The following is a 56,771-nucleotide window of genomic DNA, read 5'->3' on the forward strand; positions in this document are numbered from 1 at the left end:
AATGATGCCGTTCAACCACTCTACGTTGGACCAGCCTTTAAATTGCAGCCAGACGATGGCGGCCTGTATGGTTGCCCCTATCAATAAAGACCAAGCGAAGATGCTGACGACGCGTTCTTGTCCGTAGGCCGTTACCCAGCCGCGAACCGACCATGCGCCCAGTGCCAAAATGACAAAGGTCCAAGCAGTAATATCGCTCATGCCGGGGTAGGTCGAATACATGAAGCGCGCTTGGAGCGACCAAAATGCAGCCATGGCAAACAAGCCGATACTGAGTGCGGGAAGGCGGATATTCAGCAGGCCTTTGTGTGCGCTAATCAATGTCAGGACCAATGAGCCGCTCAGTGAGATGGCTTCCAAATAAAAACTGGGCAGTGGGCCGACTCGGTAGAGTGAGAGAAAAGGGACGGCGCAAATCCAAAGAAAACTGAGCCATAAAGGCCAAAAGGTTTTCACTGAAGATTCAGTCAGGCCGTCTGAAAGTGTGTGGTAGGTCATTTTGATGTGTGTTTTTGTTGTTTGATAAATGCAAGGCAGCCGAGGAAAAAGGCAATGCACAATAATACGGAAACGGCGGCGCAAATCCGGCTGGCGACGGTTGTGTCAGCCAGGCGCATACAGGCTTCGGCAAAGTAAATCAGAATCAGCATGGAGCTGTATTGATAAGTGTAGATGCGTTTTTTCAAAATACCGGTCAACGGCAGGCACAGCGGCAGGGCTTTCAGTGCCAGCCATGAGCCGCCTTCGCGCAATGGTGCGATCCATAATTCCCATGACAAGGAAAGCAGAATCAGCAGGATAAGGCTTATGGACGTTGCAAGATAAGGTAATGGGGAGCGTGTATTGTTCACAATATTGAGGACGTAAAGCCGTACTGGAAAACTTAAAATTATACCGCTAAAAAGGCGGTGGAAGCCAAGAATATTGCTTAAAGATGCTGAAGAAAGGATTTATTGTTTTTTCTTCAAACGAATGAAACTTTATCTTGTTTTATAGTCTTATTAATATATATATCTAATAAAGATTGTGCTACTATTATAAATACTTTATCTGAGGAGGATAGAAAACCATGAATCGCGTTGCTGATGTTATCCGTGATGATATTAAAGTAATGACAGCCTATCAGGTTGCCGATTTGCCGGAAGGTTTTATTAAGTTGGACGCCATGGAGTGTCCGCATCATCCTTTCGTCAGGTATGAATCTTTATTGTCAGAATGGGCGGACTTGGCAAGGCAGGCACCGATTCATTTGTATCCCCATACTGCCAAGAGCGGTATTTATGAGGAATTGAGGGAAGTTTTCGGTATTCCCGATAAAGCGGAAATCGCATTGGGCAACGGCTCCGACGAGCTTATCCAGTTTTTGACCATGCTGGTTGCCAAACCAAATGCGCGTGTATTGGGTATTGAGCCAAGTTTCGTTATGTATCGTCATAATGCCGCGCTTTATGGCATGGAATATGTCGGTATTCCCTTAAATCCGGATTTCTCTTTAAATCTTCCTGCCGTTTTGTCCGCCATCGAGCAACATCGGCCGTCATTAATTTTTATTGCTTATCCCAATAATCCTACCGGCGTGTGCTTTAAGCGAGAAGAAGTAGAGGCGGTCATTCGTGCCGCTACCGGCATTGTGGTTGTCGATGAGGCATATGGCGCATTCCATCATGACAGCTTCCTTCCGTGGGCGGGTGAAGTCGAAAACCTGGTTGTAATGCGCACCATCAGTAAAATCGGCTTTGCAGGCTTGCGGATGGGATATGCAGCGGCAAGTCCGAGTATTATTGGAGAGCTGGCCAAAATCCTTCCGCCTTACAATATGAATCAATTAAGCTTGGCGGCGGCAAAATTCTCATTGAAACATCATCAAATCATTCGGCAAAACATTGATACATTAAAAAACGAGCGTTCGCGCGTGATGGATGAATTGTTGAAATTAAACCGTTTGGAAGTTTTTCCGAGCGAAGCCAACTTTATTACCGTTCGCGTTCCTGATGCGAACGAGCTGTTTGAAACATTGAAGCAAAACCGCATACTGATTAAAAAACTGCATGGCAGCCATCCGCTTTTGGATCAGTGTGTCCGCATAACCATAGGCTCGGCAGCGCAAAATGATGCTGTCTTGGCCGTTATTAGAAACCTTTACCCCAATCTTTGATTCCAAGGAAACTACCATTATGAACAAAGCTCAACTGCATTTGACCAATTTTCTGTTACTGGTTGAAGAAGCCGGCTCATTGACCAAACTCGCACGCGCGTGTGGTTATGAAAACTCCGCCTCTTTGTCTCAGCTCAAACGCCGTTTGGAACAACAAGCAGGCGATGAGTCTGCGCGCGGCATCCGTCCGAGCCTGGCTGCGAAGTTGGAATCCGGTATGCACAAACGCAAAGGCTGGCTGAACCGGGATCACAGCAAAGACCAAGAAAAAGCAGCAGCGATTGAAGCGGCGCGTTTGGAAAAACAAACTGTCGAAGCAGCCGAAGCTGGTGTTTCAACCGAAGGCCGTTTTGTTACCGTGACCCGCAATACCTGCGAAACCCAAATTACCGTCAGCCTCAATCTTGACGGTACCGGCAAATATCGCTTGGATACCGGCGTTCCTTTCCTTGAGCATATGCTTGCCCAAGTAGCGCGCCATGGTTTGATTGACTTGGATATTACCTGCAAAGGCGATTTGCACATTGACGACCATCACACGGTTGAAGACATCGGTATCGTGGTGGGTCAGGCTCTGAAACAAGCGCTTGGCAATAAAGCCGGCATTACCCGTTACGGTCATGCCTATGTTCCGCTGGATGAAGCGTTGAGCCGTGTGGTTATCGACCTTTCCGGTCGTCCTGGTTTGGTGTACAACATCGACTTTACCCGCGCCCTGATCGGCCGTTTTGATGTCGATTTGTTTGAAGAATTTTTCCACGGCCTTGTGAACCACAGCATGATGACCTTGCATATCGATAACTTGAGCGGCCGTAATGCACATCATCAAGCCGAGACCGTTTTCAAAGCCTTCGGCCGCGCATTGCGCATGGCGGTCGAATACGATCCGCGCATGATTGGTCAAACGCCTTCTACCAAAGGCACGCTGAGCGAAGAATCTGTTCAAGAAGAAGCAAAAGACACATCTGAAGAATAAGGCATCGTGTGAATGAATAAAGGCCGTCTGAAACCGATCGGGATTTCAGACGGCCTTTATTATTCATCTTGTATGGTGGCAATATTTTGTTTTAAACCATCTTTTGCTACAATCATTCTTATTATTATATTAATCATTAAATGTTTTCAGACGGCCTGAGGAGAAGCAATGAAAGTAGCGATTGTCGATTATGGAATGGGAAACCTACACTCAGTATTGAAATCTGTTCAGGCGGCGCAGGTTTTGTCCAATCAAAATGCCGAAATTTATCTGACTTCGCGGCCCGAAGAAGTGATGGCGGCGGATAAGGTTATCTTTCCGGGGCAGGGCGCCATGCCGGATTGTATGTCGGCGCTGAAGGCCAGCGGTTTGGGCGAGGCTGTTTCAGACGGCCTGAAAAATAAGCCGTTTTTTGGAATTTGCGTAGGTGCGCAATTATTGTTTGAACACAGCGAAGAAGGCGATACAGATGGTTTGGGCTGGTTTGAAGGGCAAGTCAAACGGTTTTTGCTCAATCAAACCGATGAGCAAGGAGGCCGTCTGAAAGTGCCGCATATGGGGTGGAATACAGTGCGCCAAATCCGTCCGCACCCTTTATTTCAAGACATTGGGCAGAACGAGTATTTTTATTTTGTTCACAGCTATTATTTTGCACCGAAAAATGAAGAGATTGTTTTAGGCGTCAGCGAATATCCGAATGAATTTGCCTGCATTGTCGGTAAGGACAATGTGTTTGCCACACAGTTCCACACGGAGAAAAGCCATCAGGCAGGATTGCTGCTGCTGCGTAATTTTTTAAATTGGCAGATTTGAGGTTTTTAACATAAATCTGCTAAAAATCGCTAATTTGTGTAAAATATACTGAAATTGAATAGAGGAGAAAAAAATGCTGTTGATACCTGCCATTGATTTGAAAGAAGGACGCTGTGTTCGTTTAAAACAAGGCTTGATGGAGCAGGCGACGGTATTTTCCGATTCGCCGGCAGAGATGGCTTCGCATTGGCGCAATCAAGGCGCACGCCGTTTGCATTTGGTTGATTTAAACGGCGCATTTGCAGGCGTTCCTCAAAATTTTCCGGCGATTAAAGAGATTTTGGCCGCCGTGGCTAAAGATATTCCGGTACAGCTTGGCGGCGGTATCCGTGATTTGGGAACCATTGAAAAATATTTGGATTTGGGGCTGACCGATGTGATTATCGGTACGGCCGCGGTAAAAAATCCTGAATTTGTGCGCGAAGCATGTAAGGCATTTCCGGGTCAGATTATCGTCGGCTTGGATGCCAAAGACGGTATGGTGGCGATAGACGGTTGGGCAACGGTAACGGAGCATCATGTCGTCGATTTGGCCAAGCGTTTTGAAGACGATGGTGTCAACAGCATTATTTATACCGATATCGGCCGCGACGGCATGATGAGCGGCGTGAATATCGAGGCTACCGTTAAATTGGCTCAATCAGTGAATATTCCGATTATCGCTTCCGGCGGCTTGACGAATTTGGATGATATCCGCGCATTGTGTGCCGTTGAAAAAGAGGGTGTGAGCGGTGCGATTACCGGCCGCGCAATTTATGAGGGAAGTATTGATTTCGCACAGGCACAAAAACTGGCCGATTCTTTGGCTTAAGTGTGTCGGATTATGCGGATAAGACCTTTCAGGCCATTAAAACGCAGCGGCTGACGCAGCACACAAAAATGCACTCAAAGGGATTGCCTGTATAGGTTATGGGTTTATATCTATTTGAAATAATCATAAAAATAACCTAATCGATATTTTATTAAGGGATTAATATGCTTGAAGCGTTTGTTTTGGGTTTTTGGATTATCTGGTCATCCGACCGCGAAGTGTATCCGCTAAGCGAAAGTTTGTGGTTTACACTGATTGCTGTGATATTGCGGCAGCTGACGGCGTTTGATTTGCCGATTATCGATACCTATTGGATGATTTTCAATGGGATAGTGTGGGCATTTGCCGGTTTGATTTTTTCCATCGTCGGCCGTATCGACAGCAATTTCATTATTTCCTGTGTTTTGGCGATGATAGCCGGCATTGGTTATTTTCAGCTGTTGCAACATTTGCCGGATTGGTTGAGCAAATTTTTGGCCTGACGGTTTCAGACGGCCTGATAACGGATAAGAGGTATTGGGTATGGCATTGGCAAAACGAATTATTCCTTGTCTGGATGTAAAAGACGGTCGCGTGGTAAAAGGTGTCAACTTTTTGGGTCTGCGCGATGCGGGCAATCCGGTTGATGTTGCCAAACGCTACAACGATGAAGGCGCGGATGAGTTGACCTTTTTGGACATCACTGCTTCCAGCGATAATCGCGACACTATTTTGCACGTTATTGAGGCAGTCGCATCACAAGTTTTTATTCCATTAACCGTCGGCGGTGGCGTGCGCACGGTTGCCGATATCCGTCGTCTGCTTAATGCCGGTGCCGATAAGGCCAGCATCAATACGGCCGCTGTAACCAATCCTGATTTGGTAAATGAAGCGGCCGGTTTTTTTGGTTCGCAAGCAATTGTCGTTGCCGTGGATGCCAAAGCGGTCAACCCTGAAAACACCCGTTGGGAAATCTTTACCCACGGCGGACGTAATCCGACCGGTTTGGACGCGGTGGAATGGGCTGTCGAAATGCAGCGGCGCGGTGCGGGCGAGATTTTGCTGACCAGTATGGACCGGGACGGTACCAAGCAAGGTTTCAACCTGCCTCTGACTCGCGCGGTCAGCGAAGCGGTCGATATTCCGGTCATTGCTTCCGGCGGTGTCGGTTCGGTCCAGCATTTGGTGGACGGCATTAAAGAAGGAAAAGCAGATGCGGTATTGGCCGCCAGTATTTTCCACTTTGGCGAAGCGAGTATCCGCGAAGCGAAACTGGCCATGCGTGAAGCAGGAATTGAAGTGCGTTTGTGATTGCTACCCAAAGGCCGTCTGAAAAATATGGGAGAAAGACGCACATGTCGAATATAAACGAAACGTTGCTGAATGCCGTAAAATTTGATGAGAAAGGTTTGGTTTGCGCGATTGCCCAAGATTGGCAGACACGCCGTGTGCTGATGGTTGCCTGGATGAACGCCGAAGCCCTGCAAAAAACCGTAGAAACCGGTTTTGCCCACTATTACAGCCGTTCCCGCCAAAAACAATGGATGAAGGGCGAAGAGTCCGGACATACGCAAAAAGTACACGAATTGCGCCTGGATTGCGATGGCGACGCAGTGGTCATGCTGATTGAACAAAACGGTGGCATTGCCTGTCATACTGGGCGCGAAAGCTGTTTTTACAAAGTTTGGCAAGAGGGCGCATGGCAGGCAGTCGATGCCGTGTTGAAAGACGAAGAGGCGATTTACGGACATAAACATCCTTAAGGCCGTCTGAAAGAAAATAAGAGAAACCGACCATGACCGATACTATCCTTACCCAAATTCAAAACGTCATCGATTCGCGCAAAGGCGGCGATCCCGATGCTTCTTATGTCGCCCAACTGCTACACAAAGGCGAAGACAAGATTTTGAAAAAAGTCATCGAGGAAGCGGGTGAAACCTTGATGGCCTCTAAAGATGGCGGTGGCGAACATTTGGTTTACGAAGTGGCGGATTTATGGTTTCATACCATGGTTTTATTGGCGCATCACGGATTGCGCGCCGAAGATGTAGTAAACGAGCTTGCGCGCCGTCAAGGTTTGTCGGGATTAGTGGAAAAAGCTTCTCGCAAAGAATCTTGAATTTATATTACAATCCCGTATTTGACCTGTTTCAGAATCCGTCTCTTGGGGCAAAAACGATTTCACTTTTTGGGTTGAAACCCGTTACGCCCGTTTTCAGACGGCCATTGGAGCCATTATGGATAATTGTATTTTCTGCAAAATCGCAACCAAAGATATTCCGGCACAAACCGTTTACGAAGACGATGAGATGCTTTGTTTCAAAGATATCCGTCCTGCCGCGCCGGTGCATCTGCTGCTGATTCCGAAAGTGCACTTCGATTCACTGGCACACGCAACTGCCGAACATCAAACCCTGTTGGGCAAAATGATGTTGAAAGTTCCTCAAATCGCCCATGAGGCAGGTTTGACCGACGGTTTCAAAACCCTGATCAACACAGGCAAAGGCGGCGGACAAGAAGTCTTCCACCTGCATATCCATATCATGGGTACGCCCGCATAATTATTATCTCTTTTTAAATTAAACAAATTCAAGGATTTATCATGGGTAGCTTCTCTCTTTGGCACTGGATTATCGTACTGATTATCGTCGTTTTGGTATTCGGTACCAAAAAATTGCGCAACGTCGGCAAAGACCTCGGCGGTGCAGTGCATGACTTCAAACAAGGCCTGAACGAAGGTACAGACGGTAAAGATGCCAAAAAAGACGAAGTCATCGAACACAAAAAAGACGAAGACAAAGCATAATCCATGTTTGATTTCGGTTTGGGCGAATTGCTGCTGGTCGGCGTTGTCGCCCTAATAGTGCTGGGTCCAGAACGTCTGCCGCAAGCCGCGCGCACGGCCGGGCGTTTGGTCGGCAAATTGCAAGGCTTCGTCAACAACGTCAAGCAGGAGCTCAATACTCAGGCTGAGTTGGACGAATTGCGCAAGGTGAAGCAGGAATTTGAAGCCGCCGCTTCGGAGTTTCGCGACGGTATCAAAGACTTAGGCGATGATGCACAAAAAAATCTGAATGATATTTCAGATGGCCTCAAGCCTTGGGAGCGCCTGCCCGAACAAAAAACGCCAGCTGATTTTGGCGTGGACGAGTTCGGTAATCCTCTGCCTGATTTGGCTTCAAGCAGCACTGAAAATGAAAGTGCGGCCCAAGTTCCTGAAGAGGGTGGAGCAGCGCAAACTCAAGAGCCTGTCGGGGCTGAAAATGCCGAGTCCGAGCAAGACCGCGCTTGGCGTGAGTATTTGACGGCTTCAGTTTCACCTGCTCCTGCTCCTGCGGTTGAAGTCAGCTATATCGAATCTCCTGTTGCCGATGTTCCTCCGCTGCATACGACTTCTTTGCGTAAGCAGGCGATGAGCCGCAAACGCGATATGCGCCCGAAATTCTACGCCAAGCCCAAACTGCGCGTCCGTAAGTAAAAAGTGAGTCAACCGGTGTCCGAACCTCAACACGAACAACCCGTCCAACCGCTTATCGAGCATCTTCTCGAGCTGCGTCGCCGCATGATGTGGATCGTCATCGGTATCGTCGTCTGCTTTTTGGGCATGATGCCGTTTGCCCAGCAGCTCTATACCTTTGTTGCCGAGCCATTAATGGCCAATCTGCCTAAAGATACCAGCATGATTGCAACTGATGTGATTGCGCCGTTTTTTGTGCCGGTCAAGGTTACCCTGATGGCGGCATTTCTGCTGTCGTTGCCGCACACGCTGTATCAAGTCTGGGCATTTGTCGCTCCTGCCTTATACCAAAACGAAAAGCGTTTGATTACGCCGCTGGTGTTGTCCAGCGTAACGCTTTTCTTCGTTGGTATGGCGTTTGCCTATTTTCTGGTGTTTCCCGTTATTTTCAAATTCTTGGCCGGTGTAACCCCTGTCGGCGTCAATATGGCGACCGATATCGACAAATACCTGTCCTTTATTTTGGGCATGTTTGTCGCATTTGGTATGACGTTTGAAGTGCCCGTTGTTGTGGTGTTGCTTGCAAAAATGGGCATTGTTTCGACCGCTCAGCTTAAGAACGCCCGTCCGTATGTTATAGTGGGTGCGTTTATCGTGGCCGCAATCATCACGCCGCCTGACGTAATTTCCCAAACCCTGCTTGCCGTTCCGCTGATTCTGCTCTACGAAGCTGGTATTTGGTTCAGCCGTTTTGCCAAAGCGAAAACGCAGCAGGAAGATGAGGATACACCGCAACCACCGGCAGAAGTTTAAGAATCAAGGCCGTCTGAAGAATTTTTCAGACGGCCTTTGTATCATGGCACTTTCAGTTTTTAAGAAAAAGCATGATGAATGTTCGGGGAATCGTAAAACATTACTGTCCAGATTCTTTTGATTCGGCTAAAATTTTTGACCGAGGATTTTGCCGAAATCGAAGCAGTAATGCGTAACAGTCCCTCATGCCTCAATGGGCTGGATTTTAATACCAAACTGCCGGAATTACGTTTGGGAAATGGGGTGATTTTTACCAAGGCATAAGCCGAAAATACTTGATTTTAGGTAATTGAAAAAATATTCGTTTCTATTTTATCGAGAAGAATGATGTCAGGCCGTCTAAAAATTAACTACGTTTCAGACGGCCTTTTTGTCACCCTTGTTTTTCGTTGTAATCCTTATTTATCAAGCATCTTACAAAAAGGGTTTTGAAAAAGAGAAGTTTATATTTTGACTAAATCCAGCCGTATGAATCCATAGTGAAATGTGTTATCTTATCTACGTGTGTTAAGAAACATTAATAAGTTTGTATTTTTCTTACAGAAAAAGGCTTCAAAATGGATGGTTGGACTCAAACGCTGAGTGCCGGTACTTTGCTCGGTATTGCGGCGGCGGCAATTTTGCTGATTTTGATTTTAATTGTGAAACTGCGTGTTCATGCTTTGCTGACGTTGGTATTGGTCAGCCTGCTGACTGCTATCGTAACAGGCCTGCCTATGGGCAGTATCGTCAATGATGTGTTGGTCAAAAACTTCGGCGGTACGCTCGGCAGCGTGGCGTTGCTGGTCGGTTTGGGCGCAATGCTCGGCCGTTTGGTGGAAACTTCCGGCGGTGCCCAATCTTTGGCGGATGCGCTGATTCGGATTTTTGGTGAAAAACGTGCGCCGTTTGCCTTAGGCGTGGCTTCTTTGATTTTCGGTTTTCCGATTTTCTTTGATGCCGGTTTGGTGGTGATGTTGCCGATTGTGTTTGCAACGGCACGCCGCATGAAGCAAACTGTTTTGCCCTATGCGTTGGCATCTATTGGCGCATTTTCCGTCATGCACGTCTTCCTGCCGCCTCATCCCGGCCCGATTGCCGCTTCTGAGTTTTATGGCGCAAATATTGGTCAACTGCTGATTTTGGGTTTGCCGGTTACCTTGATTACTTGGTATTTCAGCGGCTATTTATTGGGTAAAGTTTTGGGTCGCAGTATTCATGTGCCTGTTCCTGATCTGATCAGTGGTGGTACACAAGATAACGACCAACCGAAAGCGCCTGCAAAAGCATCCACCGTCGTCGGCATTATGCTGATTCCTATGTTGTTGATTTTCTTGAATACTGGTTTGTCTACTCTGATCAGCGAGAAAATGGTCAGTGCGGATGAAGGCTGGGTGCAGTTTGCCCGAATGCTCGGTTCGACACCGATTGCTTTGCTGATTTCTGTTTTGGTAGCCCTGTATGTATTGGGCAGTAAACGTGGCGAAAAAGCCAGCGCTTTGGAGAAAACCATTGATGGCGCATTGGGCCCGGTTTGCTCGGTCATTTTGATTACCGGTGCAGGCGGTATGTTTGGCGGCGTGTTGCGTGCTTCCGGTATCGGTAAGGCTTTGGCCGACAGTATGGCTGACTTGGGTATTCCTGTTTTACTGGGCTGTTTCTTGGTGGCTTTGGCTTTGCGTATTGCACAAGGTTCTGCGACCGTTGCATTGACTACCGCTGCCGCATTAATGGCACCGGCCGTTGCGGCGGCAGGTTTCAGCGATTGGCAGATTACTTGCGTGGTATTGGCGACGGCAGCGGGTTCCGTCGGTTGCAGCCACTTTAACGACTCAGGCTTCTGGCTTGTCGGCCGTCTGTTGGATATGGATGTGCCGACGACCTTGAAGACATGGACGGTCAACCAAACACTTATCGCACTCATCGGTTTTGCTTTATCGTCAGTGTTGTTTATCTTGGTTTAATCGAAAACGGCCGGCGGATAGTGTTTTTGAGATAACATAATCCGCCTGTTTTCAAATACCGTTAAAATCCAGATAAACAAGGAGTAGAAAAATGACGACACATTTTGTCATGATGGGCGTGTGCGGTTGCGGTAAAACCACGGCCGCACTCTCATTGCAAAAATATCTTGATCAATGTCCCTATGCCGAAGGCGATGATTTCCATACCCAAGCCAACCGCGACAAAATGGGTGCCGGTATTCCGCTGACGGATGAAGACCGCTATCCTTGGCTGGGCAATTTGCGTGACTGGATGACGGAGCAGGCAAAAAACGGGGAGAAATATTCCATCGTTACTTGTTCTGCACTCAAGCATCACTATCGCGATATTCTGCGTGGTGCGGAAGGAAAGGTGGCTTTTATCCATCTGACTCCGCCTCAAGCAATCAATCTCGAACGTATGCTGTCGCGTCAGGGGCATTATATGAAAGCCGGAATGCTGGATTCACAGCTGGAGATTTTGGAAGAGCTGGGTGCGGATGAGTACGGCGTTAAAATCGACAATCCGGGTACACCTGAAGCCGTTGAGGCAGATATTGTGAACTGGGTGAAAGCGCAAGGCTTGATTTAGTAATGAACAGAAATGAAAAGGCCGTCTGAAATATTTCAGACGGCCTTTTTTTGATGAAATTTAGAATGTTTTTTGCGAATCAAGCAATAAGGTAACCGGCCCGTCATTGCAAAGAGAAACCTGCATATGGGTTTGGAATCTGCCGGTTTCGACAGTCAGTCCATGTTCGCGCAAAAGTTGCGCGGTATATTGATAGAGTTTATCCGCTTGTTCGGCAGGGGCAGCATTGGAGAAGGACGGACGGCGGCCGCTGCGCGCATCGGCGTAAAGGGTAAATTGGGAAACCAATAATATCGAGCCGCCTACATCTTTGAGCGATAAATTTAATTTGCCGTTTTCGTCTTCAAAGATACGCAGGTTGGCGGTTTTGTCCGCAATGTATTTGGCGTCTGTTTCCGTGTCGGCGTGGGTAACGCCGAGCAATATCATAAATCCGTTGTCGATTTTTCCGCAGGTTTCGCGGGAGTTTTCGGACAAAACGTCAACTTTGGCTTGGGTAACTTTTTGAATAACGGCGCGCATGATGTTTTTGAATAAAAAAGTTTGTAAAAAAGGGCGTAAAAGACACGCCCTTTGGGTTGGAGTATGGTTTCAGACGGCCTGAAACCATTGAATCAATTTACGGATTAATGCCGTTTTCTTTTAAGATGCGTTCGATCTGATTATTAACTTTTTGCCGTTTGACAGCTTGGGCAATCTGGTTGCGTACCAGCTCGAAAGGTTCGGCATTCGGATCATGCTCTACTGCACTGAGTTTGAACAGATAAAAACGGTTTTCCATCTGAATCGGCTCATGCGTTACGTCGCCCCGGGTCATGTCGGCAAAAGCAACGGCCAGTTGGTGAGGGAGTTGTTGCGGAGAAATGAAGCCGTCAAATTCTTGCTCTGGGTTAGGATAGCGCTTCATCAGCTCTTCGAATGACAAGCCTTTGAGCAGCAGTTCTTGCGCGGCGCGTACTTCGTCGGCTGAGGCAAAGCTGACTTGTTGCAGCTTGATAATGCGTGTTTGCTGGTCGTAGAAACGGCGCAACTCGGCATCGTCAACTGCGGTTTGACGTTCTAGATAAGCAGCGTATTGGTTGGCATAGAACTCAGCTTCAACGTTTTTGAATTGATTCTGTACTTCCGGATCTTTGTCTAAACCAGCTTTGAAGGCTTCATTTTTCAATATTTCCAAAGTCTGCAAGCGTGTAACCACATCTTTGCGGATTGCCTGACCATCGGGTTTGGCAGTCTGGCTGGGATGCTGGTCGGCCTGTCTCAATACTTCGGCAACCATGCTGTCGATGCGGGCAGGATCGATTTCAGGTGCTTTGGCGGTTGCCAAGCCGATCGTTGACAGGGCGAGGATAGCCAAAACGGCAGTTTTGGGCTTGATGTTCATGTGGATTCCTTATTGCCCGCCGCTATCACGGCGGGCACGTTATATTATTTGTTGACTTTGATGCTGGCTTTTTTCAGTAATGATTGAATGGCCGCATCAACACGGGCTGCCTGTAAGTCGCTGCCAATCTGGTTTTTAGCGGCTTCGTAAGAAGGTACGGTAACGTTGCGACGGTCATTGACGTAGAAAACGGTGTACAGATTACCGTTTTGCAGCGGCGTTGTAGTGTGTGCACCTTTTTTCAGGTCTTTGACAGCAGCGTAAAGTGGAGGTGCTGATTCTTGCAAATCTTTGAGCGGAACATAAGCTTTAGGGATGCCGCCGGCTTTTTTGGCTGCTTCATCAATTGAATATTGGTTCAATACCGAAGCAAAGCTTTTTTTTGCGTCCAAATCGGCAATGGCTTTTTGGGCATTGCTGTTGCTGTCGGTTACGATTTCGCCCAGTTGGACTTCTTGGGTGCCTTTATAGAAGTTGCTGAAATCATTGTAAGCGGCTTTGACATCTTTTTCTTGAACAGGAAATTGGCGGATGATATGTGCCGCGAAAGCTTGGCCTAACAAATCATTTTCAAAAGCCGCCCATTCGGTTTTGAATGTGGGCTTTTTATCCGCTCCTTGCTTGGCGGCATCGGCACGTGCTTGCTCCAGTGCCGCTTTGAATTCAGCGCTTTGATCCAACTTTAATTTTTTGGCTTCTTGGGTAACAACAGTGCTGATAACTTGACGTTCAGTCAACATTTGACGCAATTCAGGCGTATCTTGAATGTTAGGATTGCCGGCGCGTACGGAAGCCACTTGGTCGTCAATCACGCTGCTGTCGATGGCCTGGCCGTTGACGGTAACCAAAGTTTGGGCAAACAGAGTGCCGGAAGTCAGAGCGAGCATCAAGGCTGAAGCAAAGTAGGTTTTTTTCATCGTATTTCTCTTCTAAATTAATGATTGGAAATCAAAGTTTGGGCGGTAATCTTAATGGAAGTATTCGTCCGGCGTGGCCGCTTTGATACTGAGTGCATGAATCAGGCCGTCTGAAAACAAGTCTTGCAAAAGCTGCTTAATCATACGTTGCCGCTGGAGGCGGCCAATGTTTTCAAATACGTTGCTGACCACCACTATAGCGTAATGCCCACCGCCTTTATTGCCGACATGGCCGGCGTGCAGATGGCTTTCATCTTCAAAATCGAAGAACTCAGGCTCAAGCGCCTGCAGGCGTTCTTCAATCATTTGACGCATATTGCTCATTTGAACACGGCTTTAAAGGGTTTGATCAAGACTTCGGCGTATACGCCGGCATCGACGTAAGGGTCTTGTTCGGCCCATTCTTGTGCGGCGTCTAAAGACTCAAATTGAGCCACAATCAGGCTGCCGGAGACGCGTTCCGGATTATCCGGCAGGGGATTGGGGCCGGCAGTCAGCAGACGGCCTTGCGCTTTCAATTCTTCTAAGCGTGCCAAATGAGCAGGGCGGGCTCCCATGCGTGCTTCGTGGACATCTTCGGCATCAGTGGCCAAAAGCATGAAATATTCCATTATTGATCCTCCTTAGGCTGGAAACGCATCAGATACATACCCTGTGCGATAGAAAAAATGATTGTAAAACCCAATGTGCCGAACAGTTTGTAATTGACCCATTGGTCTGGAAAATACGTAAAGACAAAGAGGTTGGCCGCACCCATAAAAATTAGGAAGCCAATCCATGCGTAAGTCAGGCGTGTCCATACAAAATCAGGGAGCTGCATTTCTTTGCCCATGACGGCTTTAAGCCCGTTTTTACCGGCAAGATGGCTGAACAGCATGACGATCGCGCCGATCCAAAACAGAACGGTCGGTTTCCACATGATGAAGCGGTTGTCTTTCAGTAAAATCGTTGCACCGCCAAAAAAGACAATCAAAATCAGGCTGACCCATTGCATGGTGTCCAGTTTGCGGTGTTTCCAAAAGGTCAGCGCAGCTTGGGCAATGCCGACGATAACCGCAACAGTGGTTGCGGCAATCATGTCTTTGGTGATGATGTATGTAATGAAAAATAAGAATACGGCGAATAAGTCGCTCAAAACCTTCATATGTTAATGATGAAACTAATTGAGTAAATGCTAATCATACAGGGAGATGTGTTTTTTTGCACCTTTCCCTATGACTTTAATACCACATATATTCATATGAAATATTTGTTTTGGGTTGGCGAAATTTGTAAAAAAGAAACACAAGCATGCAAAAGTAATAGATTTGCTAAGGAATTTTAGGCTGAATAGCCTCTATTGCTTGGCAGGAATGGGTTAAAAATATATCATGACGTAATATCTAGTAAATATATGGTTAAATGCGCGCACATTGGTCAGTACCATAATTTCCGAACAGGGGATCAGTTTTGAAAAAACATCACAATATTAAATTAATTACAGCTTCTATCGCTTTAATGACATCGCTCAGTGCCTCTGCAGGTTTGGGCGGCTTGAATGTTCAATCTCATTTGGGTGAGCCTTTTACAGGCAGTATCACTGTGACTGGCGAGGAAGCTCAGGCTCTGCTTAATGGCGGCAAGGCCACTATTTCAAATGGCAATTTGCGCGCGGCGGTACGCAAATCAGGCGATAAAGCAGTCGTTACCATTCGTTCCTATAAAGCCATCAAAGATCCTGTTTTGGTTTTCCAAGTAGGTGTTGGCGCGCAATCGCGTGAATACACCGCTATTATCGATCCGGCCGGATATGATTCTAAAGATGCTGCATCTGTTCGTACCCGTCCGGCCACTGAATCTCAATCCTCCGAGCTGACACGCAATGCCCAACAGCCGGCCACTAAAAACAATAAAGCAGCAGGTAATCAGGCAACTCAAGCGCGTAAGGATGTGCAGCGTAAGGCTGAGAAAAAACAAGTTCAGACGGCCCCTGCTAAAAACGACACGGCTGCACGTTCAGGCAGGCAGCATTTGGTACGTACGGGTGAAACCCTGATTGCCATTGCGTCCAGTATCCGTCCGCAAGGTATGACCTTGGATCAAACCATCCAGGCTTTGGTAAATGCCAACCCGGATGTGTTTATCGATAATAATGCCAACCGTATGTTGGCAGGTAAGGTACTGAATATTCCAAACCGTAGCGAATTGCAACGCTTGGTTGCTTCTGCTCCTGTTAAAACCAATACTGCGACAGAAAAAGCCAATGAAACCGCCAATGCAACAGAAGCTAAAATAGAAAAACCTGTTGTTCAGCCTGAGGCTCAAACTGAAGCTCAGGTCAAAGATGCTGGCGTAAATACACAGCAACAGGAAGAAGTGAAACAAGCTTCAGCTGAACAAACAGAACAAGCAGCATCTGCGGCGGTTAATGAAAATGCCGCATCGACTGTTCCTACGTCCGATATTCAAGAAGCTATGGCTTCTGATGCTCAAGAGAACGTAGTGGCTTCTGAGCCTGTTGCAACCACTGGTTCTGTCGCAGAGCAAACAGAAAGCGAATCAGACGGCAATTTATGGAAATGGTTATTGGCAGGCGGTGCAGCCCTTATTGCTGCTTGGTTGTTGTTGAAAGCTGCCGGTAAACGTAAAGACGAGCCGGAAGCGGCACCTGTAAGCCGTAAGGATGAAGAGAAGGCTGTACAGAAAAATGTTGCCGCTTCAACTGCTGCGGTTGCTGCAACTAAAGTAACGCCGTCTGAAAAAACTCAAGACGGTCTGTTTATCGAAGACGATTTTGAAGATGATGTGGTTATCAATGAGGTAGAAGAATCTTCCAATATTGATGATGTCAAACTTGATTTGGGTAAGATTGACAATAGTCAGGCAGGTATTCTTTCAGGTGCAGTAACGCATGATGTTGAGACAGAGCAACGACGTCATGCTGATTGGGACAATATCGAATCAACGGAAAGCGTGTACGAGCCTGAACCAGAAAATCCGTATCAGCCAGTATCTGTTGTTATGCCTGAACGTAAAGAAGAGCAGGCAAATACATTTGCTGAGTTTGATTTGGCGGCAGAGAAAAAGGTCTCCGAGTTAAGAAATGAAGAGCCACTTGAGTTTACGGTAGAAACCCCTGAAGCTTCAGGCGGCCATGCGTTGCCATTTGATGTCAAGCAAGATCAAGACTTGCAAATTCAAGAAACCAAAGAAGAAGCAGAGAAAGAAGCAGCTGCTTCCGAGTTTGTGATTGAAGAAGGTGCATTGGAATGGGAAGCTGAAGATGTTTCAGTAGCCGCTGATCAAAGCAATAGTGAAAGAGGCTTTGTTTCAGAATCAGTCGGCATGACTGCACCGTTTGAAGCCAAATATGATTTGGCTAAGATGTATATCGAAATCGGTGATCCTGAAGCGGCTCGAGAAACATTGCAAGGGCTGATTGAGGAGGCTGAAGGCGATATTCTGCATAAAGCCCAAAAACTGATGAAAGAACTTGGCGCGTAAGTGCCAGTCAAATGTAGATGCCGTTTCAGACGGCATCTTTTTTATGGTAAATTAAAAAGCAAGATTTTGGCTGAGTCTATTATTGGTTGGGTAAGATTTCAGCTTTATATGATGGTTGAAGATGAAGGCCGTCTGAAATACAAAATGGAGGCGTGTGTTAATCACGCCTTTTTAATATTTGTTACTTGAGCGTAGGCAACAATATCAATTTACAAGAAGTATAAGAAATGACTGAACAAGTAAATACAACAGGGCATCTGGTGCAGCGCTGGGCTTTGACCCTCTCTTATGACGGTAGTCGTTTTTATGGTTGGCAAAAACAGGCTGGAGATTTGCCGACTGTTCAGACGGCCTTAGAGCAGGCGTTGTCTTCAATAGCAGAGGAGCAAATTAATACTATTGTTGCGGGAAGGACGGATACGGGTGTGCATGCAACTGCCCAGGTAGTGCATTTTGATACATCAGTAAATCGTCCGGAGCAAGCATGGGTGCGGGGGGTCAATGCACATTTGCCTGATGGTGTTGCTGTGTTGGTTGCGCAAAAAGTTGCACCTCATTTCCATGCCCGATTTGATGCTTATGGCCGTCATTATCGTTATTTATTGGAATCCTCACCGGTTCGTTCTCCATTATTGGTTGGTAGAGTAGGGTGGACGCATTTGAAATTAGATTTAAATCTGATGAGGCAGGCTGCTGCCTTATTGGAGGGGGAGCATGACTTTTCTAGCTTTCGAGCAGCTGAATGTCAGGCGAAATCTCCTGTAAAGACACTATATAGTACAAGTATTAGTGGAACTGCTCGCTATCTGTGCCTTGATTTGCATGGAAATGCATTCTTACATCATATGGTACGCAATATTATGGGAGCATTGGTGTATGTGGGTAGTGGCAGAATCAGTGTGGATGAGTTTGAGTCAGTCTTTCATGCAAAAAGTAGATTGAAGGCTCCGCCAACTTTTATGTCAGATGGCCTGTATTTAACAGGTGTTGACTATCCTGATGAGTTTGGCGTGAAGAAACTATCGTTACCCGAGTGGATGAGCGTTCTAGGTAATGATTTTCAGACGGGCTAACTGCGGATTGTTGGTATAAAAGCAACAAAATAGCTGGATTGATGTGTAAATTAATAAAGTGTTGTAAAAATGCACAATTGGTTTTAAAAGAAATTTATCATTGATTTTAAATAATAAATTTCATTTTTTTAGGCTGTGTTTGCCTTTGCTGGGTTTCAAGGGTGGTGGGGGTGGATTGAATAAAGTTTGTTTTTTTAGAGAGGAGCAATTATAGTAACAGTCATGGAATCGCTGATTCCAGCGATAATGTAAGCCTAAGCGGATTGTCCGGTCTGCTTAAGTTATTTCTTCACAATAGAAAAGGAATACAGCAATGAAAAAATCTCTGATTGCTCTGACTTTGGCAGCTCTGCCTGTTGCAGCTATGGCTGATGTGACTCTGTACGGTCAAGTTAAAGCCGGCGTTGAAATTTCTAAAGTAAAAGTGGGTAAAGCTACTTCTAAAACTGCTACTGAGATTGCTGACTACGGTTCTCGCATCGGCTTCAAAGGCCACGAACATTTGGGTAGCAACTTGAATGCTATTTGGCAAGTTGAACAAAACACTTCTATCGCCGGTGGTGACTCTGGTTTTGCTAACCGTGAATCTTTCATCGGTTTGGAAGGTGGTTTCGGTAAAGTTCGTGCCGGTAACCTGAACACTGCTCTGAAAGACAGCAGTGACAGCTTCGACCCTTGGGAATCTGGTGCCGCTAACGCAGATGCTCTGCAACTGGGTAAAATTAAACGTGTAGATACTCGTAAAGTATCTGTACGTTACGACACTCCTGTATTTGGTGGTTTCAGTGCAAGCGTACAATACCAACCTCGCGACAATGCTAACCCTGGCGACAAATACACTCACACTGTGAAAAGCCGTGAATCTTACGATTTGGGCCTGAACTACGAAAACTCTGGCTTCTTCGGTCGTTATGCTGGTTCTTACGCTAAACGTGCTGACTTGGATGCTGGCTACTTGGATGCATTCAACAGCAACACTACTTTGGCTGCTGGTGCTTACAAAGATCACCAAGCACACCGTCTGACTGCTGGTTACGATGCTAACAACCTGATGGTTGCTGTTGTAGGTCAATACGAAGGCTTCAAAGCTGATGTAGCTGGTGCTAAGAAAAACGAACGTACTGAAGTTGGTGCGACTGCTGCTTACCGCTTCGGCAACGTAACTCCTCGTGTTTCTTACGCTCACGGCTTCAAAGCTAAAGAAGATGGCGTAAAACAAAAAAACAGCGCTTACAACCAAGTTATCGTTGGTGCTGACTACGACTTCTCTAAACGCACTTCTGCCCTGTTGTCTGCCGGCTGGTTGAAAGAAGGCAAAGGCGACTACAAATACGAGAAAACTGCTGGTACTGTTGGCCTGCGTCACAAATTCTAATCTGGCTTAAGATTAGTCTGAAAAAAGAGCCTGTTTTATACAGGCTCTTTTTGTTTTTGTAAGAAATGTATTTTGTCATTGCAGGGGTAGGTTAAAGTATTTTCGATATTCGTTTTCAGACGGTCTATGGAAATTTAAGTCAGGTTCTATTCTATTTAATATATGCTAAATGAAATTTCAGAAATTGTTTTGAGTATTATTATAAATAAGTTAATAATATAGGGATGATTCTTGGATTGAGTTGATTTTCCTATGTTTCATGCCTAATAATAAAAGGTTCATCTAATGTAGTTCTAAAGTATTATTAGTATGTAGAATCTGATTTTAAGATTTGTAAACTTGATTTTAATCAAATTATTGCTGATAGATGATTCATATAATATAAGTGTTTAGAGTATCGATATATCGGGAATAGCCATGTCCTGTCTTGAAATGAAGTGCTTAAGTGGCATTTGGAAACGAATCCTTGTGCTGTTTGCTGTATTTTCTATGATGATAGTAAGCCTGCCTGCTTACGCGGAACGCTTGCCTGATTTCTTGGCAAAAGTTCAGCCGTCTGAAATTTTCCCAGGTGCTGACCGCTACGGTAAGCCTGAAGGTAAGCCTTTGGTTGCTCGCGTATACAAGGGCGAAGAGCAGCTTGGCTTGGTTTATATCACGACTGATGTGGTCAATACGCGCGGTTATTCGAGTAAACCGATCGATACGATGGTTGCATTGGCCAATGATGGCACTATTGCCGGCGCAAAATTGGTTGAACACCATGAGCCGATTATGTTGATCGGTATCCCGCAATCCCGTGTCGATAAATTCATTGACAAATATATCGGCTTAAATTTTATTAAAAACCCACCTCAACCAGGTGTTGCACCAGGGGATATTATTAGTGGTGCGACTGTAACCCTGATGGTCATCAATGACAGTATTCAGCGCTCTGTTAAAGCAGTAATCCATCAATATCATTTGGGTACAGATAAAGCAGTCCAAGCCGGTACGGCAGCTGCTTCCGGCGAACAGTCTGCCGAACCTGCCGTTCAAACTCGTCCGCGTCGTGTTGCCAATCAAGACAAACAAGATATCCTGTCATGGAATGCGCTTTTGGAACAAAAAGCCGTCGGTCATCTGCATATTTCTATCGACGAAATCAATAAACTGTTTGAGAAAAGCGGTAAAGCAGGTGTGGCAGATCATGCGGAGCAGGGCGATGGTAACGATACATTTATTGATCTGTATGTTGCCTTAGTCAGCCAACCTTCCATCGGTAAAAGCCTTTTAGGTGAAGCCGGTTGGAACAACCTGCAAAAACGTTTAAAACCTGGCCAAGAAGCCGTGATGGTGGCCGGCGAGGGTCGCTATTCTTGGAAAGGTTCGGGTTATGTCCGCGGCGGTATCTTTGACCGTATTGAAATGATTCAAGGCGATACCAGCTTCCGCTTTACTGATGCGCAACATGAACGTGTAGTTGCTTTATCCGCCGAAGGTGCGCCCGCATTTAAAGAAGTTTCTTGGTTCACCATCCCTGAAGGTGTGGAATTTGATGGTGCCGAACCATGGCGTTTGCAATTAATGATTCAACGTGTATTGAGCGTAAATGATAAGGCATTTGTAACTGCCGATTTGGATTATGAATTGCCAAAAGGCTATTACGTTGACGATCCTAAAGCACCTCCGGTTGAAATCAGCGCACCGGTTGAGCCGGTGGCTGCGGCAGCCTCTGCTCCGGAAGAAAGTACAGGTATTGCAGAGGATGCAACGGCTGAGGAAGGCGTATCCAACCAACTTTGGAAACAGGTTTGGAAAGCCAAACAAGGTCAAATCGTGGTTGTCGGTATTGCTTTGACAATTCTTCTGTTGGTATTCCTGTTCCAAGACTGGATTGTCCGTTACGAAAAATGGTATGACCGATTCCGTCTCTGTTTCCTGATCTTTACGCTGTTTTATATCGGCTGGTATGCTCAGGCACAATTATCGGTAGTGAATACTTTGACGTTGTTCTCAGCCATTTTGACTGAATTCCACTGGGAATTCTTCCTGATGGATCCGCTGGTATTTATTTTGTGGCTCTTTACGGCGGCAACCATGCTGTTGTGGAACCGCGGTACATTCTGTGGATGGCTGTGTCCTTTCGGTGCATTGCAAGAGTTAACCAACCGTATCGCCAAAAAATTGGGTCTGAAACAAATTACAGTGCCACACTTGTTGCATACCCGTCTGAGCGCGATCAAATATGTAATTTTCTTCGCTTTGTTGGCAATTTCCCTGTACGATTTGGGTACGGCTGAAAAATTTGCTGAAATTGAGCCTTTCAAAACTGCAATTATTTTGAAATTCATGCGTGAATGGTGGTTTGTTCTGTTCGCCGCCGCGTTGCTGATTGCAGGCTTGTTCATCGAACGTTTCTTCTGCCGTTATCTGTGTCCTTTGGGTGCAGGTATCGCATTGCCGGGCCGCTTCCGTGTGTTTGATTGGCTGCGCCGTTATAAAATGTGCGGTAATCCATGCCAGATTTGTACACATGAATGCCCAGTACAGGCAATTGCACCTGAAGGCGACATTCATCCGAACGAATGTATTCAATGTCTGCATTGTCAGGTAATGTATCATCACGATACGCGTTGTCCTCAAGTAGTGGCAACGAATAAGAAAAAACAAAAACAAGCGGCGGCAAAAGCTGAACAGCATGATGCGGCAGCAACGCAAAATGCCCAAGAACAAGTCGTCCAGTTTGTTAAAAAAGAATCGGCAATCAGTGTCGACAAGTAGTAATTTATCAATAAAAAAGAGGGCTGTATCGGCAGCCCGACTTAGAAAGTTTTTCATCGGCAGGCCGTCTGAAAAATCGGCCGCCGGATTTTATCCAAGGAGTGTCGTATGTCAGACGAAAAATTAGAACAAAACGGCTTAAGCCGTCGTTCATTCTTAGGTACTGCCGCTGCTTCCGGTGCAGGTATTGCCGGTGCCGGTTTGTTGGGCTTGGCTGGTTGCTCTAACGGCGAGGGTGATAAAGCTGCTGCTTCCGGTGCTGCACCTGCCGAGAAAGCCGCTGCTCATTCTGCCGAGCCGGGCAAACAAACTTCCGAAGTCGGTCCGGGCGAACTTGACCAATACTACGGTTTCTTGTCAGGCGGTCAATCAGGTGAAATGCGCTTGATTGGCGTACCTTCTATGCGTGAGTTGATGCGTATCCCTGTATTCAATATGGACAGCGCTACCGGTTGGGGTCGTACCAACGAGAGCCTGCGTATTTTGAATGAAAAAATTACGCCGGAAACCCGTAAATTCCTGCAAGACAGCGGTCTGCGCTGCTACCCTAACGGCGACTTGCACCACCCGCACTTGTCTTTTACCGATCAAACTTACGACGGCCGCTATGCATATGCCAACGATAAAGCAAACAACCGTGTTTGCCGTATCCGCTTGGATGTGATGAAAACCGATAAAATCGTTGAAATTCCAAACGTTTCAGGTGTTCACGGTCTGCGTCCTCAACGCTATCCGAAAACCGGCTACGTATTTGCCAACGGCGAGCATATCGTTCCTGTTGATGGCGTAGGCAAATGGGATGATCCTAAAACTTGGAATGCCGTTTATACTGCAGTTGACGGCGAAACCATGGACATCGCATGGCAAGTATTGGTAGACGGTAACTTGGATAATGGCGATGCCGACTACCAAGGTAAATACTCTTTCTCTACCTGCTATAACTCTGAGCGTGCTCTGACTGTACAAGGTGCATCTTCCAACGAGCAAGACTGGTGTGTGGTATTTAACCTGGCCGCCATCGAAGAAGGCATCAAAAAAGGCGACTTCAAAGAAGTTAACGGCGTGAAAATGTTGGACGGTCGTGCGGAAGCCAACTCTCCATACACTCGTTACATCCCGGTTCCTAACTCTCCTCACGGCTGTAATGCAAGCCCTGACGGCAAATACATCATGCTCAACGGTAAACTGTCTCCAACCGTTACCGTATTGGATGTCAGCAAACTGGATGACTTGTTTGCAGGTAAAATCAAAGAGCGCGATGTTGTTGTAGCCGAGCCTCAACTGGGTCTTGGCCCATTACACACTGCATTTGACGGTCGCGGCAATGCTTATACTACATTGTTTATCGACAGCCAAATGGTGAAATGGAACATTGACGATGCGATTAAAGCCTATAAAGGCGAGAAAATCGATCCGATCAAACAAAAACTCGACGTTCACTATCAACCGGGCCACAACCACACTACCATGGGCGAAACCAAAGAAGCCGACGGTAAATGGTTGGTATCTTTGAACAAGTTCTCTAAAGACCGCTTCTTGAATGCCGGTCCTTTGAAACCTGAGTGTGACCAATTGATCGATATCTCCGGCGACGAAATGCGTCTGGTGCATGACAATCCGACTTTTGCCGAACCACACGACTTGTGCTTGGTTGCCGCGTCTAAAGTGAACCCAAGCAAAACTTGGGACCGCAAAGACCCATGGTTCTGGCAAGAAGCTTTGGAACAAGCTCAAAAAGACGGTGTTGAGCTGGAAAAAGCTGCCAAAGTCGTACGTGAAGGCAACAAAGTACGCGTGTACATGACTGCCGTTGCGCCTGCTTACAGCGTTCCTCAATTTGAAGTGAACCAAGGCGACGAAGTTACCGTATATGTAACCAACGTTGAGACCATTGAAGACTTGACTCACGGCTTTACTTTGGAAGGTTATGGCATTGCTATGGAGATTGGCCCGCAAGCTACATCTTCTGTAACCTTCAAGGCTGTCCGTCCAGGTGTACACTGGTACTACTGCCAATGGTTCTGCCACGCATTGCACATGGAAATGTCTGGCCAAATGATTGTTAAACCAAAATAATTTCGGTTTGATGATTTAATTCTTCAGGCCGTCTGAAAAAACATTCTTTCAGACGGCCTTTATAGCAAAGTTGTTTGTCGGCCGATATGGCCACAAAATGAAAGCCATCATCAGACAGCTTTGCTATAACACCAAAATACCTGTTTCCGCATCGGTTTATCATGCGGCAAGCAGGCCGTCTGAAACAGAGATATGATTATGACGCACACACAAATCCATCGTTCCAAATGGCAACGTGCCGCACTCGTATTGCTGCTTGGCAGCATGGTTCAGACGGCCTTTGCCGCAGTCATCAACGTATCCGCACAAGACAATCTCAATGATGCTTTGGCGCGCGCCCAAGCCGGCGATACGCTCAAGCTTGCCTCCGGTGCATACAAAACCAAACTCTATATCGACAAACCCATTACCATCGAAGGCCCTGCCGACCGTTCCGCCAAGATTGTCGGCGACCGGAGCGGGAGGACGGTTGCCGTTCATGCGCCTGATGTAACTTTGCGCAATCTGACTGTTTCCCATTCCGGCATGAGTTTGCCAGCAATGGATGCCGGTATCTATTTAGAAGAGACGGCAACGCGCGCACTGGTGGAGCATAACAACATCATCGACAATTCCGTCGGCGTGTATATTCACGGTGCGGCAGAATCCATGGTGCGGGAAAATAAAATCATCGGCGATGCAACCCTGCGCGTCAACGAACGCGGCAACGGCGTAACCGTCTGGAATGCGCCCGGTGCGCAAGTGGTCGATAACGATATTTCCAAAGGCCGTGACGGTATTTTTTCAAATACCAGTACTCATAATACCTACAAAGGCAACCGCTTTAGCGACTTGCGCTTTGCCGTCCATTATATGTACACCAATGACAGCGAAGTCAGCAACAATATCTCCGTCGGCAACAACATGGGTTATGTGCTGATGTTTTCCGAACGCCTGAAAGTGTATGGCAACATTGCCGTTGGCAGCCGCGACCAAGGCATTATGCTCAACTACGTCAATTATTCCGAAATTCACGATAATGTGATCAACAAGGCAGGCAAATGCGTGTTTGCCTACAATGCCAACTACAATAAAATTTTCGACAACCATTTTGAAAACTGTCAAATCGGTATTCACTTTACCGCGGCCATTGAAGGCACAAGCCTGTTCAATAATTCGTTTATCAACAACGAAAGCCAAGTCAAATACGTCAGCACCCGTTTCCTTGATTGGGGCGAGGGTGGTCGCGGCAACTATTGGAGCGATAACAGCGCCTTTGACCTTGACGGCGACGGCTTCGGCGACAGTGCCTACCGTCCCAACGGGATTATCGACCAAATCATCTGGCGCGCACCCGTCGCCCGGTTATTGATGAACAGCCCTGCCATCAGCATTGTCAAATGGGCGCAATCGCAATTTCCCGCCATCCTGCCTGGCGGCGTAATTGACAGCAAGCCTTTGATGAACCCTGTCCGCAATAAAACGACAACCAAATACGAAGCCATGAAGGACGAATTGCTGCATGAAGCAAAAACGCACCAATCCGAATGGGGTAATGCCGAAAACGGTGCGCTGACAGGCGGAAATGCCAATATGTAACCTTTCAGACGGCCCAATATCAAAGGCCGTCTGAAACATTCACTAGAGGAATATCCATGAGCAGTACCAACCACGTTGAATTGAGAAACGTGACCAAGCAGTTTGGCAGCCAAAAGGCCGTCAATCAAGTCGATCTGGTTCTCAAGGCTGGCGAGAGCGTCGGCATGGCAGGACACAACGGTGCAGGCAAATCTACCATTATGAAGCTGATACTCGGCCTGATTACGCCGACCAAGGGCGAAGTGATGCTTTTGGGAGAGCCGACCGGCAGTAAAGCAGGGGCGCAGCGTCGCAGCCAAATCGGTTACCTGCCTGAAACGGTTGCATTGCACCCTTCATTGACCGGTATCGAAACCATGGATTTCTATGCCAAACTTAAAAAACAGCCCCTGAGTAAAAACCGCGAATTGCTCGAGCGTGTCGGCATTTCCCAGGCCGCACGCCGCCGCGTCGGCACTTACTCTAAAGGTATGCGACAACGCCTCGCTTTGGCACAAGCCTTGTTGGGCGAGCCTAAAGTTTTATTGTTTGACGAGCCGACTACCGGCCTTGATCCGGCTTCACGTCAAATGTTTTACGAAGTTGTGCGCGAACTCAATGGGCGCGGTGCAACCGTATTGCTCAGCACCCATGCACTGGCCGAGCTTGACGGCCACGCCGATCGCATCATCGTTATGAAAAACGGCGTGAAAGTTGCCGACGGCAGCATGGATGAGTTGCATGTTCAAAGCGGCCTGCCGCTGACCGTCAACGTCTGCTTGAAAGAAGCGCGCCCGTTGAGCGAGCGTTGGCATCTGCTTTCAGACGGCCTGTCATATCAAGCACAATGTAAAGCAGAAGAGCGTATGGCTCTTTTGAGCGAATTGGGTGATTTGGGCAGTCTTGCCTACATCGATATCCACACGCCTACACTTGACGATATGTACGCGCAATTCTTGAAGAGGGAAGACGTATGAACCCCGTTTGGATTATTACCGGCAAAGAAGTCCGCGACAGCCTGCGCAACCGTTGGGTTCTTGCCGCCGCACTTTTGCTTGCCGCATTGGCACTGTCATTAGGCTTTCTCGGCAGCTCGCCTACCGGTTCGGTCAAGGTTGATCCCTTGACGGTAACCGTAGTCAGTCTCTCTAGCCTGTCGATTTTCCTGATTCCGCTGATTGCGATGTTGCTCTCTTATGATGCACTGATTGGCGAAATCGAGCGCGGTACAATGGCTTTGCTGCTAAGTTACCCCATCTCGCGCAACCAAATCCTTGCCGGTAAATTTATCGGCCACCTCATCATTCTTGCCCTTGCTACCACGGCAGGCTACGGATTGGCAGGTATTACCCTTCAGCTTGCCAACGGCGGTTTTGATATTGCCGCATGGCAGCCTTTCGCCCTCTTGATTGCTGCCAGCGTGATTCTTGGCGCAGCCTTTTTGTCCATGGGCTATTTGATCAGCGCAAAAGTTAAAGAACGCGGTACCGCCGCCGGTATCGCCATCGGCGTATGGTTGTTTTTTGTGGTGATTTTCGATATGGCGCTTTTGGGTGTTTTGGTTGCCGATACCGAACAAGTCATTACCGCGCCTGTAGTGGAAACCGTTCTTTTGTTCAACCCTGCAGACATTTATCGCCTACTGAACCTGACGGGTTACGAAAATACAGCCATGTATGCCGGCATGGCGGGTTTGAGCGAACAAATCAGCCTGACTATGCCGGTTTTGCTGACGGCACAGGTATTATGGGTTATCATTCCTTTGAATTTAGCCGCCTGGCTTTTCGGAAAGCGACAAATATGAGAAAAATATTATTGACAACCTTCACACTCATCGCATTGGCAGCCTGCAGCAAGCAGGACAACAGCCCTCCGCCTGCACCCCAACAAATCAGCGACAGCGCAGTGGGTCATTACTGCAGCATGAATTTGACTGAACACAACGGCCCTAAAGCGCAAATCTTCTTGAACGGCAAACCTGACAAACCAGTTTGGTTTTCCACCATCAAGCAGATGTTCGGTTATACAAAGCTGCCCGAAGAGCCTAAAGGCATTCATGTCATCTATGTTACCGATATGGGCAAAGTCAAAGATTGGGAAAAACCCAATGCTGACGCCGAATGGATAGATGCGAAAAAAGCCTATTACGTCATCGAAAGCAGCTTTATCGGCGGCATGGGTGCGGAAGACGCGCTTCCGTTTGCCGACAAGGCTCAGGCTGAAAAATTCGCCAAAGAAAAAGGCGGCAGAGTAGTCGGTTTTGCAGAGATGCCCGACGAATACATTTTCAAATAAAACAATCAATAAAAGGCCGTCTGAAACAGTTTCAGACGGCCTTTGTATTGGAAGCTGCCGATTGATGATTTAATGAATGCGGCTTTCAATGTAAAGATAAAAAATCCAAGGAATACTCCATGTCCACCCCTTTAACGCGCCGCCGTTTCCTTGCCATCGCCGCCACACTTGCTGCCGGTGTCGGCATTCCCTTTGCCATCAGCCGAAAAACCAATCGGCCGACTCATTTAGCCGGCCCGAATCAAGAAGGGCAGCCTGTTATCTGGAAAGGGATTGCATTAGGCTCAGGTGCAGAATTGCGTTTGTTCGGTATTGGGCGCAGGCAGGCGGAGATACTGGTCAACAAAGTATTGGCGGAAGTTTCACGGTTGGAAAAAATCTTCAGCCTGTATCGGGACGACAGCCTAATAAGCCGTTTAAACCGAGAAGGCCGTCTGAAAAATCCGCCATCCGATTTTTTACAGCTGCTCAGTATCAGCCGAGATATCCATCAGCTGACGCAGGGTGCATTTGATCCCAGCATTCAGCCATTGTGGAATCTGTATGCCGATCATTTCAGACGAAACCCTAAAACCGAAACGCCGCCATCTGAACGCAGTATCAAAGACACGCTCAAATTAGTGGATTTCAACAAAGTCGATTTTGATACCAAAGAAATCCGTTTTGCCCAAAAAGGCATGGGCCTGTCGCTCAACGGCATTGCGCAGGGCTATATCACCGACAAAGTAGCTGAATTGTTGAAGCAGCAAGGCGTTACCCAGGCATTGATTGATATGGGGGAGATTTACGGCTTTGATAATGCCAACCAGCGCGAGTGGAATGTCAGCATTCGCAATCCCGACCAAGAAGACCAAATCCTGACCACCATTGCCATGAAAAATCAAGCGTTTGCCACATCGGGCGGCTATGGCACGGTGATGGACGAGGCAGGCAAATTTACCCATCTGTTTGACCCGCGCACAGGAGGAAGCCAGCCGCGCTATAAAAGCATGAGCGTTATGGCGGAAAGTGCGGCAGTTGCCGATGCTTTTTCTACCGCATTTTCTATTATGGATGAAGCGGCCATCCGAGCAGCGGCCCAAGTTAAAAAGGCACAGGTTTGGCTGGTGATGCCGAATAATGAATTGAAGAAGATTGGAGACTGAGGGAAGGGCGGCCTTGCCTGCGATTTTGACTATGTGTATAGGACAGGGAAGGCTTGGTTGCTGAAAAAATGGAGGATAAAAAAGAAGGGCTGCCCAAGGGGGCAACCCTGAAACTCTTGCAGCTGGGAGTAATTAGCAAGAGATTACGACACTTAAAACAAAAATTCACTCATTTCAAAGCACGAAGCTTTAATATCTAAGCAAAACGGTATTTCGACCGCTCAAACCCCTTCGATACGGAGAAACACAACATATATGGGAAAATCCGACAAAGTGGTTTGAAGCAATTCAGATGAACGGTCTGTAATGCAGATAACCGGATGTCTTTAGATGAACGGTATAATATCAGGATAAGCGGAACATTACTAGTGAATATTATAAAAAAATAGAATAATTCATTTAGTGATTGATTATATTGAATAAAAACATAATTTCTTATTGAACTTTTTTACAACATATTGATTTGGTTTTAAAAAGGGAATTGTGTAAGTATTTGGTGTTAATCAAAAAACTTGTTTTGAGCTTTGAAAATAGATAATCAATAGAAAAAGGCCGTCTGAATGTTCAGACGGCCTTTTTTCAAAAAGTCACTTATTTGGTTGCAGAAGCAGTAGAAGCAGCTTCGGCTTGAGCACCTGCAGCTGCGTTTTCACCCCATGCAGCAGGATATTTGTAACCGGCAAAGCGTTTTTGTGAGTAGGCTTTGAACTCGTCAGAGTTGTAGGCTTCGGTTACATCTTTCAGCCATTGGCTGTCTTTGTCGGCAGTGCGGACGGCAGACCAGTTAACGTAGGCAAAGCTTGGCTCTTGGAACAGGGCTTCGGTCAGTTTCATGCCGCTGCTCATGGCGTAGTTGCCGTTAACGATGGCAAAGTCAACGTCGGCACGGCTGCGTGGCAGTTGGGCGGCTTCAAGCTCTACGATTTGGATATTTTTTGGATTCTCGGCAATATCGTTTTTAGAAGCAGTCAGCGGATCAACGTCGGCTTTCAGTTTAATCCAGCCCAATTCGTTCAACATAACCAATGCACGGGCAAAGTTAGATGGGTCGTTAGGTGCAGAAACGCTGACGCCGTCTTTCACTTCGTCCAAAGATTTCAGTTTGCCAGGGTACAGGCCCAAAGGTGCAGTCGGTACTTGGAAGGCCTCAGTGATGTCGAGTTTGTGTTCTTTTTTGAAGTTGTCCAGATAAGGTTTGTGTTGGAAGATGTTGATGTCCAATTCGCCTTCAGCCAAAGCAAGGTTGGGGCGCACATAGTCGGTGAACTCGATCAGTTTGACTTTATAGCCTTTTTTCTCCAAAGCCGGTTGGATTTGGTCTTTAACCATATCGCCGAAGTCGCCGACGGTTGTACCGAAGACGATTTCTTTTTTCTCTGCGCCGTTGTCGGCAGAAGAAGCAGCAGAAGCAGCAGGCGCGCTGTCTTTTTGACCGCCGCAGGCAGCCAGTACGATGGCCAGCGCAGCGGCTGAAAGGGTTTTGAAGAATGTGTTGGTTTGCATATTTTGCTCCTGATGGATGATAAAACGGTTTAAGACGGCCTCAAGCTGCCGCCGTCAAAAAAAGAGGGATTGTAAATCTATTTTGGAAATATGAGGATGTTTTTTGTAAATTTATTTGGAATATATATCCTAATATGTTCTAAACAGATAACAGGCCGTCTGAAAAATAGTAAGTCCATTTCAGACGGCCTGTTTGCTTAACGTTTGTCCAGTTTGCGCGCCAATCTGTTGCCGATACCTTGAATCAGGATAACGAGTAAAACCAGGATGGCGACGATGAAAATGATGACTTCCATTTGATAGCGGTAGTAGCCGTAACGGATGGCAAGGTCGCCCAAGCCGCCGCCGCCAATCATGCCTGCCGCCGCGCTGTACGACAGAAGGCCGATAGCCAGTACGGTAATGCTGGAAACCATACCTGCGCGTGCTTCATTCAAAAGCACTTTGCAGATGATGCTCATGGGTGAGGCTCCCATTGCAGAGGCTGCTTCAATCACGCCTCTGGGTACTTCGCGCAGGTTTTGCTCGACCAGACGGGCGAAGTAGAACAGGCCGGATACGCTCAATACCAATGAGGCGGCAACTGGGCCGATGGTCGTACCGATGATGGCGCGTGTAACAGGAATCATGGCAATCATCAGGATAACGAAAGGAAACGCGCGCATCAGGTTGACAATGTTGTCCAAAAATAAATTCAGCTGTTTGTTGTAGTGCAACTGATGACTTGACGTCACAAACAGCAATACGCCCAAAATCGTACCGAAGATAACGGCGAAAGTAGTCGATAGGCCGACCATAATAAAGGTTTCGCCTAAGGCTTGGATAATTTCGCCTTTCATGCTGACGATGGTCTCAACAGCACTTTCAAATGTTAAATCTGCCATATTAGTCCTCTCGAATCAGCTCTTGCCCGATTTCGGATTGGGCATGGATTTGGTTGCCGTGTACTTCAACGATTTCCAGCAGACGGCCTTTGTCCAAGAGGGCGGCACGGTCGCACAGGCGGCGGATAACGCTCATTTCGTGGGTAACGATGACGATGGTTACGTTGAAACGTCGGTTGATGTCTTCCAAACATTTCAAAACGCTGCGCGTAGTGGCGGGGTCGAGGGCGGAAGTGGGTTCGTCGGCGAGGATGACTTGAGGTTGCGGCGCTAACGCACGGGCAATGCCGACACGTTGTTTTTGACCGCCGGAAAGTTGGGATGGGTAATGGTTGGCGCGGTCTTGCAAATCGACGATTTCCAAACATTCTTCAACACGCGCTTGGATTTTTTTAGACGGCCATTTGGCAATTTCTAAAGGAAAAGCAACGTTTTCGGCAACGGTACGGTTGCTTAATAGGTTGAACTGTTGGAACACCATGCCGATGTTTTGTCGGGCGTGGCGCAGTTGCGTGGCGTTGAGCGCGGTCAGCTCTTGGCCGCATACGCTGACGCTACCTGTATCCGGACGTTCCAATAAGTTAATCAGGCGCAGCAGGGTGGATTTGCCTGCGCCGGAATAGCCCATCAGGCCGAAGATTTCTCCCTGTTTGATTTCGAGGCTGGTCGGCTCGACGGCGACAAAGTCTTTGTTGTCGCGTGTTTGATAGTGTTTGGAGACGTGATCCAGAATAATCATGGTTTATCCGTGTTTTCTTTAATTCGTGTGGCCATCAGGGTGTGCAGACGGCGGTTGTCGGCGCGTGCGACGGTAAATTGCAGGCTGCCGATGATGACTTTTTCGCCGCGTACGGGCAGGTGCCCCAATTCTTGAATGACCAGGCCGCCGATGGTGTCGGCTTCTTCGCTGCTGTATTCCGTGCCGAAAAAGGCGTTGATGTCTTCGATTTCGGTTGCGGCGTGGATACGCCAGCGTTCGGAAGAAACGGCGTGGATATTGTCGGCGCTGTCGTCTTCGTCAAACTCGTCTTCGATGTCGCCAACGATTTGCTCGATGATGTCTTCAAAGGTTACCAGGCCGGATGTGCCGCCGTATTCATCAATGACAATCGCCATGTGGTTGCGTTGTTCGCGGAACTCTTTTAAAAGGGAAGCCAGTGATTTGCCTTCGGGAACGAAAACGGCAGGGCGCAAGACGGATTTAAGGTGGAACTGCTCGGGGTTAAACATATATTTGAGCAGGTCTTTGGCATGCAAAATGCCCAAAACCTCGTCTTTGTCTTCGCCGATGACGGGGAAACGCGAATGGGCGGTTTCGATGATGTAGGCTGTGATGCGCTCGATGCTGTCGTTTTCTTTCAATACGTTCATGCGGCTGCGCGTAATCATGGCATCACGCACTTCCAGCTCGGCAAAGTCCAATACTTTTTCCAGCCGGGTCAGTGTGTCGGCATCAAAAACTTCCTGTTCGTGCGCTTGGCGCAACAGGGTCAATACGTCTTCGGCGGAGTCGGGCTCGCCAGCAAGTCGGGAGATCAGGCGTTCGAAAAACTTGGGTTTCGACTGCGTACCGTCCATTTTAATATTCGTCCTCTTGGTAGGGGTTGGGGAAACCTGCCGCCAGCATCAGGCGGATTTCTTCGGCTTCCATTATTTCGGCTTCATCGTCTTCGATGTGGTCGTAGCCCATCAGGTGTAAAGTGCCGTGTATGGTTAGGTGGGCAAAATGCTGCTCGGGTGTTTTGCCTTGTTCGCTGGCTTCTTTCAAAACCACTTGCGGACAAATCACCAAATCGCCATACAGGCCGTCTGAAAACTGGTCGGGCAGGATTTCGCCTTCGTTGAGCGCAAAACTCAATACATTGGTGGCGTAATCTTTGCCGCGGTAGTCGCGGTTGTAGGCGCGGGCTTCTTCTTCGTCCAGAAGAATCAGGCTGATGTCAGCGCGGCGGTATTCGTTTTTCAAGGCAGACCATGCCCAGCGGTAAAAATCACGTTCGCTCGGAAGGTTGGCGGCGGAAGAGGCGTTTTCAAAATTCAGATGAAAACGTTGCCGCTGTAAGGATAAAAAAGGATATTTTTTGGCGCGTTTCATGTTGTCCGGAAAATTTGGTTTTTAGGTGTAAATATAACATATTCACCCCCATGCCGTCTGAAAAACCGCCCAAAATATGATAGACTTCATGCCGTTTTCCATCTATCAGGCAATCATTATGAACCCGAAAAAACTCGTTATCGCCAGTCGCGAAAGCCTGCTTGCCATGTGGCAGGCAAAACACATCCAAGGCCGTCTGAAAGCCCTGTATCCCGATTGCGAGGTCGAGATTTTGGGCATGACCACGCGCGGCGACCAGATTTTGGACAGAACTTTGTCAAAGGTCGGCGGTAAAGGCTTGTTTGTCAAAGAGTTGGAACAGGCTTTGTATGACGGCCGAGCTGATTTGGCCGTGCATTCGATTAAAGACGTGCCGATGGATTTGCCTGAAGGTTTCGCGCTTGCGGCCATCGGCGAACGCGCCAATCCGTTTGACGCATTTGTGTCCAACCAATACGCGCGTCTGGAAGAAATGCCCAAAGGCGCCGTCGTCGGTACATCCAGCCTGCGCCGCGAAGCCCAGTTGCGCGCGCGCTATCCGCATTTGGTTATCAAACCTTTGCGCGGTAATGTGCAAACCCGTTTGTCCAAACTCGATAACGGCGAATACGACGCGATTATCTTGGCCGCCGCCGGTTTGCAGCGTCTGGAATTGGATGAACGTATCCGCATGATTTTGTCGGAATCCGACAGCCTGCCTGCCGCCGGACAAGGCGCATTAGGTATTGAAATTGCAGCGCATCGCGAAGATTTATACGAAATCTTAAAGCCTTTGAACCACGATACCACACACGCCTGCGTTACGGCCGAACGTGCGTTGGCGCGCGCTTTGGGCGGAAGTTGCCAAGTGCCGCTGGCCGCATATTGCACTGAAGAAAACGGCTTGTTGACCTTGCGCGGCTTGGTCGGTCATCCTGACGGTTCGGTCATTTTGCAAGCGGATGCTCAAGCCCCTGCCGAATACGCCGATGCCTTGGGTCGTGCAGTCGCCAAAAAACTGGCGGATGATGGTGCGGAAGAATTGATTGCCGCAGTATTGCATGAACAGGCTTAAAACAGCATAGATCATTTAAAAGGCCGTCTGAAAGTTTCAGACGGCCTTTATTTTGTTGATGCTTAAGGATTCATAATCCGCGCAACCAAAGCTTTTTCTTTGCCCTGCATATTGGGGATTTTGACCTGAATGCCGTTGCCTGGTGCCACATCGACAGGCTGGCCTTTGCGGGTCATTTGTTCCAATTTGATGGTTTGGTTGCCGCTCGGGTGGATAATTTCGAGTGAATCGCCGATGGCAAAGCGGTTTTTGACTTCGATGGTCGCCCAGCCGTTTTCGTCAATTTCGGTAACGTGGCCGACATATTGGCTTTGTTTGGCAATCGAATGGCCACTGAGGTAGTTTTGGTAATCCTGGGTTTGGTGGCGCTCAAGGAAGCCGCTGGTGTAGCCGCGGTTGGCAAGGCCTTCGAGTTCGCTCAACAGGCTGTAATCAAACGGACGGCCTGCAACGGCATCGTCAATCGCTTTGCGGTAGGACTGGGCCACGCGTGCAACATAATAAAGCGATTTGGTGCGGCCTTCGACTTTGAGGCTGTCCACGCCGATTTTGGCCAGTTTTTCAACTACTTCGATGCCGCGAAGGTCTTTGGAGTTCATGATGTAGGTGCCGTGTTCGTCTTCCATAATCGGCATCATTTCGCCCGGGCGGTTGGACTCTTCAATCAGGAAAACTTTGTCGGCGTAGGGATGGCGTTTTTGACCGTTGATGCCTTCAAAGTTTTGGTTGGCTTCTTCTTGGGCTTTTTCAAAGTTGAAACCTTGCAGAAGTTGGGCGTCGCCTGCATCGCTTTCAGTGGCGTTGTGAACCTTGTAATCCCAACGGCAGGAGTTGGTGCAGGTGCCTTGATTGGGGTCGCGGTGGTTGAAGTAGCCGGAGAGCAGGCAACGGCCGGAGTAGGCGATGCACAATGCGCCGTGAATGAAGACTTCGAGTTCGATGTCGGGACATTCTTGGCGGATTTCGGCGATTTCTTCCATGCTCAACTCGCGTGATAGAATAATGCGTTCGACACCGATGTTTTGCCAGAATTTCACGCCCCAGTAGTTGGTGGTGTTGGCCTGAACGGACAGGTGAATCGGCATTTCCGGCCATTTTTCGCGCACAGTCATGATTAAGCCCGGATCCGCCATAATCAGCGCGTCGGGTTTCATGGCAATCAAGGGTTCCATATCGGAAACAAAGGTTTTGAGTTTGGAGTTGTGCGGCAGGGTGTTAACGGTCAAAAAGAATTTTTTGTTGCGCTCGTGCGCTTCTTTAATGCCTTGCTCGAGGACGTCGAGTTTGGCAAATTCGTTGTTGCGGGCACGCAGGGAGTAACGCGGGCTGCCGGCGTAAACGGCATCTGCGCCATAATCGTAGGCGGCGCGCATACGTTCGAGGCCGCCTGCAGGCAATAAGAGTTCGGGTGCTTTCATGTTTTATGCTTTTTAAAATGTTTTCAGACGGCCCTCAAGGGAAGAGGGAAGGCCGTCTGAAAGATGTTTGAAGAATGGGCGGATTATCCGCTGTTTTTGTGTTTCGGTCAATTTTGTGTCGGGTTTGCGCTTTGTTTTTTATACGGAAAATGTCCTATATGGGCAAAGGTAAAAGGGGGCTGCAATTCATTGGAAATGTAAAAAAAGCAGGGTTGGACGGAATAATTTAACAAAAAACCGTTCAAGCAATGTATTTTCTTGTAAAATATCAAGCTTGATTTTAAAAAATATTCGGATTAGTTACCGATTTTGACCGACGGAAGGTTTATGGATTTTCGTTTTGACATTATTTATGAATATCGCTGGATGTTTTTATACGGCGTATTGACAACGCTGGGACTGACGGTGGTTGCAACGGCAGGTGGCTCGGTTTTGGGTTTGCTGCTGGCATTGGCACGTTTGATCAATCCGGAAAAAGCCGGTGCACCGATGCGTGCCTTGGCTTGGGTGTTGCGTAAGATTTCTTTTTGGTATGTTACGCTGTTTCGCGGTACGCCATTGTTTGTACAAATTGTGATTTGGGCTTATGTTTGGTTCCCATTTTTCGTTCACCCGGCCGACGGTGTGTTGATTAGCGGCGAAGCAGCTGTTGATCTGCGCCGTTCTTATGGTGCGCTGATTGCCGGCTCTTTGGCTTTGGTTGCGAACTCAGGTGCGTATATTTGTGAAATTTTCCGTGCCGGTATTCAATCGATTGATAAAGGACAAATGGAAGCTGCGCGTTCTCTGGGTCTGACCTATACTCAGGCAATGCGTTATGTCATTTTGCCTCAAGCGTTGCGCCGTATGTTGCCGCCATTGGCCAGTGAGTTTATTACGTTGTTGAAAGACAGCTCATTGCTTTCTGTTATCGGCGTGGCAGAGTTGGCTTATGTACAAAGCACGATTACCGGCCGCTATTCTGTCTATGAAGAGCCGCTTTATACAATCGCGCTGATTTATTTGGTGCTGACAAGCTTTTTGGGTTGGGTATTCCTGCGATTGGAAAGCCGTTACAATCCGCAACACCGCTAATCGGTTTGAATCAAAAAAGGAAGACTTTTTCAAGTCTTCCTTTTTTATTTGCCGTCAATGTTTCAGACGGCCTCGAATCAGAATGCTTCGCCGACTTTAACACCGCCTGCGATGTCTTTTGGTGTGGCCAGTTTGGCAGTTGCTTGTTGGGCGGCTTGGAATGCTTCGGTTGCCATGATGTCGGCAGCTTCTTGTACGGTCAATGTGTTGGCCATGTATTGCCAACGCGTTGCCAAGTCGGCGTTTTCCGGCGCGTGGAAGCCGTCTCGCAATTCATCTACCAAGTCAGGGCGGTTGCACACCAGTACAATATCGCAGCCTGCTTCAAAAGAAAGGCGGGCGCGTTCTTTAATGCCGCCGACACCGCATGCGCCTTCCATGGTCAGGTCGTCTGAAAAGATAACGCCGTTAAATCCGATTTCTTGGCGCAGGATTTGTTTCAGCCATTTTTCGGAGAAGCCGGCAGGTTGGCTGTCGGTTTGTGGGTACACGACGTGGGCAGGCATGACTGCGGCCATTCCTGCTTGGCTCAATGCTCGGAAGGGGATAAGGTCTGCGGCTTCTAGCTCTTCGCGGCTGCGTTTGTCGCAAGGCAGGACGTGATGGCTGTCGCCTTCGACAAAGCCGTGGCCGGGGAAGTGTTTGCCGCAAGATTTCATGCCGCCTTTGTTCAGGCCTTTTTGCAGGGCAAGGGCAAGCTGGGTCACGATGTTGGCGTCGCGGTGGAAACTGCGGTTACCGATGACGGCGCATTGACCCCAGTCCAAATCCAAAACAGGCGTAAAGGATAGGTCGATACCGCAGGCGGAGAGTTCGGTTGCTAAAACCCAGCCGACTTGTTCTGCTTGGGCGCAGGCGGCTTCTTGGCCTTCGTTATCCCAAATTTCGCCCAATACGTTCATGGCCGGCAGGCGGGTGAAGCCGTCAATAAAACGTTGAACCCGTCCGCCTTCGTGGTCGACGGCGATGATGAGTTCAGGTGTACGGACGGCTTTGATTTCTTGAACCAAAGCTTTAAGCTGGGAAACGTTTTCAAAGTTGCGGCGGAACAAAATAACGCCACCGACGGCAGGGTCGAGCAGGCGTTGTTTTTCTTCTTCGGTCAGATGATAGGCAGCGACGTCGGCCATGACTGGGCCGCGTGGAAGATGAGGCGTATTCATTGTTTTGTCCTGAATAATGTATATATTGGATAATCGTTATGTTCAGACGGCCTGAGAGTGTAGGAATATCTCAGGCCGTCTGAATATTGGTTTTGAATTAGGCAGTTGCTTTTTTCTTGTCTTTTAAGATCAGAATCAACACAACCATCACGATGCCGGTTACCACAAAACCTAAAGGCGCAGAGCCGGTCATGCCCAGTACGAGGTAGCCTGAGGCGGCAGACGCGGCTACGGTCAGCGCGTAAGGGAATTGCGAGGTAACGTGGTCGATGTGGTTACAGTGTGCGCCGGTAGAAGAGAGGATAGTGGTGTCGGAAATCGGTGAACAGTGGTCGCCAAATACGGCACCGGCCATTACGGCAGACATGCAAGGGATAATCAGCGATGGTTCGACTTTGACGGCCATGGCGGCGGCAATCGGCAACATGATGCCGAATGTGCCCCAGCTTGTGCCGGTAGCGAAGGCCATCACGCCTGCGAGCAGAAACAAAATCACGGGCAGGAAGCCTGCGTGGATATTGCCTGCCACCAACGTGGAGAGGTATTCGCCGGTGTGCATCTCACTGACAACGGTGCTGATGATCCATGCCAAAATCAAGATGGTAATGGCGCCGCGCATAGAGATGATGCCCTGCCAAATGGCTTTAGGGTAGTCGCTGGTTTTGATGGTGCCGATGGTGCAGAGGATGACGGCCAATACGCCGCAAGTACCGCCGAACACGAGGGAAGTATTTACATCGGTATTTTCAAACGCGCTGAGCAAAGAGAAGGTCTCAGAAGCTTGTGCGCCAGTGTAAATCATGGCTGAAACCGTGGCGACAATCAGTACCAAAACCGGCACAATCAGTGCGAACACACGGCCGTTGGGATGGCCTGTTTCAACGGTTTCATCATGAATTTCATTCAAAGCGGCGCGTTCCAAACGTGCCATGGAGCCGATGTCGAAAGAGAACCAAGCCACAACAAACACCATAATCAATGCGAAAACGGCATAGTAATTCATCAGGCTCATGGCTACGAATGCGCCCATCGGTGTGTAGCCTGTGATGTTGTACGTTACCAAAAGGCCGGCCAAAGTAGCAATAATCGATGCCCCCCAGCTGGATACCGGCATCAAAACGCACATCGGCGCGGCAGTAGAGTCAAGGATATAAGCCAGTTTGGCGCGGGAAACTTTGAATTTGTCGGTTACAGGGCGGGCAATCGCACCGACGGCAAGACTGTGGAAATAGTCGTCAATAAAAGTAACGAATACCAAACAGGCAGTCAGCAGCTTCGCACCGCGACGGCCTTTGATGTGCTGTTTTGCCCAATCGGCAAATGCTTGGTTACTGCCGGAATGCGTCAGCAGGGAAGTGAAAATCCCTAAAAGCACCAAAAAGAGCAGGATTTTGGGTTTGCCCAAAGACCAATCGCCGTCCGCCCAAGTCAGGCTGACTGCCATGTCTTTCAAGTGAACCAAAGCATCAAGTGGATTACCGCCTACCAGTAGGAATGAGCCAACGATAATGCCGACACCTAGGGACAGTAATACACGGCGCGTGGCAATGGCCAAGGCGAGAGCAATGGCTGCCGGGACGATGGATAAAATAGAATTTGAATAATTAATAAGTTGCATAATTATATTGTATATAAGCGGTAAAGTATTTTCAGACGGCCTAAATTGGAAGACGGATAACAAAATACCCACTGCCTCTGACAGATGGGTATTTTATCATCTAACACATCATCATGCCGTCTGAAAAATCGGACTACTGCAGATTTAGCGCGAGGAACAAAGTATTGCCTTCGCGTTGTACCAAAAGCGGTACGTTTTTGCCTGAGCTTTCCAATGCGCTACGGAAAGTGGATTCGTCATTGACGCTGATTTGGCTGACGGCAATAATTTCATCGCCGCGTTTGAGGCCGGCACGTTCGGCCGCACCGCTAACGCGCAGAACGATTAAGCGTTGTTTGCCGTCTGCGTTTTCAACCTGCAAAGTTAGGCCTGCATTTTCAACGGTAAATCCGTCATGGCCGCCATCGTGTTGCGGGTGTTCGGTCTCTTTGGCCGATGTTTCCGTTTGCTCGGCTGCACTGCCAAGTTTGACTTTGACATCGGTTTGTTTGCCACCGCGCCAAATGCTCAAAGTCACTTCTTTACCCGGCATCATCGAGCCGACCATGACCGGCAAATCGCTGGAGGCGCGGACTTCTTCTCCGTTTACGCTGCGGACAATATCGCCGACTTGCAACCCGGCTTGTTGTGCCGCGCTGTTCGGCATGATTTTGGCAATCAATGCACCACTTGCTTTGTCCAAACCAAAAGATTTGGCCAAATCATAAGAAACTTCTTGAATAACCACGCCTAATTGACCGCGTTGGACTTTGCCGTTGGCTTTTAATTGATCAGCCACATTCATGGCAACATCAATCGGAATAGCAAACGAAATGCCCATGAAACCGCCGCTGCGGCTGTAAATTTGCGAGTTAATGCCGACTACTTGGCCACGGAGGTTGAATAACGGGCCGCCTGAGTTGCCGGGGTTGATGGCAACGTCGGTTTGGATGAACGGCGTGTAGTTTTCATTCGGCAGGCTGCGGCCTTTGGCGGAGACGATGCCGGAGGTTACGCTGTTGTCAAAGCCGAAAGGCGCACCAATGGCGGCTACCCATTCGCCCGGTTTCAAATCTTTCGGATTGCCGATTTTGACAACCGGCAAGTCTTCTTGCGGCTCGATTTTTAAGAGGGCAACATCGGATTGGGCATCTGAGCCGACCAGTTTGGCAGTGTATTCGCGTTTGTCGTTGAGCAGGACTTTGATATTGCCCATGCCGGCAACCACGTGGGTATTGGTCAGGATATAGCCGTCTTTGCTGATGATGAAGCCGGAACCGAAATTCAAATCGTCGCTTTCGGTATCTTCTTGCGGCATGTCGGGCATATTGGGAACAAGGCGTTTGAAGAACTCGTAAAACGGATCGTTGTCGGGAAATTGGCTCAAGTCCATGCTGTGGTCGTCATCCGGTGTCGCAGTGCGTTTTGCCGGTGTCGCTTGAATATTGACGACTGCTTGTCCTTCGTTTTGGACCAGTTGGGCGAAGTCGGGCAGCAACATACCGACTTTTCCGTCATCGGTATTGGTTTCTATGCGTTGGACGAGTTCTTTGTTTTCGTCTTTGCCAAAAAAGGTGCTGACTTTGTCGCAACCTGAAAGAAGAGAAGCTGAGAGGACAGCGAGGGCCAGATATGTGTTTGTTTTAATATGCACGAAAGTTCCTTTTGCCGGTGCCTATCGTATTGTCGGCATGCGTTTGAATCGGCAGGCAGTTTTATTGTTTGAATGCTGTTTAAATGTATAAGATAGGATTTTTACACTTTAACGGTTTTTTTTCAAGCATTTCATTTTAAATGAAAAAATGATAATTGGGATTTTATTGTTTTAAGGCCGTCTGAAAACTTTGGAATATGACCTGTCGGTCGGTTCGCTTTTTTCAGACGGCCTTTAAATTGTGGTCAGTCGTGTTGGTCCAAATGGTAGATCTGCGCCACGGCATCGATTAATTCGCTGTTGTCCGAGCCCGCTTTATTGAGCGTGCGTGTCGGAGAGTGGAGCAGTTTGTTGGTCAACTGAATGGAGAGGCGTTCGAGGACATCCTCGGCGGATACGCCTTTTGCCAGTTGCTTCATGGCATTTTCCAATACTTGGCGGCGTGCGCGTTCGCCTTCGTCGCGCAAGGCGCGGATAAGCGGAACGCTTTGGCGGTTTTTCTGCAGGCGGATAAATTCGCTGACTTTTCCTTCCACCATGCTTTCAGCCGCCGCCGCTGCCTTTTTGCGCGCATCTTTACCGCTTTGGACAATGTCCATCATGTCGTCTACGGTATAGAGATATGCGTCTTCCAATTCGCCAACTTCGGCTTCGATATCGCGCGGAACGGCCAAATCCAGCAGGAAAACGGGCATGTTGTGGCGTTTTTTCAATGCGCGCTCGACCATGCCTTTGCCGACGAGGGGGAGTTGGCTGGCGGTGGAAGAAACAACCACGTCGTAATCGTGCAGAATATCGGGCAATTCGTTCAGCAGGCAGGCTTCGGCGTTGACACCGAGTTTGTCGCACAATTCCTGCGCACGCTGGTGTGTGCGGTTGGCAACAGTAATGAGCTTGGGATTTTTAGCGGCAAAATAAGTGGCCACCAGCTCAATCATTTCGCCTGCGCCGATAAAGAGGACGTTCAGATCGGAAATGGAAGGGAAGATTTGCTCTGCCATTTTGACCGATGCAGAAGCCATGGATACGGAGTTTTCGCCGACAGCAGTGTCGGTACGCACTTCTTTGGCAACGGCAAAGGTTTTTTGAAACAGGGCGTTTAAGTGGGTGTTGATGCTTTCCTGTTCTTGCGCAACGCGGACGGCATCTTTGATTTGACCGAGAATTTGCGGTTCGCCCAAGACCATGGAATCTAAACCGCAGGCGACGCGGAAGGCGTGGCGGACGGTTTCATTATTATCTAAGGTATAGAGGTAAGGGCGGATTTCTTCGGCAGGCAGGTCGTGATATTTTGCCAACCAGTCGATGATTTTTTCGGTTTCGCCGACGCAGTAAAGCTCGGTGCGGTTGCAGGTAGAAAGAATGACTGCTTCTTCCGCCGCCTCACTACGCGCGAGGTTGGACACGGCATCCGGCAGATTTGCAGCTGCAAATGCCAGTTTTTCGCGTATGCTCAAGGGCGCGGTTTGGTGATTGAGTCCGACGACGGTAAGTTGCATGGTTATGGTATGACTGGGTAGTGTGTGTGGTGGGTATTATAGCTTAAGTGGGCTTTAAAATGAATGTGTTGGGGGAGAAGATACAATGAGGTTTGCCATCGAAAAGGCCGTCTGAAAAGATTCAGACGGCCTTTTTATAATGAAAGGCTTAAACGGCTTCTGCTTCTTCTGCCAAGAAACCGCGCAGTTTTTGCATGGCTTTGGCTTCGATTTGGCGGATGCGTTCGGCAGATACGCCGTATTCTGCTGCCAATTCGTGCAGGGTCAAACCGCCATCGTCTTGCAACCAGCGGCTTTCAACGATGCGGCGGCTGCGGTCGTCCAGTTGCGCCAAGGCGTTTTGCAGACCTTCGGTTTGCAGGGCGTAGTGGGCTTGTTTGGACAACTGGCGGCTAGGCTCTGCATCGTGATCGGCCAACCAGTCGATAGGGGCGAAGTTGTCTTCGTCATCGTTGTTTTCTGCCATGATGCCGATATCGTGACCGGTCATGCGTTGCTCCATTTCCAAGACTTCGGACAATTTGACGCCCAAATCGTCGGCGATTTCTTGCGCTTCTTTTGGAGACAAGGCATTCAGGTTTTTACGCATGCTGCGCAGATTGAAGAACAATTTGCGTTGCGGTTTGGTGGTGGCAACGCGGACCAAACGCCAGTTACGTAAAATGAATTCGTGGATTTCTGCTTTAATCCAATGCACGGCAAACGAAAACAGGCGCGCACCGCGGCTTGGTTCGTAGCGTTTGACGGCTTTCATCAGGCCGATATTGCCTTCTTGAATCAGGTCGGCTTGGTTAAGGCCGTAGCCGTCGTAGCCGCGTGCAATGGATACGACGACGCGAAGATGAGACAGAATAAGTTGTTTGGCGGCATTGAGATCGCCTTTTTGTTGACGTTCGGCCAGTTGCGTTTCTTCTTCGGCAGTCAGCATGGGAATGCTATTGACAGTATGAATGTATTGCTCGAGGCTACCGTTGCCGCTGTGGATAACGGGTAATGCAAAAGCTTTATTCATAAAAGGATGCTCTCCTTGATTAGGCCGTCTGAAAACGGCTTTTTGTTTATTGTGTGACAAGCAGTATAACACTGCCTGTGGTTTGTTTTGTTATGGGTTGGATTTTTTCTGTAAATTAACGATAGATTCAATAGTTTTTACTGCTTGAATCGCAAGGGTTGATTGTCTTAGAAAATTTGAGTGATTTGCTAGGTCTTTGGTAAGTATATTACAAACATTTCTGTATGTAAATAGTTTTTCAATAAAAAAAGACCTTGTATAACAAGGTCTTAAAATTTTTTTTTATTCTGGTTTTTTCCGGCCAATCAGGATAAGGAATACGCCGATAACGGACAAAATACTGATAAGCCATGTTGAGCCGCCTGCTTTCATATAAGGCGTTTCGCCGATATAGCCTTTGACGTGGCCTTCGAGGACGGTTTCTGTATCCGGTTGGGCTTCGGCAACAATCGTACCTTTAGGGGAAATAATGGCGGTCGCACCGGTATTGGTGGCGCGAACCATGTAGCGGCCCAGTTCCATTGCACGCGCTTGGGACTGTTGAAGTTGCTGGTACATGGCATTGGATTTGCCGTACCACGCCATATTGCTGATGTTGGCAAGCAGGGTAGAGCGTTTCGCCGTTGCGATGAGTTCGTCGCCGAAACCGTCTTCATAGCAAATATTGAAGGCGACTTTTTGATCTTTCATTACCAAAGGCGCTTGGTTGTCGCCACCTTTTTGAAAGTCGGCCAAAGGCATATCCATCATTTTATAGAGGCGCTCGGTAATGGCGGGCAAGGGCTTGTATTCGCCAAATGGAACGAGGTGGTTCTTGGCGTAGTAGGGGATGACATCGGAAGTGCTGTTGTGATAGTCGCTCAAATTGATGACTGCATTTTCGTAGCCGTTGCCGTCGGGTGTATATTGGCTGATGCCGATGGCCAATGCGCTGCCGTTGCTTTGCGCCTGCTCAGCGAATTGTTCCAAGATACCTTCGGGCAGGTCTTGGCGCATCAGCGGTAGGGCGGTCTCGGGCAGGATGACGATGTCGGCACTGGTTTTGCTGATTTGTTCGTAGTATTTCTGAATGGTTGGGATGATTTGCTCTTCCTTCCATTTCAGATTTTGCTCGATATTGCCTTGAATCAGGGCAACCGTGCTGGTGCTGCCGTCAGGGCGGGTGTACTCGGTTTGTTGGGAAATGTAGCCGACGGAGCAGAGTGCAACGATAAGGAATAAGGGCAGGAGGCGGTGTTTCAGACGGCCATGGTTGTCAATCAGCAACACCAGCCATGCGCTGAGGAAAGCGGTTGCCAGCGTGACCATGTGAATGCCGCCCAAAGGCGCGAAGCCTGCCAACGGGCTGTCTTTGATGATTTGGGAATAGCCGATTGCACCCCAGCCGAATCCTGTCAAGAAACGTTCGCGGGCAAATTCTGCCAGCGTCCATAAAATCGGCAGCAGGAGGCCGGTTTTGGCCCAGCGCGACAGGTTGCATTTTTTCCACATCCAAAAACAGATGGCCGGATAAAGCGCAAGAAATGCCGGCAGCAGGAAGGTGAGGGGGATGGCGTATGAATCCGGCAAACCCGAAACGTCATGCAAGGCAGTGTGTATCCAATAAAACTGCGCCGTATAACCGATTAATCCGAACAGATAGGCAGTCATGACGGCAAAGCGCGGACGCAATTCAATCAGGCGTATCAGCGCGCCAAACAACAGCGGCATCAGCCAGAAATGATAATACGGGGCGAAAGTGAACGGCGTCGCGGCGGCAATCAAGATAACCAGCGGCCAGTACAGCAGCGGATGTTGCCAGTATTGTTCGAGTTTACGGAAAATATTCATGCTTTAAATGGTATTGAGGCCGTCTGAAAAGTTTTCAGACGGCAGGGAAACAAAATCAGTCTTTTTGAAACAATTTCATTGCAGGCAGGACGATTGCGCAAGCCAATGCACCGGCGGCTACTCCGACCACCAAGTTGGCGATATGTTCCATCATGCCGCTGTCCCAATGCTGTGCGTGGAGGAAATCGTGCAAAAAGCCAAGGTTGTGGGTGATCAGTCCGCCGCCAACCAAGAACATCGCCAGCGTGCCGACAATGCTCAAGCCACGCATAAACCAAGGCATAAATGAAATCAAACTGCGTCCGATACCTTGCACAGCAACGCTTTTTTGGCGCATCAACATCATGCCGAGGTCGTCAAGTTTGACGATAATGCCGACCAAACCATAGACCAATGCCGTCATGCCGACACCGATGGCGGCCATAACCAAAGAACGCGTCATCAGGTCATATTTTTCAACAACGCCCAGCGCGATAATAATAATTTCGGCGGAGAGGATGAAATCTGTGCGGACCGCGCCTTTCACTTTTGTTTTTTCGTCTGTGACTTCAGGCTCGGCATCGTGTCCGTCTTCGTGTTCATTGCGGTGCAAGAATTTGTGCAACAGTTTTTCCACGCCTTCAAAACACAAATAAACACCGCCGATCATCAACAAGGGCGTAATCAGCGCAGGCACGAAAGCGGAAAGCAACAGCGCAAGCGGCACCAGAATCAGCTTGTTGACCAGAGAGCCTTTTGCCACCGCCCAAATAATCGGCAATTCGCGCTCGGCGGATACGCCGGTTACCTGATTGGCGTTGAGCGCCAAATCGTCACCGACCACGCCGGCGGTTTTTTTGGCGGCGACTTTGGTCATCATCGCTACGTCGTCCAAAACGGCGGTAATGTCGTCCAAAAGCGTAAAGAGAGAGGCGAAGGCCATAATGTTGTCCGGATAAAATCAAATAAACGCGCGATTATATATGAAAATTCAGTTGCTTGAATGTTTTTCAGACGGCCGTTGACGGAAATTAACCAAAGGCCGTCTGAAAATGCTATTTCGGCGTATAACGTCCCGCCATGGCTTTATACACCATATTTTCGTATTTTAAGGCTTCATAGCGTTGGTTCAGCAGGTTTTGAGCCGAGCTGTATTCTGAATTCAAAGCCTCCAGCCAGTCTTTCAGTTCGTTTTTACCATGCTGGTAGCGTACTTGATAGTAATGGCTGTTTTTCTTGTCCAACTGATAACGCTGTTCTTGATTGGCAAGGCCGGCCTGCGCGTTTTTGTAGGCAAGGTAGTTGGTGTTGACCTCGTTAAGCGCGGTGGTCAGGGCTTTTTCAAAATTCAGCTTGGCACTGTCCATCTCTGCTTGTACGGTTTTGTCTTTCCATTTCATGGTCTGCCAATTAAGGAAAGGCAGATTGATGGTGGCCGAGCCGCCCAACATGGGGATATTGAACGTGCTTTTCGCTTTATCGGAAGACGTACTCAAACTTGCACCCAAAGTAATCGACGGATACCAACTGCGTTTTTGCGCGTTGACCGATTGTTGCGACGCTTGCAGGCGGTATTCGGCGGCGCGCAGGTCGGGGCGGTTGGCCAAAACGGTAATCGGTACGTCCAAGTTCACACCTTTGACCGGCAACAGGCGGAATTGTGCCGGATCGGCGGCCATGTTTTCAGACGGCCTTAAATTCAACAAATTACGCAAAACCTGTTTTTGCGTATCCAAATTGTTTTGCAAAGACAACAGGCTGTTTTCCGCACTCAGCAATGACTGTTTGGCTTGGGTTGGCTGGCTTGAGTCGGCACGGCCGTAGCGAAACTTGGCATTCGCAATGCGGTTGATTTCCTGATATTGCTTCAGCGATTTTTGCGCCAACTCGATGGCTTCGTTCAGATAGGCGATATTGAAATACGCATCGGCGACATTATTAATCAAAGTCAGGCGTGTGTTGGCCATGTCTTCATGCGTGGCTTGGTATTCCCATACCTGAGCATCGGCAGTGGCACTGAGTTTGCGCCACAAATCCAATTCATAGCTCAAGCCAAGCTGGCTGCTGAAGGTATTGCCGTGGCTGCCGGTTTTCAGGTTTTTAGAAGCGTTCGCGCCCAACGAGCCGCTGAACGAAGGTACCAAATCCGCACCCAAAATATTGGCTTGATACAAAGCCTTGTTGACGCTGATGGCTGCCTGTTTCAAATCGACATTGTTCGCCAGCGCCTGCTCCATCAGCGCGTTGAGCTGCTGGCTTTGGTAGATTTCCCACCAGTTGCCGTTTACATCGTAGCGTTCGGCAGTTTCCGCCGCGCTCATGACTTGGCCGGTTGCTTCCAGCGTCAGATTCGGATTGGCTTTAGGCGCGGCGCACGCACTTAGGGCAAGGGCGACAGCCAAGGATAAGGCTGCTTGGGAAAAAGGTTTCGTCTTCATAAAAAATCTTTCGGGTAACAGCATTTCAGACGGCCCTAAAATAATAGGCCGTCTGAAACATAATCAATCCTGAGCCAGTGCATCAATCGGGTTAAGCTTGGAAGCTTTGTTGGCAGGCATAAAGCCGAACGCGACGCCGATTGCGGTGGAGCAGACCACTGCGCCGATGACGGAAGTCATGGAAATGCTCATCGGGAAGTCGGTAACAAAATAGTTGAACACCAGGCTGATGCTTGCGGACAACAATACGCCTGACAGGCCGCCGATGATACAGATTAAAACGGCCTCAATTAGGAACTGTTGCAAAATATTGTTGCGGCGTGCGCCGATTGCCATGCGGACGCCGATTTCTTTGGTGCGCTCGGTAACGGAGACCAGCATGATGTTCATCACGCCGATACCGCCGACCACCAAAGAGATGACCGCGATAGAAGAAATCAGCAACGTCATGGTGCCGGTTGTGCTTTCCACCATTTCTTTGATGCTGTCGCTGTTGTTCATAAAGAAATCTTCTGTACCGTGGCGTGCTTTCAGCAGCTCAGTCAGGCTTTTTTCGGCAACTTGCGTGTTGGCATCGTCTTTGATTTTGACAACGATGGAGTTGGTATAGCTTTCGCCGGTAATTTGGTGCATGACCGTTGTATACGGCGACCAAAGCATCAGCGAGTCGGAATTACCAAACGAGTTGTCATCCTTTTTCATAATGCCGATGACGGTTAGCGGGCGTTTTTTGAAAAGGATGGTTTTGCCTAAAGGATTGACGCCTTCGCCGAAGAGTTTGGTTTTGGTGTTTTGGTCGATGACGACGACTTGGGCATCGGTTTTTACATCGTCATCATCAAACAGACGGCCTTCTTCCAATTTCAAACCGCGCACGTCGAAATATTGTTCGCCTACGCCGTAAAGTGAGGCGGTCAGGTCGGTGTTGCGGTAGGTTAAGGTGCCGCTGGAGTTGGTTTGAGGGGTGGCAGAGGCGACGTAGCTTTGTTGGCTGATGGCTTTTGCGTCATTAATTGTCAGTGTCTTGATTCGTCCGCTGCGGCGGTCACCAAAACCACGGCCGGGGAAGATGCTGATGGTGTTTGTGCCCATCGAGTTGATGTCTTCCAGGATTTTTTGTTGCGAGCCATTACCTAAGGCCACTACCGATACCACCGAGGCGATACCGATGATAATCCCCAGCATGGTCAGCAGCGAACGCATTTTGTGCGCCATAATCGCCTGTACCGACATTTTGAATGCTTCCATAAATTGATCGTAATAAAACGACCAAGAAGCTTTTTCTTTAATCCTCTCCACTTTGCTTGGCGGAATATCCGGATTTTTAGATGTATCCGAAATAATCTGACCGTCGCGGATTTCGATGACGCGATTTGCGTTTGCCGCAATGCCCGGATCGTGGGTGACCATAATCACGGTATGCCCGTCTTCGTGCAGCTTGTGGATGATTTCCATCACGTTTTTACCGCTGGCGGTATCCAATGCGCCGGTCGGCTCGTCGGCAAAGATGATTTCGCCGCCGTTCATCAACGCGCGCGCAATCGAAACGCGTTGTTGCTGACCGCCGGAAAGTTCGCTGGGTTTGTTGCCTTCTTTATTTTGCAAACCCAAATCGCCCAATAATTTTTCCGCACGTTCCGCACGCTCTTTGCTGTCCATGCCCATATACACGGCAGGCAGGGCGACGTTGTCCCGGGCGGTCAGCGAGCTTAACAGGTTGTAACGCTGGAAAATAAAGCCGAAACGCTCACGGCGCAAAGCCGCCAGCTCATCCGGCTGCATTTGCGATGTTTCGATGCCGTCGATTTGATAAGAGCCGGAAGTGGCAGTATCCAGACAGCCCAAGATATTCATCAGCGTCGATTTGCCCGAGCCGGATTGGCCGATAATCGCCACAAAGTCGCCTTTTTCAATAGAAAGGCTGACATCTTTCAATACGTGCACACGGTTTTCACCGCTACCGAAAAAACGGTTGATATTCTTACATTCGATTAAACTCATAATCTTTCCGGGCGAAAAATAGAAATACAGGAACTAAGGCCGTCTGAAACACAGCCAAACCTTTCAGACGGCCTTAATCAATCAGCGAGGAGGGCCGCCGCCCATCATCGCGCGTTCGCTGCTCTTATTCTTTTCGTCTGCGCTCATTTCAGAAATGATCACTTTTTCGCCTTCTTTCAAGCCGCTTTTGATTTCGGTATTCATGCTGTCTTTCAAACCGACGGTTACTTCGCGTTCTACCGCTTTATTGTCTGCGCCCAAAATGCTGACATAGGATTTGCCGTTATGCTTTTTCACAGTCAGCGTCGGTACCAGTAAGACATTCTTCACGCCGTTGATTTCAATCGTGTTTTGAGTGGTCATGCCGATGGAAAGTTTGCCGTCGGAATTTGGCACCAAGGCGCGGGCATAGTAGTAAATCGCATTGGAAGTCGTGTCCGTGCTGCTGGTGTAGCTGCCCAAAGACATGGTGGTCAGGCCGGGGTCGACGCTGTCCAATTTCGCTTTAATCGGCGTGTCCGGTTCGGACAAAATGGTGAACGAAATATCCTGACCGGCTTTGACTTTAGTAATATCGCCTTCGGCAATCTGCATTTTGTTTAACATGGTTTCCAGATTGGCCAGTTGGATAATGGTCGGCGTAGATTGCGCCGCATTGACGGATTGGCCTTCCTCAACAGGAATGGCGACTACGGTGCCGTCCATGGTGGCGGTAATCCGCGTGTGTCCCAGTTCGGATTCGGCTGTATTGATGGAGATTTTGGATTGTTTGATGGAGGCCTTCAGTTCGGCGACATTGGCTTTGGCTGCGGCTAAAGAGTCTTGTGCAGATTCCAAATCTTCTTTGGAAGTGGCCTGTTCTTTCCATAAGGCAAGTTCGCGTTTATATTTTTTCTCCGCACTGGAAAGCGCAATTTCGGCAGAAACCAATTTTGCCTGATAAGTTTCCAGTTTGGATTTTTCGGTATTTAAGGTGTTGAGCTGATTGGTTGAGTCGATTTCTGCAATCAAATCGCCTTTTTTTACTTGTTGGCCCAGTTTCACATACAGTTTTTTAATCTGGCCTGAAGCTTCCGCGCCTACGGATACCAAATTGGAAGGCGAGATTTCGCCGGTTGCCGATACGGTTTGACGGATATCGCCGCGTTTAACCACTTCCGTAATAAAAGAAGACTGAGGCTCAGGCTTCATCAAAGACCAGCCGCCGAAAGCCGCAGCCACGATAACAGCCGTACCGGCCGCCCACTTGAAAACTTTAGACATATAAAAGGAACCAATTCAATAAAATAACGTCGCAGACAAGCAACAAATGCATTGATAGAAACAAAAAAACAACTGGATTTTACTGTAAAGACCAAGGCCAACCAAGAGTCGGTCAGTTTAAATTGAAGTTTAACTTATTGAAATAAAAAATAAAAGAATGAAGATATTTTTCAGAACTTGTACCTCGTTTACATAAATTCCCAAACCCCCTCCGAATCTGAACATTTAAGTCACAAGAAAACGACTATAATATTCATGTCTTATTCTAATTATTAACGACACAAATAAAATGAAACACCAACAAGGCTTCACGCTTATCGAGCTGCTGATAGTCGTTTTGATTGCAGCCATTCTCGCTACCATCGCCTATCCGTCTTATCAAAACTACATCCGCCAAACGCGTCTCGCATCCGTCCGCACACAGATGCTGCATAATGCCCAACAACTTGAACGCTACTATACTCAAAAAAGTACTTTTGTAGGGTTTCCTACCGAAAATTTGCAGCAGAATCAATATTTCAATATTAGTTTTTCCGAAGGTACGGATTCTATGCCTGATCCTTCCGATTCAGGTTATATTTTGAAGGCTGTACCCAATAGAGAAACCAATGCCGATGAAACTTGTACCGTTTATTACAACGACAGCGGTATCATCTGGGCAAACAGTGATAAACAAAACTGCCCCGGTTATGAAATACCAAAATCGGAATAAATCGAAATATAAAAGGCCGTCTGAATTTTAGACGGCCTTTTGGATGGTTTGGCTGTATAAGCACATTAGCTTATACAGGGCAAAGATTGGTAATCCCGGCCCGATGTGAAGCCCATCTTAGCCTTTGCGGCGCGGTTCGTCAGGGCGGATGCGTGAAGCCAGTTGGTCGAGGATGCCGTTGACGAATTTATGGCCGTCGGTGCCGCCGAAAGTTTTGGTGACTTCAATGGCTTCGTTGATGATGACAGGATAGGGGGTCTCAGGCATGGTGCTCAGCTCATGGCAGGCAACCAGCAAAACGGCGCGTTCGATAGGGCTGAGATCTTTCTCGTCGCGGTCGAGCAGGGGGCTGATTTTTTCCATGTATTCTTCGGCATGGGTTTGCGCGCCGAAAAACAGTTTGTTGAACAGCTCTTCATCCATATTGGGCGCTTGGGACAGTTCGCGGATGTTTTTGGCGATTTCGGGAGCGGCTGTTTTGTTGATGCCTGCTTGATAAATGGCTTGTACGGCAAGCTCGCGTGCGCGGCGGCGTGGGCTTTTCATGGGTATTCCTTGTGAAGAGGGTGCCGATGGTTGTCGGCTGAATATTGAATGATTCAGACGGCCTCAATGTCATGATTGGGAGGCCGTCTGAAAATATGCGGTATTCAATACGGGGAGAACTTATTCTTCGTCGTCTTCGTATTGTTCTGACAAAAGATGGTTGACCAAGTTGGCACATTCTACGGCAACTTTGGCGGCATCGGAGGCTTTTTCTTCGATGCGTGCGACGGCCTGTTCGTCGTTTTCGGTCGTCAGGATGGCGTTGGCGATCGGGATGTTGTAATCAAGGGCAACGCGGCTGACGCCTGCGCCGGATTCATTGGATACCAATTCAAAGTGGTAGGTTTCGCCGCGAATGACAACGCCGATGGCAATCAGGGCATCGAATTGTTCGGATGAAGCGAGGTTCATCAGCGCGATAGGCACTTCAAGCGCGCCGGGGACGGTGGCAAGCGTGATGTTGTCTTCGGCTACGCCCAATTCTTTTAAGGTGCGGCAGCAAACTTTGACCATTTCGCTGCCGATTTCGTTGGTGAAGCGGGCCTGAACGATGCCGATGCGCAAGTTGGTACCGTCGAGGCGGGGTTCGATAATGTTCATGATGATTCCTTCAATATTGGTGAAATAGGGATTCGGCTCGGTTTCAGACGGCCTGGTTATAGGGAAGGCCGTCTGAAACGAAATGGGGATGGATTATTCTTGCGGCTGCCAATCGGCAACGGCTTGGAACTCGCCGTCTTCGTTTAATTCCCACGCGCTGCCTTCTGCCTGAGTCAGCAGGGGCGCGATGTCGGGATTGTCTGCGGTAATGGCGGAGAGGCTGACAATGCTGAAGTTGTCGGGATTGTCGGTGTATTCGTCGGTTTCGTCGCCGCTGAAAATACGCCAGCCGCTGTCGTTTTCAAATACGGGGGCTTCGCGGTAGAGGAAGCCGACGGGTTTGCCTTGTTCGGCGACGGTGTTGGTAACAATGCAGCGGTCGAGCGCTGCGGCCAATGCTTGGGCAAATTTGTTCATGGAGTTGGCAAAGAGATGATTTGGCATGATTTTACACGATTCGCCGCTTTTCCGCACGGATGTGTGCAGGGTCGGTTTGATGGTACAATGTCGGCAAGTGCCGTCAGGTTTGAACATGACGGCTTTTGATTGTTTATCGGCTTGAGGGACGCAAGAAACAATGAGCCAAAATAAAAAAGTTGCCGGTGTAGCCTTTTTATTTTGTTTCACTGCGGATGAGGCGTGCTTTCCGGCTGTTTTTTTGAAAGTATGGAATGAAACCTGATTTGCTCAAACAGCAGGCGCATCGAGCGATTCAAAAGCGTCTGGGCTATGAGTTCCGCAATATGGAGCTGCTTCAGCAGGCTTTGACTCACCGCAGCTACAATGCCAAACACAATGAGCGTTTTGAATTTGTCGGCGATTCGATTTTGAACTATTCAGTGGCGCGGATGTTGTTTGACGCGTTTCCGAAATTGTCGGAAGGCGAGTTGTCGCGGATGCGCGCGGCTTTGGTGAATGAAGGCGTATTGGCTGAAATCGCGTTGGAAATGAATGTCGGCGACGGTTTGTATTTGGGTGCCGGCGAGTTGAAGAGCGGCGGTTTCAGACGGCCTTCGATTTTGGCTGACGCAATGGAGGCGATGTTTGCGGCGGTCAGCTTTGACGCTGATTTTTCTGCGGCGGAAAAAGTGGTTCGCCATTTGTTTGCGGAACGCGTGAAACGTGCGGATTTGAATATCGGCAAGAAAGACAGTAAAACCGCTTTGCAGGAAGCCTTGCAGGCACGTCGCTTTGCCCTGCCGAAATACCGAATCGAAGAGCAGGCGGAGCAGACGGCTGATGCGATGTTTGTGATTTCCTGTGATTTGGGCGAACTCGGTTTCATCTGCAATGCACGCGGCAGCAGTCGGAAAGTGGCCGAGCAAAAAGCGGCATGTGAAGCTTTAGAGTGGTTGGAACAGAAGTTCCCTTTGAAAAAAGCTAAAAAATGATACTTCAGACGGCCTTTGAAAAAATGCAAAGGCCGTCTGAAACAATCAAGAAAGTCATATATAAATGGATATCGAAACCTTTTTGCAAAACGAGTCGCAACACCCGACGGATTATCGTTGCGGCTTTGTGGCCATCGTGGGTCGTCCGAATGTCGGCAAATCCACGCTGATGAACCATTTAATTGGTCAGAAAATCAGTATTACCAGTAAAAAAGCACAAACCACGCGCAACCGTGTAACCGGTATTTACACCGACGACACGGCGCAATTTGTGTTTGTCGATACGCCTGGTTTTCAAACCAATCACCGCAATGCCTTGAATGACCGTCTTAATCAAAACGTAACCGAAGCGTTGAGCGGCGTGGACGTGGTGGTTTTTGTGGTGGAAGCCATGCGCTTTACCGATGCGGACCGCGTGGTGCTGAAGCAGTTGCCTAAGCATACGCCTGTGGTATTGGTGGTCAATAAAATCGATAAAGATAAAGCCAAAGATAAATTTGCGCTTGAGGCTTTTATCAATGAAGTGCGGCAAGAGTTTGAGTTTACCGCCAGCGAGGCAGTTAGCGCGAAACATGGCCTGCGTATTGCCAATCTGCTGGAACTGCTCAAGCCGTATCTGCCGGAAAGTATCCCGATGTATCCGGAAGATATGGTGACGGATAAATCCAGCCGATTCCTGGCGATGGAAATTGTGCGCGAAAAATTGTTCCGCTATTTGGGCGAAGAGTTGCCGTATGCGATGAATGTTGAAGTGGAGCAGTTTGAGGAAGAGGAAAGCGGACTGTTCCGCATTTATATCGCGGTGTTGGTCGATAAAGACAGCCAAAAGGCGATTTTGATTGGCAAGGGTGGGGAGAAATTGAAGAAAATTTCTACTGAAGCCCGCCTTGATATGGAAAAATTATTTGATACCAAAGTCTTTTTGAAGATTTGGGTGAAAGTGAAATCCGGTTGGGCAGACGATATTCGTTTCCTGCGCGAATTGGGATTGTGATTTAATGTGTTTGAACAAAGGCCGTCTGAAAAATTTTCAGACGGCCTTTTTTTATCAAGCCAACAACTCAGTCAGACGTTTGACGATTTCATCCGCTGCTTGGCGTTTGGATGTTTCCGGAAATGAGGTTTCGGCAAGGTCATCAATAATGGTGATTTGATTGGTTGGTTTGCCCATGGAAACGGAAACTTGGTTGGCTACCAGCATCGGTACGTTTTTGCGCAAACGTTTTGCCCGAGCAAATTCCAAAACCTGATGGCTTTCGGCAGCAAAGCCGACGCAGAATGGTCGAGAAGGTAGGGCGGCAACGGATGCGAGAATATCCGGATTTTCCGTCAGTTCGATAATTGGAGGCTGATTGCCGTTTTTCTTCAGTTTCTCGTTGCTGCTGTTTTTGACTTTATAGTCTGCAACGGCTGCAACGGAAATAAAGACATCT

Annotated in this window: 57 protein-coding genes (2 of these 57 only partly in view); 29 read left to right on the top strand and 28 right to left on the bottom strand. The window is 48.4% G+C overall.

The window, feature by feature from the left end; translation table 11 throughout:
• Together ACTHTK_RS07480 and ACTHTK_RS07485 are read right to left on the bottom strand one after the other, a co-directional pair.
• A protein-coding gene (locus ACTHTK_RS07480; RefSeq protein ID WP_107724131.1) for a PglL family O-oligosaccharyltransferase crosses the window boundary here: on the bottom strand, nt 1–498 show its 5' end (the start). The gene continues 1,335 nt to the left of window position 1, outside the view; only the first 498 of its 1,833 coding nucleotides appear in the window; its start codon is at nt 496–498; its stop codon lies off the left edge, out of view.
• A complete protein-coding gene (locus ACTHTK_RS07485) occupies nt 495–851 on the bottom strand; it encodes a DUF2069 domain-containing protein (RefSeq protein WP_070632531.1) in 357 nt (118 codons plus the stop codon). Before ACTHTK_RS07485 ends, ACTHTK_RS07480 begins: the two co-directional genes overlap by 4 nt.
• 218 nt (nt 852–1,069) lie before the next feature.
• On the opposite strand from ACTHTK_RS07485, the gene hisC reads away from it, so the two are divergent.
• The 14 genes from hisC (at nt 1,070) to ACTHTK_RS07555 (ending at nt 11,557) form a co-directional block, all read left to right on the top strand.
• Nucleotides 1,070–2,155, top strand: coding sequence for a histidinol-phosphate transaminase (gene hisC / locus ACTHTK_RS07490; RefSeq protein WP_107724132.1), 1,086 nt, complete (start codon nt 1,070–1,072; stop codon nt 2,153–2,155).
• Nucleotides 2,156–2,174: 19 nt separating this feature from the next.
• Nucleotides 2,175–3,131 carry an imidazoleglycerol-phosphate dehydratase HisB gene (gene hisB / locus ACTHTK_RS07495; RefSeq protein WP_107724133.1) on the top strand — a complete coding sequence of 319 codons (957 nt, stop codon included), beginning with the start codon at nt 2,175–2,177 and terminating at the stop codon, nt 3,129–3,131.
• Nucleotides 3,132–3,299: 168 nt separating this feature from the next.
• Nucleotides 3,300–3,944 (top strand): imidazole glycerol phosphate synthase subunit HisH, encoded by a 645-nt coding sequence (gene hisH / locus ACTHTK_RS07500; protein WP_107724134.1) that lies wholly within the window; start codon nt 3,300–3,302, stop codon nt 3,942–3,944.
• Nucleotides 3,945–4,017: 73 nt separating this feature from the next.
• Nucleotides 4,018–4,755, top strand: coding sequence for a 1-(5-phosphoribosyl)-5-[(5-phosphoribosylamino)methylideneamino]imidazole-4-carboxamide isomerase (gene hisA / locus ACTHTK_RS07505; protein ID WP_107724135.1), 738 nt, complete (start codon nt 4,018–4,020; stop codon nt 4,753–4,755).
• 164 nt (nt 4,756–4,919) lie between these two features.
• On the top strand, nt 4,920–5,237 hold the full coding sequence (locus ACTHTK_RS07510; protein WP_049331168.1) for a hypothetical protein: 318 nt from the start codon (nt 4,920–4,922) through the stop codon (nt 5,235–5,237).
• 40 nt (nt 5,238–5,277) lie between these two features.
• Nucleotides 5,278–6,045, top strand: a complete 768-nt coding sequence (hisF, locus tag ACTHTK_RS07515; RefSeq protein ID WP_003748652.1) for an imidazole glycerol phosphate synthase subunit HisF — start codon at nt 5,278–5,280, stop codon at nt 6,043–6,045.
• A 44-nt stretch (nt 6,046–6,089) separates the two neighbouring features.
• Nucleotides 6,090–6,497 (top strand): phosphoribosyl-AMP cyclohydrolase, encoded by a 408-nt coding sequence (gene hisI / locus ACTHTK_RS07520; protein ID WP_070646206.1) that lies wholly within the window; start codon nt 6,090–6,092, stop codon nt 6,495–6,497.
• 32 nt (nt 6,498–6,529) lie between these two features.
• Complete coding sequence (locus ACTHTK_RS07525; protein ID WP_003679440.1) at nt 6,530–6,853, top strand: phosphoribosyl-ATP diphosphatase; 324 nt, start codon at nt 6,530–6,532, stop codon at nt 6,851–6,853.
• A gap of 118 nt (nt 6,854–6,971) precedes the next feature.
• Nucleotides 6,972–7,295 (top strand): histidine triad nucleotide-binding protein, encoded by a 324-nt coding sequence (locus ACTHTK_RS07530; RefSeq protein ID WP_049329536.1) that lies wholly within the window; start codon nt 6,972–6,974, stop codon nt 7,293–7,295.
• A 41-nt stretch (nt 7,296–7,336) separates the two neighbouring features.
• Complete coding sequence (tatA, locus tag ACTHTK_RS07535) at nt 7,337–7,540, top strand: Sec-independent protein translocase subunit TatA (RefSeq protein WP_003679438.1); 204 nt, start codon at nt 7,337–7,339, stop codon at nt 7,538–7,540.
• A gap of 3 nt (nt 7,541–7,543) precedes the next feature.
• Nucleotides 7,544–8,212, top strand: coding sequence for a Sec-independent protein translocase protein TatB (gene tatB, locus ACTHTK_RS07540; protein ID WP_107724136.1), 669 nt, complete (start codon nt 7,544–7,546; stop codon nt 8,210–8,212).
• Between the two features lie 15 nt (nt 8,213–8,227).
• Nucleotides 8,228–9,004: a twin-arginine translocase subunit TatC gene (gene tatC / locus ACTHTK_RS07545; protein ID WP_440378556.1), complete on the top strand. Its 777-nt coding sequence runs from the start codon at nt 8,228–8,230 to the stop codon at nt 9,002–9,004.
• Nucleotides 9,005–9,561: 557 nt separating this feature from the next.
• Entirely contained in the window at nt 9,562–10,947 is a 1,386-nt protein-coding gene (locus ACTHTK_RS07550) for a GntP family permease (protein WP_036493179.1), read from the top strand.
• Nucleotides 10,948–11,038: 91 nt separating this feature from the next.
• On the top strand, nt 11,039–11,557 hold the full coding sequence (locus ACTHTK_RS07555; RefSeq protein WP_440378557.1) for a gluconokinase, GntK/IdnK-type: 519 nt from the start codon (nt 11,039–11,041) through the stop codon (nt 11,555–11,557).
• A 60-nt stretch (nt 11,558–11,617) separates the two neighbouring features.
• Here the strand turns inward: ACTHTK_RS07555 and dtd are convergent, their stop codons facing one another.
• From dtd to ACTHTK_RS07585, 6 genes are all read right to left on the bottom strand, one after another.
• Nucleotides 11,618–12,079: a D-aminoacyl-tRNA deacylase gene (gene dtd, locus ACTHTK_RS07560; protein ID WP_254345169.1), complete on the bottom strand. Its 462-nt coding sequence runs from the start codon at nt 12,077–12,079 to the stop codon at nt 11,618–11,620.
• A 97-nt stretch (nt 12,080–12,176) separates the two neighbouring features.
• On the bottom strand, nt 12,177–12,941 hold the full coding sequence (locus tag ACTHTK_RS07565; RefSeq protein ID WP_440378558.1) for a peptidyl-prolyl cis-trans isomerase: 765 nt from the start codon (nt 12,939–12,941) through the stop codon (nt 12,177–12,179).
• Nucleotides 12,942–12,985: 44 nt separating this feature from the next.
• Entirely contained in the window at nt 12,986–13,858 is an 873-nt protein-coding gene (locus ACTHTK_RS07570; RefSeq protein WP_440378559.1) for a peptidylprolyl isomerase, read from the bottom strand.
• Nucleotides 13,859–13,909: 51 nt separating this feature from the next.
• The gene (locus ACTHTK_RS07575; protein WP_063069205.1) at nt 13,910–14,182 is read right to left on the bottom strand and encodes a BolA family protein; all 273 of its coding nucleotides are present in this window, start codon (nt 14,180–14,182) and stop codon (nt 13,910–13,912) included.
• Nucleotides 14,179–14,469 (bottom strand): YciI family protein, encoded by a 291-nt coding sequence (locus ACTHTK_RS07580; protein WP_063069206.1) that lies wholly within the window; start codon nt 14,467–14,469, stop codon nt 14,179–14,181. Before ACTHTK_RS07580 ends, ACTHTK_RS07575 begins: the two co-directional genes overlap by 4 nt.
• Entirely contained in the window at nt 14,469–15,002 is a 534-nt protein-coding gene (locus ACTHTK_RS07585; protein WP_107724141.1) for a septation protein A, read from the bottom strand. The genes ACTHTK_RS07580 and ACTHTK_RS07585 overlap by 1 nt, the downstream gene beginning before the upstream one ends.
• A gap of 353 nt (nt 15,003–15,355) precedes the next feature.
• Between ACTHTK_RS07585 and ACTHTK_RS07590 the strand changes: the two genes are divergently transcribed.
• The 10 genes from ACTHTK_RS07590 (at nt 15,356) to ACTHTK_RS07635 (ending at nt 29,625) form a co-directional block, all read left to right on the top strand.
• Nucleotides 15,356–17,341 carry a FimV/HubP family polar landmark protein gene (locus ACTHTK_RS07590; protein ID WP_107724142.1) on the top strand — a complete coding sequence of 662 codons (1,986 nt, stop codon included), beginning with the start codon at nt 15,356–15,358 and terminating at the stop codon, nt 17,339–17,341.
• A gap of 227 nt (nt 17,342–17,568) precedes the next feature.
• The gene (truA, locus tag ACTHTK_RS07595; RefSeq protein WP_107724143.1) at nt 17,569–18,414 is read left to right on the top strand and encodes a tRNA pseudouridine(38-40) synthase TruA; all 846 of its coding nucleotides are present in this window, start codon (nt 17,569–17,571) and stop codon (nt 18,412–18,414) included.
• A 313-nt stretch (nt 18,415–18,727) separates the two neighbouring features.
• On the top strand, nt 18,728–19,789 hold the full coding sequence (porB, locus tag ACTHTK_RS07600) for a trimeric porin PorB (protein ID WP_107724144.1): 1,062 nt from the start codon (nt 18,728–18,730) through the stop codon (nt 19,787–19,789).
• Between the two features lie 489 nt (nt 19,790–20,278).
• Nucleotides 20,279–22,552 (top strand): 4Fe-4S binding protein, encoded by a 2,274-nt coding sequence (locus ACTHTK_RS07605; protein WP_440378560.1) that lies wholly within the window; start codon nt 20,279–20,281, stop codon nt 22,550–22,552.
• Nucleotides 22,553–22,660: 108 nt separating this feature from the next.
• Nucleotides 22,661–24,628, top strand: coding sequence for a TAT-dependent nitrous-oxide reductase (gene nosZ / locus ACTHTK_RS07610; RefSeq protein WP_036493194.1), 1,968 nt, complete (start codon nt 22,661–22,663; stop codon nt 24,626–24,628).
• Nucleotides 24,629–24,826: 198 nt separating this feature from the next.
• Nucleotides 24,827–26,206: a nitrous oxide reductase family maturation protein NosD gene (locus ACTHTK_RS07615; protein WP_371459861.1), complete on the top strand. Its 1,380-nt coding sequence runs from the start codon at nt 24,827–24,829 to the stop codon at nt 26,204–26,206.
• Between the two features lie 56 nt (nt 26,207–26,262).
• Nucleotides 26,263–27,162: an ABC transporter ATP-binding protein gene (locus ACTHTK_RS07620; protein ID WP_107724146.1), complete on the top strand. Its 900-nt coding sequence runs from the start codon at nt 26,263–26,265 to the stop codon at nt 27,160–27,162.
• Complete coding sequence (locus ACTHTK_RS07625; protein ID WP_107724147.1) at nt 27,159–27,989, top strand: ABC transporter permease; 831 nt, start codon at nt 27,159–27,161, stop codon at nt 27,987–27,989. Before ACTHTK_RS07620 ends, ACTHTK_RS07625 begins: the two co-directional genes overlap by 4 nt.
• Nucleotides 27,986–28,480 (top strand): nitrous oxide reductase accessory protein NosL, encoded by a 495-nt coding sequence (locus ACTHTK_RS07630; RefSeq protein ID WP_070695420.1) that lies wholly within the window; start codon nt 27,986–27,988, stop codon nt 28,478–28,480. The genes ACTHTK_RS07625 and ACTHTK_RS07630 overlap by 4 nt, the downstream gene beginning before the upstream one ends.
• 119 nt (nt 28,481–28,599) lie before the next feature.
• Entirely contained in the window at nt 28,600–29,625 is a 1,026-nt protein-coding gene (locus tag ACTHTK_RS07635; protein WP_107724148.1) for an FAD:protein FMN transferase, read from the top strand.
• 591 nt (nt 29,626–30,216) lie between these two features.
• On the opposite strand, the gene ACTHTK_RS07640 is transcribed toward ACTHTK_RS07635, so the two are convergent.
• From ACTHTK_RS07640 to ybeY, 5 genes are all read right to left on the bottom strand, one after another.
• Nucleotides 30,217–31,128 carry a MetQ/NlpA family ABC transporter substrate-binding protein gene (locus tag ACTHTK_RS07640; RefSeq protein WP_063069214.1) on the bottom strand — a complete coding sequence of 304 codons (912 nt, stop codon included), beginning with the start codon at nt 31,126–31,128 and terminating at the stop codon, nt 30,217–30,219.
• 197 nt (nt 31,129–31,325) lie between these two features.
• Complete coding sequence (locus ACTHTK_RS07645) at nt 31,326–32,012, bottom strand: methionine ABC transporter permease (protein ID WP_107724149.1); 687 nt, start codon at nt 32,010–32,012, stop codon at nt 31,326–31,328.
• A gap of 1 nt (nt 32,013) precedes the next feature.
• Nucleotides 32,014–32,751, bottom strand: coding sequence for a methionine ABC transporter ATP-binding protein (locus ACTHTK_RS07650; RefSeq protein WP_107724150.1), 738 nt, complete (start codon nt 32,749–32,751; stop codon nt 32,014–32,016).
• A complete protein-coding gene (locus ACTHTK_RS07655) occupies nt 32,748–33,590 on the bottom strand; it encodes an HlyC/CorC family transporter (RefSeq protein WP_070843481.1) in 843 nt (280 codons plus the stop codon). The genes ACTHTK_RS07650 and ACTHTK_RS07655 overlap by 4 nt, the downstream gene beginning before the upstream one ends.
• A 1-nt stretch (nt 33,591) precedes the next feature.
• Complete coding sequence (gene ybeY / locus ACTHTK_RS07660) at nt 33,592–34,107, bottom strand: rRNA maturation RNase YbeY (protein WP_440378561.1); 516 nt, start codon at nt 34,105–34,107, stop codon at nt 33,592–33,594.
• Nucleotides 34,108–34,225: 118 nt separating this feature from the next.
• Here ybeY and hemC point away from each other — a divergent pair, with 118 nt between their 5' ends.
• Entirely contained in the window at nt 34,226–35,161 is a 936-nt protein-coding gene (gene hemC, locus ACTHTK_RS07665; protein WP_440378562.1) for a hydroxymethylbilane synthase, read from the top strand.
• Nucleotides 35,162–35,223: 62 nt separating this feature from the next.
• On the opposite strand, the gene trhP is transcribed toward hemC, so the two are convergent.
• Nucleotides 35,224–36,579, bottom strand: coding sequence for a prephenate-dependent tRNA uridine(34) hydroxylase TrhP (gene trhP, locus ACTHTK_RS07670; protein WP_070646281.1), 1,356 nt, complete (start codon nt 36,577–36,579; stop codon nt 35,224–35,226).
• Nucleotides 36,580–36,906: 327 nt separating this feature from the next.
• On the opposite strand from trhP, the gene ACTHTK_RS07675 reads away from it, so the two are divergent.
• Nucleotides 36,907–37,653: an amino acid ABC transporter permease gene (locus tag ACTHTK_RS07675; RefSeq protein WP_128580488.1), complete on the top strand. Its 747-nt coding sequence runs from the start codon at nt 36,907–36,909 to the stop codon at nt 37,651–37,653.
• A gap of 77 nt (nt 37,654–37,730) precedes the next feature.
• Here ACTHTK_RS07675 and nagZ read toward each other — a convergent pair whose 3' ends face one another.
• The 10 genes from nagZ to ACTHTK_RS07725 form a co-directional block, all read right to left on the bottom strand.
• A complete protein-coding gene (nagZ, locus tag ACTHTK_RS07680; protein ID WP_285071163.1) occupies nt 37,731–38,816 on the bottom strand; it encodes a beta-N-acetylhexosaminidase in 1,086 nt (361 codons plus the stop codon).
• A 97-nt stretch (nt 38,817–38,913) separates the two neighbouring features.
• Nucleotides 38,914–40,434 (bottom strand): Na+/H+ antiporter NhaC family protein, encoded by a 1,521-nt coding sequence (locus tag ACTHTK_RS07685; protein WP_285071165.1) that lies wholly within the window; start codon nt 40,432–40,434, stop codon nt 38,914–38,916.
• A gap of 133 nt (nt 40,435–40,567) precedes the next feature.
• Nucleotides 40,568–42,067 carry a DegQ family serine endoprotease gene (locus ACTHTK_RS07690; RefSeq protein ID WP_440378563.1) on the bottom strand — a complete coding sequence of 500 codons (1,500 nt, stop codon included), beginning with the start codon at nt 42,065–42,067 and terminating at the stop codon, nt 40,568–40,570.
• Nucleotides 42,068–42,312: 245 nt separating this feature from the next.
• Entirely contained in the window at nt 42,313–43,566 is a 1,254-nt protein-coding gene (gene hemA, locus ACTHTK_RS07695) for a glutamyl-tRNA reductase (RefSeq protein ID WP_440378564.1), read from the bottom strand.
• A gap of 148 nt (nt 43,567–43,714) precedes the next feature.
• Nucleotides 43,715–44,578: an RNA polymerase sigma factor RpoH gene (gene rpoH, locus ACTHTK_RS07700; protein ID WP_004519690.1), complete on the bottom strand. Its 864-nt coding sequence runs from the start codon at nt 44,576–44,578 to the stop codon at nt 43,715–43,717.
• A gap of 282 nt (nt 44,579–44,860) precedes the next feature.
• On the bottom strand, nt 44,861–46,408 hold the full coding sequence (gene lnt, locus ACTHTK_RS07705) for an apolipoprotein N-acyltransferase (protein WP_440378565.1): 1,548 nt from the start codon (nt 46,406–46,408) through the stop codon (nt 44,861–44,863).
• A gap of 55 nt (nt 46,409–46,463) precedes the next feature.
• Nucleotides 46,464–47,330: a DUF808 domain-containing protein gene (locus ACTHTK_RS07710; protein WP_049336692.1), complete on the bottom strand. Its 867-nt coding sequence runs from the start codon at nt 47,328–47,330 to the stop codon at nt 46,464–46,466.
• A gap of 112 nt (nt 47,331–47,442) precedes the next feature.
• On the bottom strand, nt 47,443–48,825 hold the full coding sequence (locus ACTHTK_RS07715; RefSeq protein WP_440378566.1) for a TolC family protein: 1,383 nt from the start codon (nt 48,823–48,825) through the stop codon (nt 47,443–47,445).
• A gap of 63 nt (nt 48,826–48,888) precedes the next feature.
• Entirely contained in the window at nt 48,889–50,826 is a 1,938-nt protein-coding gene (locus ACTHTK_RS07720; RefSeq protein WP_150537317.1) for a MacB family efflux pump subunit, read from the bottom strand.
• A gap of 81 nt (nt 50,827–50,907) precedes the next feature.
• Nucleotides 50,908–52,089, bottom strand: coding sequence for an efflux RND transporter periplasmic adaptor subunit (locus ACTHTK_RS07725; protein ID WP_314061341.1), 1,182 nt, complete (start codon nt 52,087–52,089; stop codon nt 50,908–50,910).
• Between the two features lie 289 nt (nt 52,090–52,378).
• On the opposite strand from ACTHTK_RS07725, the gene ACTHTK_RS07730 reads away from it, so the two are divergent.
• Complete coding sequence (locus ACTHTK_RS07730; RefSeq protein WP_004519697.1) at nt 52,379–52,801, top strand: type IV pilin protein; 423 nt, start codon at nt 52,379–52,381, stop codon at nt 52,799–52,801.
• Nucleotides 52,802–52,918: 117 nt separating this feature from the next.
• Here ACTHTK_RS07730 and nusB read toward each other — a convergent pair whose 3' ends face one another.
• From nusB to ACTHTK_RS07745, 3 genes are all read right to left on the bottom strand, one after another.
• Nucleotides 52,919–53,347, bottom strand: coding sequence for a transcription antitermination factor NusB (nusB, locus tag ACTHTK_RS07735; protein ID WP_004519698.1), 429 nt, complete (start codon nt 53,345–53,347; stop codon nt 52,919–52,921).
• A 120-nt stretch (nt 53,348–53,467) separates the two neighbouring features.
• A complete protein-coding gene (gene ribH, locus ACTHTK_RS07740) occupies nt 53,468–53,947 on the bottom strand; it encodes a 6,7-dimethyl-8-ribityllumazine synthase (protein WP_003748562.1) in 480 nt (159 codons plus the stop codon).
• Nucleotides 53,948–54,040: 93 nt separating this feature from the next.
• Complete coding sequence (locus ACTHTK_RS07745; RefSeq protein ID WP_039862122.1) at nt 54,041–54,364, bottom strand: DUF2185 domain-containing protein; 324 nt, start codon at nt 54,362–54,364, stop codon at nt 54,041–54,043.
• 254 nt (nt 54,365–54,618) lie between these two features.
• Between ACTHTK_RS07745 and rnc the strand changes: the two genes are divergently transcribed.
• Entirely contained in the window at nt 54,619–55,338 is a 720-nt protein-coding gene (rnc, locus tag ACTHTK_RS07750; protein WP_003683027.1) for a ribonuclease III, read from the top strand.
• Between the two features lie 64 nt (nt 55,339–55,402).
• Complete coding sequence (era, locus tag ACTHTK_RS07755; protein ID WP_003679342.1) at nt 55,403–56,332, top strand: GTPase Era; 930 nt, start codon at nt 55,403–55,405, stop codon at nt 56,330–56,332.
• A gap of 54 nt (nt 56,333–56,386) precedes the next feature.
• Here the strand turns inward: era and coaBC are convergent, their stop codons facing one another.
• Nucleotides 56,387–56,771 carry the 3' end of a bifunctional phosphopantothenoylcysteine decarboxylase/phosphopantothenate--cysteine ligase CoaBC gene (coaBC, locus tag ACTHTK_RS07760; RefSeq protein ID WP_199901839.1) on the bottom strand. 794 nt of this gene lie beyond the right edge of the window, so only the last 385 of its 1,179 coding nucleotides appear in the window; the start codon falls outside the window, past its right edge — the gene reads right to left on this strand; the stop codon is at nt 56,387–56,389.

Source organism: Neisseria sp. P0006.S009, assembly GCF_051962915.1.
GTDB classification, from domain to species: Bacteria; Pseudomonadota; Gammaproteobacteria; order Burkholderiales; family Neisseriaceae; genus Neisseria; species Neisseria subflava_E.

Excerpts from the sequence above, each read along its gene's own strand:
- hisC (WP_107724132.1), top strand. The coding sequence starts at position 1,070 with ATGAATCGCGTTGCTGATGTTATCCGTGATGATATTAAAGTAATGACA.
- hemA (WP_440378564.1), bottom strand. The coding sequence starts at position 43,566 with ATGCAACTTACCGTCGTCGGACTCAATCACCAAACCGCGCCCTTGAGC.
- ACTHTK_RS07630 (WP_070695420.1), top strand. The coding sequence starts at position 27,986 with ATGAGAAAAATATTATTGACAACCTTCACACTCATCGCATTGGCAGCC.
- ACTHTK_RS07615 (WP_371459861.1), top strand. The coding sequence starts at position 24,827 with ATGACGCACACACAAATCCATCGTTCCAAATGGCAACGTGCCGCACTC.
- ACTHTK_RS07745 (WP_039862122.1), bottom strand. The coding sequence starts at position 54,364 with ATGAACAAATTTGCCCAAGCATTGGCCGCAGCGCTCGACCGCTGCATT.
- ACTHTK_RS07625 (WP_107724147.1), top strand. The coding sequence starts at position 27,159 with ATGAACCCCGTTTGGATTATTACCGGCAAAGAAGTCCGCGACAGCCTG.
- tatB (WP_107724136.1), top strand. The coding sequence starts at position 7,544 with ATGTTTGATTTCGGTTTGGGCGAATTGCTGCTGGTCGGCGTTGTCGCC.
- hisH (WP_107724134.1), top strand. The coding sequence starts at position 3,300 with ATGAAAGTAGCGATTGTCGATTATGGAATGGGAAACCTACACTCAGTA.
- tatA (WP_003679438.1), top strand. The coding sequence starts at position 7,337 with ATGGGTAGCTTCTCTCTTTGGCACTGGATTATCGTACTGATTATCGTC.
- ACTHTK_RS07525 (WP_003679440.1), top strand. The coding sequence starts at position 6,530 with ATGACCGATACTATCCTTACCCAAATTCAAAACGTCATCGATTCGCGC.
- hisA (WP_107724135.1), top strand. The coding sequence starts at position 4,018 with ATGCTGTTGATACCTGCCATTGATTTGAAAGAAGGACGCTGTGTTCGT.
- ACTHTK_RS07635 (WP_107724148.1), top strand. The coding sequence starts at position 28,600 with ATGTCCACCCCTTTAACGCGCCGCCGTTTCCTTGCCATCGCCGCCACA.
- ACTHTK_RS07555 (WP_440378557.1), top strand. The coding sequence starts at position 11,039 with ATGACGACACATTTTGTCATGATGGGCGTGTGCGGTTGCGGTAAAACC.
- rpoH (WP_004519690.1), bottom strand. The coding sequence starts at position 44,578 with ATGAATAAAGCTTTTGCATTACCCGTTATCCACAGCGGCAACGGTAGC.
- rnc (WP_003683027.1), top strand. The coding sequence starts at position 54,619 with ATGAAACCTGATTTGCTCAAACAGCAGGCGCATCGAGCGATTCAAAAG.
- ACTHTK_RS07575 (WP_063069205.1), bottom strand. The coding sequence starts at position 14,182 with ATGAGCAATATGCGTCAAATGATTGAAGAACGCCTGCAGGCGCTTGAG.
- dtd (WP_254345169.1), bottom strand. The coding sequence starts at position 12,079 with ATGCGCGCCGTTATTCAAAAAGTTACCCAAGCCAAAGTTGACGTTTTG.
- ACTHTK_RS07720 (WP_150537317.1), bottom strand. The coding sequence starts at position 50,826 with ATGAGTTTAATCGAATGTAAGAATATCAACCGTTTTTTCGGTAGCGGT.
- ACTHTK_RS07710 (WP_049336692.1), bottom strand. The coding sequence starts at position 47,330 with ATGGCCTTCGCCTCTCTCTTTACGCTTTTGGACGACATTACCGCCGTT.
- ACTHTK_RS07590 (WP_107724142.1), top strand. The coding sequence starts at position 15,356 with ATGACATCGCTCAGTGCCTCTGCAGGTTTGGGCGGCTTGAATGTTCAA.
- ACTHTK_RS07510 (WP_049331168.1), top strand. The coding sequence starts at position 4,920 with ATGCTTGAAGCGTTTGTTTTGGGTTTTTGGATTATCTGGTCATCCGAC.
- ACTHTK_RS07650 (WP_107724150.1), bottom strand. The coding sequence starts at position 32,751 with ATGATTATTCTGGATCACGTCTCCAAACACTATCAAACACGCGACAAC.
- hisF (WP_003748652.1), top strand. The coding sequence starts at position 5,278 with ATGGCATTGGCAAAACGAATTATTCCTTGTCTGGATGTAAAAGACGGT.
- nusB (WP_004519698.1), bottom strand. The coding sequence starts at position 53,347 with ATGAAAAGCCCACGCCGCCGCGCACGCGAGCTTGCCGTACAAGCCATT.
- ACTHTK_RS07585 (WP_107724141.1), bottom strand. The coding sequence starts at position 15,002 with ATGAAGGTTTTGAGCGACTTATTCGCCGTATTCTTATTTTTCATTACA.
- hisI (WP_070646206.1), top strand. The coding sequence starts at position 6,090 with ATGTCGAATATAAACGAAACGTTGCTGAATGCCGTAAAATTTGATGAG.
- hisB (WP_107724133.1), top strand. The coding sequence starts at position 2,175 with ATGAACAAAGCTCAACTGCATTTGACCAATTTTCTGTTACTGGTTGAA.
- lnt (WP_440378565.1), bottom strand. The coding sequence starts at position 46,408 with ATGAATATTTTCCGTAAACTCGAACAATACTGGCAACATCCGCTGCTG.
- ribH (WP_003748562.1), bottom strand. The coding sequence starts at position 53,947 with ATGAACATTATCGAACCCCGCCTCGACGGTACCAACTTGCGCATCGGC.
- hemC (WP_440378562.1), top strand. The coding sequence starts at position 34,226 with ATGAACCCGAAAAAACTCGTTATCGCCAGTCGCGAAAGCCTGCTTGCC.
- ybeY (WP_440378561.1), bottom strand. The coding sequence starts at position 34,107 with ATGAAACGCGCCAAAAAATATCCTTTTTTATCCTTACAGCGGCAACGT.
- era (WP_003679342.1), top strand. The coding sequence starts at position 55,403 with ATGGATATCGAAACCTTTTTGCAAAACGAGTCGCAACACCCGACGGAT.
- ACTHTK_RS07675 (WP_128580488.1), top strand. The coding sequence starts at position 36,907 with ATGGATTTTCGTTTTGACATTATTTATGAATATCGCTGGATGTTTTTA.
- ACTHTK_RS07570 (WP_440378559.1), bottom strand. The coding sequence starts at position 13,858 with ATGAAAAAAACCTACTTTGCTTCAGCCTTGATGCTCGCTCTGACTTCC.
- ACTHTK_RS07730 (WP_004519697.1), top strand. The coding sequence starts at position 52,379 with ATGAAACACCAACAAGGCTTCACGCTTATCGAGCTGCTGATAGTCGTT.
- nosZ (WP_036493194.1), top strand. The coding sequence starts at position 22,661 with ATGTCAGACGAAAAATTAGAACAAAACGGCTTAAGCCGTCGTTCATTC.
- porB (WP_107724144.1), top strand. The coding sequence starts at position 18,728 with ATGAAAAAATCTCTGATTGCTCTGACTTTGGCAGCTCTGCCTGTTGCA.
- ACTHTK_RS07725 (WP_314061341.1), bottom strand. The coding sequence starts at position 52,089 with ATGTCTAAAGTTTTCAAGTGGGCGGCCGGTACGGCTGTTATCGTGGCT.
- ACTHTK_RS07620 (WP_107724146.1), top strand. The coding sequence starts at position 26,263 with ATGAGCAGTACCAACCACGTTGAATTGAGAAACGTGACCAAGCAGTTT.
- ACTHTK_RS07565 (WP_440378558.1), bottom strand. The coding sequence starts at position 12,941 with ATGAACATCAAGCCCAAAACTGCCGTTTTGGCTATCCTCGCCCTGTCA.
- ACTHTK_RS07640 (WP_063069214.1), bottom strand. The coding sequence starts at position 31,128 with ATGCAAACCAACACATTCTTCAAAACCCTTTCAGCCGCTGCGCTGGCC.
- ACTHTK_RS07530 (WP_049329536.1), top strand. The coding sequence starts at position 6,972 with ATGGATAATTGTATTTTCTGCAAAATCGCAACCAAAGATATTCCGGCA.
- ACTHTK_RS07580 (WP_063069206.1), bottom strand. The coding sequence starts at position 14,469 with ATGGAATATTTCATGCTTTTGGCCACTGATGCCGAAGATGTCCACGAA.
- ACTHTK_RS07645 (WP_107724149.1), bottom strand. The coding sequence starts at position 32,012 with ATGGCAGATTTAACATTTGAAAGTGCTGTTGAGACCATCGTCAGCATG.
- nagZ (WP_285071163.1), bottom strand. The coding sequence starts at position 38,816 with ATGAATACGCCTCATCTTCCACGCGGCCCAGTCATGGCCGACGTCGCT.
- truA (WP_107724143.1), top strand. The coding sequence starts at position 17,569 with ATGACTGAACAAGTAAATACAACAGGGCATCTGGTGCAGCGCTGGGCT.
- ACTHTK_RS07550 (WP_036493179.1), top strand. The coding sequence starts at position 9,562 with ATGGATGGTTGGACTCAAACGCTGAGTGCCGGTACTTTGCTCGGTATT.
- ACTHTK_RS07715 (WP_440378566.1), bottom strand. The coding sequence starts at position 48,825 with ATGAAGACGAAACCTTTTTCCCAAGCAGCCTTATCCTTGGCTGTCGCC.
- ACTHTK_RS07685 (WP_285071165.1), bottom strand. The coding sequence starts at position 40,434 with ATGCAACTTATTAATTATTCAAATTCTATTTTATCCATCGTCCCGGCA.
- ACTHTK_RS07605 (WP_440378560.1), top strand. The coding sequence starts at position 20,279 with ATGATGATAGTAAGCCTGCCTGCTTACGCGGAACGCTTGCCTGATTTC.
- ACTHTK_RS07655 (WP_070843481.1), bottom strand. The coding sequence starts at position 33,590 with ATGGACGGTACGCAGTCGAAACCCAAGTTTTTCGAACGCCTGATCTCC.
- trhP (WP_070646281.1), bottom strand. The coding sequence starts at position 36,579 with ATGAAAGCACCCGAACTCTTATTGCCTGCAGGCGGCCTCGAACGTATG.